Consider the following 57,671-nt stretch of genomic DNA (forward strand, 5'->3'; position numbering starts at 1 on the left):
AATCCCCATAGCGCCATTATCGGCTGACAAACGTCGCCAACTAAAGTGAGTAATCCGGTAATTTTCAATGCTTGAATAATAACGAACGCCATCACCACGTTGGGCAGTAAATTCGTTGTTGCGATGGTAAAGCCACGCCGAGCGCCATCAATAAACATATCCATCACATTTTTACGTACTTGAGCCGTCATGGTTTTATTCCTTATTTTTGGCAACGCGCTGTTCGGCAACATTGATATATATCCGTAGGATGTTCGCACCGACAAATTTAAATAATAAAATAACGCCAAGTGGCACAATCACCGACGTTCCTAAAAAGGCAAATACGGCGACGCCTGATGAAAATAGTTAGTAATAATGGCGCTTCCGCTGGTTTGATAGGCGGCAAAAATAACTTTTTCCTGCTCGGTGATTTCACCATCCTGAGCCAGTTCTTTGGTCATCCCTGCTGCTGCATCAGTATTTTGCAGGTTGGCAATCAGCGCCAGCGAGCAAATTCCAGGGATACCAAGCAAAGGGCGCAAGATGGGCGTCATGAGCTGCTGCGCGGCGCGCAGCCCACCGAGTCCATCAGTAACGGCAATAATGCCCAGCGATAAAATCACCGACGGCGCCAGCTCAAGCGCAAACAGAAAGCCATCTTTAGCGCCTGTCCCATTCACGCCTCGGAATGTTAATGCCGTCTTTGCGCTATCACCGTTTACATGCCCGAAGGAGCCATTAAGAACGGTAAAATCAAACACTCGCCACCAGCCGTCGCTGCCGGAAAACATACCCGAAAAGAAAATAATGGTGAGAAAAAATGAAAGGTAACCTACCCACGTGACTTTTATTTTCTGGCTAGGTATTGCCAGTTCTGCTTCTTGGTTTGCCATATATTCCCTGCCCTGTGTTTACAAATATCCCCGCCATACTTGAAATTACCGTTTTAATGCAATGCCAATTATTTGGGGTATAGATTAATAATGTTTATAACAATCTATTCTGCACTTCTTCGAGCGCTTAATAATTTAAATAGCATGGCCGGAAGACCGATTTCGAACATAGCACGTGATGAATAATGCAGGAAAATGCAAGAATGGTTTTTGCTATGCAAAAAACGCATAGTGAGGGAAATAGCGATAAAAAAACGCTCCGTGATAGGAGCGTTTTTATTTCACCGAATTAACCCGCAAAGTGGTTATCCAACAATGTCTGACACGATGGTGGCAATGGTGGCGGCGTTGATGGCCTTGACGGTTTACTGCCCGGAGGCGGTGGCTGGAACCAGCTTGCCAATTCCGCCCCACAGCCATCGCCAGCCGGTGGTGGCGTTTGGTCTTCGCACTCTAGGCTATTTGCCGGACAGCGCAAACGAACATGCATATGCGCGCGATGCGCAAACCAAGGTCGTACCTTGCGCAACCAATCACGGTCGCTGCCTGCGGTGTCACACAGCTTTTGTTTAATCGCTGGATTAACAAAAATGCGCGTCACCTCGTTATCTTTGGCCGCCAGCTTAATCAGCTCACCGGTTTCAGGACGCCACTGTGATGGGATCACGTTGCGGCCATTCACCGCCACTAAATCAATCGGCGTTGGCTTCAAAAGCTGTTGCTGGCTCCAGCGCTGTTTAGGCAACTGTAGCCAAATATCAACGTCTAAGCCAGATTGGTGACTCGCATGGCCGCCGTTGAAACGCCCACCGGCAGGCATCGCCATATCACCAATCAGCAGCGTCCCCATTTGGCGTTGATTCACTTCTCCCGCCAAACGGTTAATAAACGCTAATAAATCTGGATGACCATAATAGCGGTGCTGATCGGGACGCATCACCTGATAGTCATTGGCCTGTAGCGGGAGCGGATTAGCCCCCACGATGCAGCCATTAGCAAAGCCGCCAATCGCCTGTGCCGTTCCCTGCACGGGCTGGGTAATTTGCTGCCACGGTGTAAGCGCCATCGCTTGTGCGCTGACCGCCAACGCAAACAAGCCCGCCATGTAATGCTTCATTCTTTGCATAAAAGACAACCCATCATCAAAATGAGCCCAAGGCCATTTAGAAACGAGGAACGTTAGAAATCACATCCCCACACTGCGCACGTTGGCGCAGCAAATGATCCATCAGCACGATCGCCATCATCGCTTCCGCAATCGGCACCGCACGGATCCCAACGCAGGGATCGTGACGTCCACGCGTCACCATTTCAACGGCTTCGCCTTGGCGATTGATGGTTTTGCCCGGAACCATGATGCTAGACGTCGGCTTTAAGGCTAAGTGCGCAACAATATCCTGTCCGCTGCTAATGCCGCCCAAAATACCGCCAGCATGATTGCTTTGGAAACCTTCCGGCGTAATTTCATCGCGATTTTCACTGCCGCGCTTGTTCACAACCGCAAAACCATCGCCAATTTCTACGCCTTTCACCGCATTGATGCTCATCAGCGCATGGGCCAAATCCGCATCTAAGCGATCGAATACCGGTTCGCCTAGACCCACTGGGACTTGTTCCGCAACCACGGTCACTTTAGCCCCGATGGAGTCGCCCTCTTTTTTCAGCGCTCGCATCAGTTCATCTAAATTTTCTAACTGAGAAGGATCGGGACAGAAGAACGGGTTTTGTTCTACCTGTTCCCAATCTTTGATTTCACAGGTGATATCACCCATCTGAGTCAGGCAGCCACGGATCTGTACGCCGTATTTCTCTTTTAAGTATTTTTTGGCAATCGCCCCTGCGGCAACGCGCATCGCAGTTTCACGCGCAGAAGAACGACCGCCACCGCGGTAATCACGCGTACCGTATTTTTGTTCGTAGGTATAATCCGCATGGCCCGGACGGAATAAGTCTTTGATAGCACCGTAATCTTGCGAACGCTGATCGGTATTTTCAATCATTAGCCCAATGCTGGTGCCGGTGGTAATACCGTCAAACACCCCAGAAAGAATACGGACCTGATCGGGTTCACGGCGTTGCGTGGTGTAACGCGAAGTTCCTGGACGGCGGCGATCTAAATCGTGCTGGAGATCGGCTTCGGTCAACGGAATACCCGGCGGCACGCCGTCAACGATACAGCCCAATGCGATACCATGTGATTCACCGAACGTGGTGACACGGAAAAATTGCCCAATGCTATTGCCTGCCATGCGCGGCTCCTTAGCGTTGTTTTCTGACTTGCAGATGAATGTTGTGTTTTAGTGTCATGAATCGCGCAGGATTTCTCAGCCTCTACCCTTCACAAGACGAGACGTATACCTGCACGATTTGCACGCGTAACCTGTTTCTACGAACGGTAGAGCGCGAAGTGCGGTGCACAGTCGATCAGTTGCTGTTTGGTCAGCATAAAGACGCCGTCGCCGCCGTTTTCAAACTCTAACCAGACAAATGGAATATCTGGGTACTGATCCATCAGGTGAACCATGCTGTTACCCACTTCGCAAATCAGCACGCCATCATCGGTAAGATAATCAGGCGCACAGGCCAGAATGCGACGCGTCAGTTTCAGTCCATCGCTGCCCGCGGCCAAGCCCAGTTCTGGCTCGAAGCGGAACTCTTCCGGTAGATCCGACATATCTTCTTCATCCACATACGGCGGATTGGTGACGATCAGATCGTATTGCAGCGGAGGCAGTTCGCGGAATAGATCGGAGCGGATCGGCGTAACGCTTTGATCCAGACCATGCTCCTGAATATTTTGCTCGGTGACAGACAGCACGTCCGTTGAAATATCGACGGCGTCAACTTCGGCTTCTGGGAATGCATAGGCGCAAGCAATCGCAATGCAGCCGCTGCCGGTGCACATATCTAAAATATGGCTTGGGTTATGGTCGATAATGCCGCTGAAACGGTTGTCGATCAGTTCACCAATTGGAGAACGCGGAACCAGCACGCGCTCATCCACATAGAATTCATGCCCGCAGAACCACGCTTTGTTGGTCAGATAGGCAACCGGAATACGGTCGTTAACGCGACGGATCACGCGCTCAACGATGCGATGACGTTCGCTCAGCGTCAGACGCGCAGAACGCATATCTTCGGGAATATCCATTGGCAGGTATAAGGTCGGCAGCACCAGCTGCACGGCTTCGTCCCACGGATTATCAGTGCCGTGACCATAGTAGATATTCGCTGCATTAAAACGACTGACGGTCCAGCGCAGCATATCTTGAATGGTGTGCAGCTCATTCACCGCTTCATCGACGAAAATCTTGTCCAAATTAGCCTCCAACAGACCTGTTCTTCGACCCCATGCGCGCCGCAAAAGCGGTCATGAAGTCTCAATAATGAGAAAAGTAAGCAATCCCGTAGTTTGCCATGAAGAGCCCCACAAATCAGCAGGAATATAGCTGGCATGGATATGAGCACCTATCGCTGTGGAAAGATTGGTGACGAGTTTTTCTTAGATGCTGCGTGAAGTTTAGATACACTACGCGTAAGAGTGACTAAGGCAGATTAATAATGAAGAAAAATAAAACAATCAGCGGTGAAGATGCCGCCCTTTTTCGTGAGTCCATCAGTGGAGCACGTAAGATCGCGCAAGACACCGTGGTACACAAGCCTAAGCGCAGCACACGCCAAATAGCGCCAGAAAAAATGCTGCAAGAGCAAATTGATGCCAGCTTCTATTTCTCAGATGAATTTCAACCACAGCTGGATAGCGAAGGGCCAATGCGTTATATCCGCCCCGATGCCAGTCATTTTGAGCTTAAAAAGCTGCGGCGCGGAGATTATTCACCCGAGCTATTTTTAGATTTGCATGGCTTAACACAGCTACAGGCAAAGCAGGAACTGGGCGCGCTGATCGCGGCGTGTCGGCGGGAACATGTGCATTGCGCCTGCGTCATGCACGGTCACGGCAAACATATTCTTAAACAACAAACGCCGCTTTGGCTCGCTCAACATCCAGACGTAGTCGCCTTTCACCAAGCGTCTCGTGAATGGGGCGGCGATGCGGCATTGTTAGTATTGATTGAAATTGATGAGCGGGAAGAACGTCGGTAATCGATGGGTGTGGCGGCGATAACCGCCACATTGCCAAAACGAGCAGCGTTAAACTTTCGCCATGACCTGCGCAGGCCCAACCTGCCAGTCAAATACGCCACGTTCGGTGTTAATGTCAAAAGAGACACCGGCAATCGCAGACGTTGCAAACATCGGCGGAGCTTCTTCTGGGCAGAGCTCAGAAACCAAGTAGCCAACCAAGGGCAGGTGCGAAATCACTAATACGCTGCCGACACCGGTTTTCGCTAACGCTTCCAGATAGCATCCGACCATAGCGGGATCGCCGCCTGGCGTGAGCTCTGGCATCACCTCAACATTTTCAGGTAAGGCTAAGCCTTCACGTACTGCCGCCAGCGTTTGCTGGGCGCGCAGATAAGGGCTCACTAACACCTTTTCAATTTTGCATGATTGCGTCTGTAGCCAAGCGGCCATACAGACTGATTCATCGTGACCACGGGTTGTCAGAGGCCTAATTGAATCGCTAGCTGCTTCAAGAGCGGCCTCACCATGACGCATAATAAAAACTTGCATATTGCACCGCTATTGTTGGCTGAATCCTGCACCGCCAGGCCAAAGGGCATTTGGCGGTCGGGCATTCTGCCTGATTCGACACAGAATTAACACGCTAATTTTACCGCGCGTTAGTCACGCAGACTGAAAACATCCACGTGGGTATTGATAACAACACACATAACTGCTGTTTATCTTTTATCCAATATCTAAATATACTACGAAACGCCGTTCGGCGCATCAGCACACCGATAGCGTCAGTCCAAGGCCGTAAATTACCTTGCACAGAATTGCCTGTACAGAGGCAAACAGTGAAAGAGTTGCAAGCAGTGATCAGCCTCTCATTCCCAGATAAATGCTTGCAACCAAGCAACATGCCGTTCTATATGAAACCCTACGAGTTACGAATAAAAGCGCTGATTTTGCTCATTCATGCGCAACAATCTCTCGCACGGAGTGAAATGTGCTCCATGGCGCACACTGAGCGTTTGCAATACCTCAACCACGTTATCAATGCCTAAACGATCCATATAACGGAACGGTCCCCCTAAGAACGGTGGGAAACCGATGCCAAAAACGGCACCAATATCGCCGTCTCTGGCGCTGCGAATAATCCCTTCATCCAAACAGCGGGCGGCTTCATTGAGCATCAGCATCACGCAACGCTGAAAAATATCAGCGTCACTCATTTGTGGTTTTGGCGTCACACCGAGCAATGAATAAACTGAGCTATCAACCTCTTTCTTGCCCTTTTTCCCTTTGGCTTTATAGAGATAAAAACCGCGTCCGTTCTTACGCCCTTTACGATTATCTTTAATCAAGGCGTCAAACGCCGCGGGTGCCGCAAAGCGCTCCCCTAGTTCTGCCACCAGAATGGGAATGATTTTGGTACCCACGTCGATACCCACTTCGTCCAACAACGCAAATGGCCCCACAGGGAAGCCGCCTTTCAGCATCGCCTGATCGATTCCATTGATGGACTCCCCTTCTAATAAACAGCGTGCCGCTTCGCTGATATAGGGAGCCAAAATACGGTTTACGTAAAAACCGGCGCGATCGCCGACGACAATCGCCGTTTTGCCCTGCTTCTGCGCTAACGCCACCGTGGTCGCAATAGTTTGCTCGCTGGTTCCGGCATGAGGGATCACTTCCACCAGCGGCATTTTGTCTACCGGACTGAAATAGTGCAGGCCAATCACCTGCTCGGGTCGCTGTGCCTGCGCCGCAATCTGACTAATCGGCAACGATGACGTATTCGAGGCAAAAACAGTATGCGGGGCACCATATTGTTCAATATCAGCCACCATTTGCTGTTTGAGTTTCAGATCCTCAAACACCGCCTCGATCACCACGTCCATCTGATTAAATCCGCTGTAATCCGTGCAGCCAGATAGCAATTGCATCTGCTTTTGTCTTTCGGCCGGACGCATGCGGCGGGCGCGAACCCGCTTGGTCAGCGTATCCCAGCTGTAGCTGAGTGCATGGCTAATTCCCTGCTCGCTAATATCTTTGATACGAACCGGCAGTCCGCCGCGCGTGGCCGTAACGCAGGCGATACCACCGCCCATCAACCCACCGCCTAATACGCCGATATGACGTAGTTCATGCGGTTTCGCAGCACCGCCTGCCTCTTTTTTCAGCGACGTCGAAGCAAAGAACAGGCTGCGTAACGCCGCAGATTCTGGCGTCATCACCAGCTCACCAAACGCCTTCGCTTCGGCTTCATAACCGCTGGCGCTACCGTGTTCTAATCCTTGGCGCACCACCTGAATGATTTTTTCCGCCGCCGGATAGTTGCCCTGCGTTTTGGCTAAGGTTTTCTTGTGCACGATGCTAAACAGCAACGAACGCCCTAATGGCCCGTTAAGCAGACGTTCGATGACTGGCAGTTCAGGGCGAGTACGCCATCCCTGACGCGCCAGTTGGATCGCGCTTTGCAACAGAATCGAAGCCGGAACGGCGTCATCGACCAACCCCATTTTCAATGCCTGTTTCGCACGCACATGCCTACCGGTCAGCATCAAATCTAAGGCCTGCGAAGCGCCAATCAAACGCGGCAATCGCTGAGTGCCGCCAGAGCCCGGTAGCAAACCAAGCTGCACTTCAGGCAGTCCTAGCGCGGTTTTATCATCCAGTGAACAAATCCGACGGTGGCAGGCTAATGCCAACTCCAAGCCGCCGCCTAAGCAAGCACCGTGGATCGCTGCGACCACAGGAATAGAAAGCGCGGCGATCTTCGCCAGCGTAACCTGCCCTTTTTGCGCCAGTGAACGCGCCTGCTGCTCGCTTTGGCAGGCATCAAGCATGGTGATATCTGCACCGGCGATGAATGAGTCCGGCTTTCCAGAAATAATCACAATGCCCTGTAACTTGTGCGTTTGCGCCTGCTGCAACACGTCTTCGATCTGCTGCACAAATTCTGCTTTAAGCGTATTCACGCGCTCGCCGGGAACATCGATGGTAATCACACCGATATCATTGTCTACCACGCTAAAACGAAAAGCGCTCGGCTGAGTGTCTTGCATGGCGAGGTTTTCCTGAGCTGACATTATTCCACCTCCACGATCATGGCGGCACCGAGCCCACCCGCGGCGCAGGCGGTCGTCAGCCCGAGCCCTCCACCGCGGCGGCGTAATTCATTCAACGTCTGTGTGATCATGCGCGCTCCGGTGGCGGCAAAAGGATGTCCATACGCAATAGAGCCGCCCAACACGTTGAACTTGTTCATATCGACTTCACCAATCGCCTGCGGGCGGCCCAATTTTTCGCGCGCAAACTCATCACTGGCAAACATTTTCAAATTCGCCAACGTTTGTGATGCAAAAGCTTCATGCATATCGATCAGGGTGAGATCCTGCAAGGTGATACCGGCGCGGTCTAATGCCAGCGGCGTCGCATACGACGGCCCAAGCAGCATATCTTCCCAAACATCAATGGCAGAGAAAGCGAAGCTGCGCAGATAGCCTAAGGGGACTAACCCCAGCTCACGCGCTCGTGATTCACTCATCATCAGCACCGCGGCGGCACCATCGGTTAATGGCGTACTGTTCGCCGCCGTTACGCTGCCGTGGCGGCGATCGAAGGCGGGTTTTAGTTTGCTATAAGAAGCCATAGAAGAATCGCTGCGCACGTTATTGTCTTTATCGAGCGACTGCTTGTAAGGCGGAATATAGGCAGTGATAACTTCGTCACGCAAAACGCCTGACTCCCACGCTTTCGCCGCTAAGGTATGCGAGCGATGCGCCAAGGCGTCTTGTTCTTCTCGGCTAATGTGATGGCTTTTTGCCATCTGCTCCGCAGTGTCGCCCATACGCAGCCCGGTTGAATACTCCGCAACCGCAGGAGGCACCGGCAGGAGATCGCGTAGCTTCAGCTTGCTGAATAATTTCAAACGCTGAGACAACGTGCGCGCTTTGTTGGCATCGACCAGCGTGCGCGCCAGCGCCTTGCTTACGCCAATGGGGAGAACCGAAGACGAATCAGCGCCACCTGCGATACCGACAGAAATGGTGCCCGCCATAATGCTCTCTGCCACGTTGGCTATTGCCTGAAAGCTGGTTGCACAGGCTCGTGACACGCTGTAAGCATCGGTATGAATGCTCATTCCGGTGCCTAAAACAATTTCTCGCGCAATATTAGGAGCCTCTGGCATTTGCACAACCTGCCCAAACACCAGTTGATCGATAGCCTCAGGAGAAATATTGCTTCGAGCCAGTAACTCACTAACCACCATATTGCCCAATTCAACGGCAGGAATGCCATGAAACGCCGTCGCTTGGCGGGCAAAGGGCGTTCTTAATCCCTGCACAATCGCGACGCGGTCGCCTGTGCGAGTCGTCAGAGCCAATGGGGATGACAAAGGAAGTGCCTGACTCATTTTGTGCTCCTGCGCAATACGCTAAAAATATCAAAATTGTTACCAAACCCTGAGCCATGAAAGACAGGCGAAAGTGATTCACGCCTTGCATTCAGTTAACAGGTCTGACCTGATAGCGTAAATTCTTAACCCAAATTTTACATTTAGCAAACAACAAAACGTAAGAACTGAGAGCAGAAGCAGGTTTCTTATTCAGAGATAATGTGGAAGGAGGCGAATAGATTTCGAGGAAATAATATAGCCCGTGAATATATGCATGGATAAAAATAGCAATGCAGGGACGCGAGAGGCTTTATTTTAATATAAAAAAAGCGCGGCCTAAGCCACGCTTAAAATACGACCAACCAACGCGATGCGATTAACGCAGGCCAAGTTGGAAAATCAGAGTTTCAGCTTCACAGGCAAAAGCGAAATCAACGGTCAGCGCATAGCCTTCCGCCGTTTTAGTGATATTGCTCTTAATTTCACATGGATCGGATTCGATACCGCGTGCTTTTTGTGTCAGCTGTTCCAGCATGGCTTTCGCATCAGCTTCCGTAGCAAATACATTGCTATAGGATGCGGTGCAGTCGGTGTTATCCATGATGGTGCCGACATCAACGCAACAGCAAGCCGCTGTTTCTTGTGCACTGCATTTTTTAATAGCATCAGTCATTTCAATCATCTCCTCGACGGGGAATGAACCCCTTTTATATCGCCAATTATGATCTGGCTCAAAAAATATAAAAACTGTGGGTATTTTACTCCTCTCCCACTACAGAGACTAGTGATATGCCAGATGAATGACATTAAGTGAGCAAAATCACATTATTTGGCGGTTATTTCTCCGCACTTGTAATCAATTCTTTATTAGTTCCGTTGTTTTTTGTTACAGAGATCTCTTTTCTTGAATCAATTTGGAAATATTTAATAAACATTCTTGCAACATACCAAGAGGTCAGACCTATACTCAGCTCACTGGTCTGATTTGTCAGATCGAACTCGGACCCTACAATCCGCGCTCCTTGTTACAGTACGTAACATAGTTTAAATAAAACACACAATAATGAGGTTTCGGTCATGCGCCAGAAAAACCTGTTTACTAAGTCAGCATTAGCTGCAGCAGTGGCACTGCTTTCATCAAACGTCAATGCCGCTGGTTTCCAGCTGAATGAGTTCTCAGCCGCTGGCTTGGGCCGAGCCTATTCCGGTGAAGGCGCCATCGCAGATACTCCTGCATCTGCCAGCCGCAACCCGGCACTATTGAGCATGTACGATCGGCCAGCGATGTCCATCGGCGGCGTATTTATCGATCCAGATGTTGATATCTCTGGTCGTTCTCCAAGCGGTCAAAGCTTGAACGCGAAAAACATCGCACCAACTGCATGAGTACCTAACTTCCATTACGTACAGCCGATCAACGACCAATGGGCCGTTGGTGCGTCTGTCACCTCTAACTATGGTCTAGCAACCGAGTTTAACGACAACTACGCTGCTGGCTCGATGGGCGGTACTACCGACCTGACCACGGCCAACCTGAACCTGAGCGCGGCATACCGTGCTAACGAACATTTCAGCTTCGGTTTAGGCTTTGATGCTGTCTATGCTAAAGCGAAGATTGACCGCTACGCAGGTGACCTGCCACTGCTGCTTGCTGGTTCTGGCAAGTTGCCACCGGCTCTTGCGGGACAGGTCGCGCAAATCCCTGCCAATACTCAGATTAGTCATCTGAAAGGTGATGAATGGGGCTTTGGTTGGAACGCAGGTATCCTTTACGAAGTGGATGAAAACAACCGCTTCGGCTTTACCTATCGTTCAGAAGTTAAAATCGACTTCGACGGCGATTACAAAAGCGACCTGCCATCCTCGCTGAACGGCATTGGCTCAATGATTGGTCTGCCAGCGGGCACCAACGGTGCAACCGTACCGGGCTCTCTGACCTTGAACCTGCCTGAAATGTGGGAAGTCTCTGGTTACCACAAAGTGGCACCACAGTGGGCCGTTCACTACAGCCTGGCATACACCAGTTGGAGTCAGTTCCAAGAGCTGAAAGCCAAAGGTTCTAACGGCCAGACGCTGTTCTATAAAGACGAAGGCTTCAAAGATGCGTACCGCATCGCGATTGGTACCACTTACTTCTACGACGACAACTGGACCTTCCGTACCGGTATCGCATTCGATGATAGCCCAGTGCCAGCCGGTACTCGTTCTATCTCGATTCCCGATCAGGATCGTGCATGGATCAGTGCGGGTACCAGCTACGCCTTCAACAAAGACGCTTCTGTTGACGTAGGTGTTTCCTATATGCACGGCTCAAAAGTGACCATCAACGAAGGTCCATACGAGTTCAAGTCTGAAGGTAAAGCATGGCTGTACGGTGCTAACTTCAACTACGCGTTCTAATTTTTAAAACGCATCACTCTCTAAAAGCGCCTTCTGGGCGCTTTTTTATTTGGGGCAACAAAAGATTCAGACATAAAAAAAGCGCCCTCAGGCGCTTTTTCACATCAAGCTTAGTATCAATTTGAATCGATATCTTTCAAATCATCCTGAATGACTGACGCATTTGGATTGACTGGCGCGGTTAACTGACCACCGGTTGCCAAGAAATCATAGCGCTGGAAATAAGCTTCACGCATAAAGATATAGGGATCTGAAGAGTTTTTCAGCAGGCCATCAGAATCCAGTAACTGTGCACGCGTTTCGATACCTTCAACCACCCATTTACCCGCAGACATCCAGAATGTCAGCCAGCTTAAGGTTGGATACAGATAGTCAACGTAGTCACCGCCGTCCTGACGCGGCGTCACGCTGCCGTAACCCGGAAGCACGACATACGGGCCATAAGGCACGTCGTAATAGCCTAGCGTGCTACCAAAGCGGTGTGGTTCCTGCTTGGCTAACTTAGGATTCGCCATCGTGGCAACGTCAATGAAGCCGCCCATACCTAAAATAGTATTCAGGAAGAAGCGGTTAAAGTGCACGAAGCCATCGTAAACCTTGCCTTCGAGGAAACTGTTCACCATGCTGGCCGGTTCTTCAAGGTTGCTGGTGAAGTTCGAGATGCCGGTTCGTGCTGGCACGGGGACATAGTCTCGCCAAGCGACGGCGACAGGACGCAGTACATACGGGTCCAGATAGTCGTAGTTCACGCTAAACATCGCGCGGTTAAAACCCTCTAACGGGTCTGATCGCCCCTGAGCTTCTGGTTTTGATGAGCTAGACGCACACCCCACCAGTAATACGCTTGCCAGAGCCACTCCTGTCAGCCGAAGTTTCATATCTTCTCCATGAAAAGGGACCGCTGATAACCGGCTGAAAATTAACGCTGCCGTCAGCGATCCTCATATTATTATTCTGATCATTCTTATGCCCAGATACTTAGGTCTTTGCAACAGACGATTTATGGTACTTGATGATCAATCTGTACGCTAATCTGACTCTCTTTATTATAGGGCATAACCGCACTTTCACCGAACCAGTCACCCGGTTGCGGATTGGCTAAACCATTTCGAGAGATCCGTGCACGCACCTTCACCTGCTTTTGGGCCGAAAGCAAACGCTCTGGCATCATGGCATTCGCATCGGATAACGATACCGTAACCGGGAAATGCCCCAAAGGCAGCTGCTTCACCGCCACAGGGATAGGCGCAACGCCATCGGTGACTGACACCACCAGCACCGCCGTTGGCGGCAATTGGCGTTCAACCTCCGGAGGCAGATTAATCGTGACACTCAGCTGGGTATTATCCTCACCAGACTGTGCTTTGGCTTGCTCAATGCTGCGCTTTAACACTTCGCGACGACTATCATTTTCCGACAGTACGCGCAGCATCATCTCCCACGCGCCGATCGCTTTCTTGTAATCGCCCTGCTCGAAAGCATTGAAGGCTAACAGACTGAGAACCCGTACATCTTGATGGTTGCGCGCCATCATGTTGCCCAGCATATCCGCAGCTTGTTTATTGTCTTCAGGATCGTTGGAACGAGTGAGCACTTCTGCGTAGCCCAATGCCACTTCCGGCTCATTCGGTGCTAACTGATACGCATGGGAAAAGGCCTGAGTAGCGGTCGTTGCATTATTCAGCGCCATACCGATGCGGCCTAACATTACCCAGTCAGCCACATTACGCGGATCGGTTTGCAGCTCGGTGCGCAAGCCTAATCCCAAACGCGCAATCTCTTCCATCGTGAGCGGCTGCTTATCTTCATTCATCACGCGCTCACGCAGAGAAGGCATTTCGCTCATGACCAAATTCCAGCCCTGAACCTGCGCCAGACCGCCGGTTTTAAGATAAAAACCAACGGAAATCAGCACCAAAATGACCACGCCCGGCAGTAACACCCAGCGGTTTAACGGCTCAGGTTTCGCCGCTTGTGCATCAGGCACATCAGACAGCAGATTTTGCTGTAGTTCCTCAATCATCACCTGACGCTCAGCCACCACGCCCTGCTCTTCGTCTTGCTCAAGCTCTTGCAAACGCTGATGGTAAAAACGCGTATTAAGGCGATCGCGATCTTCCGGCAGATCGCGCTGAGGCTGACGTAGCACTGGAACCAGCAATAATGCGGCAGCGATAATCAACAAAACTAAAACTATCAACCAAAAAGCCATTATCAATGTTCCCTGTCGCTGTCGTTAAGTAGCTGGTTTAAACGTTGTTTCTCGGCCTCGCTGAGCGTCTCGCTGCTCGATACCTCAGGCTCGTTAGGACGGCGACGGCGTGCTCGGGTAATCACCACGATAGCGCCCAGTAAAACAAACAGCGCAGGGCCAGCCCAAAGAATAATGGTCGCCGCGGTTAACGGCGGCTCATAGGTGACGAAGTTGCCATAGCGCGCCACCATATATTCGGTAATCTGCTTGTTGGTGTAGCCTTTTTCCATCAGCTCATACACTTTCTGACGCATATCGGAGGCGATAATAGCGTTGGAGTCAGCGATGCTGTTGTTCTGGCATTTTGGACAGCGCAGCTGTTCGGTTAACTCACGGTATTGCTGCTCTTGTTCCACGCTTTTAAAGCTGTAGGTATCAATGGCCGCCCACGCGCTCACCGAAAGCATAATACCCGCCAGCGCGCTAACCCATCGTAGCATTCGCATTATTTAGCTCCTTCATATTGGCGATATAAAGGCTCGATCTCTTGCTGCCATACGCGATCGTTAAGATCGCCCGCATGGCGATAGCGAATAATGCCATTGCCGTCGATCAGGAAAGTCTCCGGTGCGCCATAGACGCCGAGATCCAAACCCAGCATGCCGTCGCCGTCATACAGGCTTAACGCATAGGGATTTCCTAAATCATTCAGCCATTTGACTGCTTTCTGGCGGTCATCTTTATAGTTCAGTCCGACGACGCGGATCCCTTTCGCCGCCAGCTTATTCAGATACTGATGCTCGGCATAGCAGGTTGGGCACCATGTCGCCCATACGTTCAGCAACATGGGTTTGCCGTCGTGCAGAACGCCTTGGTCAAAGGTTTTACCCGGCTGATCCAATGATTCCAGCTTGAACTCCGGAACGGGTTTGCCGATCAACGCAGATTCCAGCATGGTGGGATCTTCCCCACCCGCGTTGCGCTGTAGCTGGATGACAAACGCCAGCACCAGCAGCATAAATAACACTAACGGGATAAAGAGCAGCTTGCGATTCATGCTGTTTTCTCCGCTTTATCTTGTTGTGCCTTTTCTTTACGGCTTGAGCGATAGCGCGGGTCGAGCATGCATAACACGCCGCCGATCGCCATCAGCACGCCGCCGTACCAAATCCAGCGCACAAAAGGCTTGTAATAAAGACGCACAGCCCACGCGCCATCATCGAGTTCTTCACCCAATGCCGCATACAGATCGCGTGTTAAACCGCCGTCAATGGCCGCTTCGGTCATCATGCTGCGCGCAGTCGCGTAGTAACGTTTTTCGGCACGCAGCGTGGCTTCTGGCTTACCGTCACGCGTAACATCAATGATGCCCACGCCGCCGGTATAGTTCGGGCCTTTGATGTCATGCACATCGCGGAACACAAAGTGATAATTGTGAATATCTACGCTGTCACCAGACTTCATGCGCACATCGCGCTCAATGCTGTAGCTTTGACTGAAAGCGATACCGATCACCGTCACGGCAACGCCTAAATGGCCCAGCACCATGCCCCAGTGGCTGCGAGGCAGTTTAGTCAGCCCCTTCCAGAAACCGTGGCGATGCGTCGCGCGCTCGTGTAATTCCATCAGCGTAAGAATCACTACCCAGAATGCCATCAGCAGGCCAACCACCGTCATACCTTCAACGCGGTCCTGCATCAGCCAAGGCAGCAACACGGACAGGATCACGGTCACAATCATCGCAACCAACAAACGTTTCCAGAACTTAGCCGGTTCATCACGACGCCAGCGCACTAACGGTCCAACGCCTAACAGCAGCGCGAACGGCGCCATCAGCCAGGTAAACATCGAGTTAAAGAAAGGCTCGCCGATGGAAATACTGCCCAAGCCAAGCTGTTTATGCACCAGCGGCAACAATGTCCCTAACAGCACCACCAGCATGGCAGCAACTAACAGCACGTTGTTTCCTAGCAAGAAGGTTTCGCGTGAAAACACCTCGTGCTGCGTGCGGCTGCGAACCTGCGCACCTTTGACCGCATACAGCAGCAATGAGCCGCCGATGACGATAACCAGATAGGCCAGAATGAACATTCCACGCGCCGGATCGGAAGCGAATGAGTGCACTGAAACTAATACGCCGGAACGCACAAGGAACGTCCCTAACAGGCACAGAGAAAACGCCGTGATCGCTAACAGCACCGTCCACGCTTTGAAGGTCCCGCGTTTTTCGGTTACCGCCAACGAGTGCAACAACGCCGTACCCGCCAGCCATGGCATAAAGGAAGCATTTTCTACCGGATCCCAGAACCACCAGCCGCCCCAGCCCAGCTCGTAATAGGCCCAAGCGGAACCTAAAACAATGCCCATGGTGAGGAAAATCCACGCCGCCATCGTCCACGGACGTGACCAGCGCGCCCATGCGGTATCTAAGCGCCCAGCCATCAGTGAAGCGATGGAGAATGCAAAGGCGACTGAGAATCCAACGTAGCCCATATACAGCAACGGCGGATGGAAAATCAGGCCAATATCCTGCAACAGCGGATTCAGATCGCTGCCGTCAATCGGGAAGTTCGGTAAGGTGCGGGTAAAGGGATTCGAGGTGAGAATAATGAACAGCAAGAAGCCAACGTTAATCATCCCCATCACCGACAGCACGCGTGCCACCGAGTCCTGCGGCATGCTGCGGCTAAATAGCGCTACGGCCAGCGTCCAACAGCTTAACAGCAGCACCCAGAGAAGGAGCGAACCTTCATGTGCGCCCCAGGTTGCCGCGATGCGGTAATAGACCGGAAGCTGGGTATTCGAGTTTGCCGCAACGTAGGAAACCGTAAAATCGTTGGTAATAAAGGCATATACCAAACAACCAAATGAAATCGCGATACTCAAAAACAAGCCATAGGTCAATGGCCGCGCCACCGACATCATGCGCACGTCTTGTCTCGCGGCCCCCCATAGCGGATAAATGCTCAGCAATACGGAGAGCGCTAATGAGAGCGATAGCAGGAAATTGCCAATTTCAGGGATCATGACTGCGGGCTCCCCGCATTCGTATTGCCACTATTCTGCTGATAGGAATCAGCTGGGCGACTATGGTTTTGCTCCATCGCTTCTTTTACCTCAGGTGGCGTATATTTTTCATCGTGTTTTGCCAGGACTTCTTTGGCGTGCACCACGTTGTCTTCGCCCATCACGCCTTGTGCAACGACACCCTGCCCTTCGCGGAAGAGATCCGGCAAGATGCCTTCGTAGGTCACACCAATAGCGCCATGCGCATCGTAGATTTTAAACGAGACTTTCAGGCTTTGCTGATCGCGTTTTACCGAACCGGGCATCACCATGCCGCCAATACGCAAGCGCTGGCCCACTTCAGGCTTCTCATGGTTTTCACCTTTGCCCTGCAGGATTTCGGTTGGGGTATAAAACAGATCAATATTCGAGCGCAATGCATAAAGCACCAAAGTGATCGTCACAGCCAAGCCGAGTAAAACGACAATGGCCAGATAGAGGCGACTCTTACGACGCGGGTTCATGATGATTGCTCTCCTTGTGAAGCTGACGAAGCGCGCTGCTGACCCTGCGCTTGTTTAATTCGCTGTTCGCGCGCCTGATGGCGGCGAATTTCAGCCAAAATTTGGCGGCGTTGCCACTGGGTATGGCAAACCAGTAAAAGTAACGGAATCAGCGTTGCGGCAACGGAAAGCCAAACGTAAAAGGCATAACCGCCCATCGCGAAGAAATCTTGCCAAGAGGAAAATGCAGGACTCATTAGGAACGCTCCTTAGGCTGATTTTTTAGGCGAGGGTTCACTAACGCATTCACCCAAGGACGCCGACGCTCTTGCAGTAAAATTAAATTGCGTAGACGCATCAACGTTAAGGTGATGAAGAAAAACAGGTAGCCGAAGATTGCCCAACGCAGCGGATAGCGCATGCTCGGGTCAATGGTATTTTGCATGTTGGTCGATCCCTGATGCAGGGTATTCCACCACTCAACGGAGAAATGAATAATCGGCAGATTGACCACGCCAACGAGAACCAGAATACCGGCGGCGCGACCGGCAGTGCGGCGATCTTCAAAGGCGTTATACAACGCAATGGCGCCTAGATAGAGGAACAGTAGCACCAGTTCGGAGGTTAAACGCGCATCCCAAACCCACCACGTTCCCCACATCGGCTTGCCCCACGCCGATCCTGTCGCCAGCGCAATAAAGGTAAACACCGCGCCAACCGGCGCCATGGCTGCGCTCACCAGATCGGACATTTTCATCTGCCAGACCAAACCGATAAACGCCGCAATCGCCATAGAGGCATAGATCCCCATCGACCAGATAGCCGCTGGCACATGGATGTACATAATGCGATAGCTGTTACCCTGCTGATAATCTGACGGCGCATAGCCAAAGCCCCAGATCCAACCCACTAACAGGCATACCGCCCCGGCTAATCCAAGCCACGGGACGAACTTACCGCAAAGATGATAAAGCCGCTCAGGCTTGGCAAGCTGATGAAGCCATTTCCACATTGAGATTTATGCTCACAAAACGAAAAATTTTTGTCTCGGCGTCACTGCCGAAACCCCACAAAAAGGCGCTGTCTTCTACTGCTTGCAGGCTCTTTTCAGACAATCTACTTTCACACCGCAATACATATTTGTTCGTTAGTTTGACGCATGATACTAGCGACAAACAAAAAGGTTTTGTTAATAGCTGAATTCGGCTTTACCGAATGCGCTATTGCACGCTAACCCGAAGCGCAGCTGCCGCAGCAAAAGGCGACAGCGTGATACTGCCCGCTAACATCGCGCCTAAGATGGCTAAATAACCACCGATAGGCATTCCCATCGAAGCCGCATCGATTGCCGACGTCGCAAAAATCAGGATAGGAATATAAAGAGGCAACACCAGTAAACTTAACAAAACGCCGCCTTTACGTAACCCAACCGTTAACGCAACGCCAATCGAACCAATAAAGCTCAACGTCGGGGTGCCGAGTAACAGCGTTAATGCCACCGCCCACCACGTGGCCATATCAAAAGAGAGCAATAACGCCACTAACGGAGAAAGGATCAGCAGCGGTAGTCCTGTCACCAGCCAATGGGCCAATACCTTTGCCAACACCGTTAACGCCAGCGGAGATGGCGTGAGCATCAGTTGCTCTAGGGTGCCATCCAGATAATCGTCTTTAAACAATCGTTCTAACGAAAGCAATGCCGCCAGCAACGCCGCAACCCAAACCACGCCGGGGGCGATACGCGCCAGCAGCTGAGGTTCAGGACCGATACTTAATGGGAACAGCGTAATGACGATCAAAAAGAACCACAGCGGATTAATAATTTCAGCGCCGTTACGAAAGGCAATTTTCAGCTCGCGGCGCAAAACGGTCATGATCATAGTGCCGTTTCCTCTCCGCTTAGGCGCAACTTACGCATGCGATAATCTAAATCCTGATGCGTGGTCAGCAAAATAATGCCACCCGAGCGCGTATGTTGCTCAAACAGTGCGATCAACTTCGCCACGCCAGATTTATCAATGGCGGTAAGCGGTTCATCTAAGATCCAGAGCTTTGCATTGCTCAGCCAAAGGCGCGCCAGCGCAACTCGGCGCTGTTGTCCGGCAGAAAGCTGGGCAACGGGAACGTCTTCATAGCCAATCAGATCAACCTGAGCCAGTGCGTCCCAAATCGCGTCTTGGTTATTATCGCCCTGCACTTTTTGGTAGAACGCGAGGTTTTCAAACGGCGTTAACACCGATTTCACCCCAGCCTGATGGCCAAGATAAATCATCTGCTGTTGATACTCTTCGCGCTGTTTACGAATCGATTTTTGTTGCCACTGTATATCGCCACTCTCAGGCTGAGACAGTCCGGCAATCATTCGTAGCAAGGTGGTTTTTCCCGCCCCATTGGGACCTTCTATTTGCACCATTTCACCCGCATTAACCTGAAAACTAAGCTGGCTAAACAGCACTCGCTCGTCACGGCTACAGGTTAGAAGGGAGATATTCAGCATCGAAGAATGTATTCCTAAAATCGAGATAGCACATCATATCATAAGCCTATAACAGCTCGTACCCCGCAGCCTGTGCGAAAACTACCCACATGGAGGTAAAATTCCGCGTCAGATCAAGGAGTGATATCACACGCCCATCCAGCAGAGCACGCCCTATGGCGAGATTAGCATGCCTCCCTCCTTCGTCGATGCAACGTTACGGTGGGTTACATTTGATTAATATATTTCATAAATACATAACATAGGGGACTGCCGAAAAGGGAAAAAAAGGAAAAGTAGCGGGCTTTACGAGGAAAACTTCACAAGATTGGTGACAAAGCATGCAATCAACACCAACCACACTTATTCTATTGATAAAAATGCGTATAATGGCGGCCGTTGTCCTCTTAGTTAAATGGATATAACGAGCCCCTCCTAAGGGCTAGTTGCAGGTTCGATTCCTGCAGGGGACACCATTGAGTTATTTCACAACACTTCAGTTCATTTCTAAAACCCAGTAATACCAGGCCTTTCAGCAACACTCCTTCTTACACAGCTTTCAATTACCTTCATGACATTACAGCACTCTGATGGTATAAGTGATGGTATTCGTCAGTTCGATATCCAGATACCATCAATTACCTCTTGAGGGGTGCCCCTTATGGCTATAAACGAGCTTTCACCCAAACAGATCGAGAATGCCAAACCACAGAATTCCGATTACAAGCTAACGGATGGTGGCAGCCTGTACCTGTTGGTCAAAAAGACCGGTGGCAAATACTGGCGCATGAATTATCGCTTTGCTGGTAAGCAGGCGACATTAGCCCTAGGCGTGTATCCGGATGTTCCACTGACAACAGCACGTAAACGCAGAGATGAAGCCAGACAGCTGCTTGCCGACGGCAGAGATCCACGTGAAGCAAAAAAAGCTGAAAGCACTGAACCAACGTCACCGACTTTCGAGGCTATAGCCCGTGAGTGGCACGGCGGAACGATGGGACATCCTGAGTGGAAAGAGATCACTCGTAATAAAATATTGAGGGAAATGGAAAACCACATATTTCCTCTCATCGGTAGCAAACCCATCGACAACTTAAAAACACGGGATCTGCTACCCTTGCTTATCAGCATGAACGAACAAGGCATTGGTGCTACTACGGGAAGAGTAAAGACAACGATGAGCAGCGTATTCCGCTATGCGGTTCAGCGTGGAATAGTCGAGTACAACCCAGCTCACGACCTGAAAGGTGCTTTGACGAGTCCTAAAACTAAACACCGCCCCGCCCTTCCTCTGGATCGCCTGCCAGAATTGATGACGAAAACTGAAACGTACACAGGCAGATCTCTCACCAAACTCGCCGTGTTACTTTCTCTTCATACATTCGTTCGTTCAAGCGAACTTCGCCATGCTCGCTGGGACGAGATAAATTTTGAAACTGCCATGTGGACAATCCCTGGCCAGCGAGAAGAAATTGCAGGCGTAAAATTCTCTGAACGTGGGGCTAAAATGGGCAGTGGGCATGCAGTACCACTGTCTTCGCAGGCAATTGACATATTGAAATCGATTAAAACCATCAGCAGTGAATACACGCTGATTTTTCCTGGCGATAGCAACCCCTATAAGCCTATGAGTGAGAACACAGTTAATAAAGCGCTCCGTACTATGGGTTATGATACCCAGGCCGATATTTGCTTACATGGTTTCCGGGCAATGGCCTGCTCTGCTCTTACCGAATCAGGATTGTGGTCACGGGATGCCGTAGAGCGGCAAATGAGTCATCAGGAACGTAATGAGGTACGTGCGGCTTATGTTCACCTGGCGCAGCATATGCAGGAGCGCCGCCGAATGATGCAGTGGTGGTCAGACTATCTTGAAGCAAACTCGGATAAACATGTCGCACCATATGACATGAAGAAATTACGAGTTGTTGGCAGTTAACCGAACTAACTGAGGCTAGCTCGGTCAGGCGAAAAGCAGTAACACCTGCTGCCTGCCTCGGTTTTCATCAGGTGCGCACGAGGGTGAGGTGATGGATAGCAACGTCTGGAAAGAGAACCGAATTGCGCCTTTAGAATACTGCTCATTCGAAAGAGCTGCTAAATTGCTCAATTGCGAATGTGAAGACTTAATTCACTGGAATAAAATAGGTGCTATATCATTAGCTTTTGAGCCAAAAAATTTAGCTGGTGATTTGTCTGTTAGTTTTTACGAAAATGTTGCTGATAATATTGAACGATACAACCTCTCGTACAATATTACAGCCGACTTGAGCTTCTATGGTTCGATCTTTAATTCTAAGCGAGGATATAAAGAAGGTGTGTACTTTCATCAACTACGTTATGGATTTAATTTTTCAGGGTACATCAATGGATTATGGATTATTAGCTCCGGAGTTATAAATGAGAACAGCGGCATATTCATATCAAATGAAAAATCTAATGGATGTTGCTTATTCCAACCTATCAATAAGTCCAATGAAATATGCTCTACCTTTTTTATTTACAAAGGAGATGAAGAGTTCACACTAGGACTGAGTGAACTCTTCATAACAAGGTTAGATATCGAAAAAATCTGGGCAGCTACAATCCTTGGCGAGCCAATGGATAGCTACTTTACGGGTAAGCCTCGAGAAGATAAACCTATTCTCCCGAACCCCGTATCGCTAACACAAAGTGCAAGGCATGATAGAAATAGGCAGAGACTCGAATCTGCTGCTAAAAAGGTACTTACAAATCACCGGGATGAATGTGTCGACAAAAGCGGTAAACTGGTTTTTACAAAATGGGCTTCAGCCACGTTGAAATATAGAAATAATTATGGTGGATTTATTCATTCGAGCCAAAGAGGAATTAGTAAAATACTCAAAGAAATGCAGGAAGAGGAAACCGCTCAACATAGTGCAGGGTAAACTTACCCTGCTACTGTGTAAGCTTACCTTGTATTTAAATCATTCAATGCACCACCTAACATCTGCCATGTTGATTACACAAACGACATAACATGGCAGGTGAAACCTATGATTACACAACCCTACCCTCACTCAGGGCATGCCCGACCACGAGCTACAGCTGATTTCCTTAAAGTCAGCACCGTCACTCTTTGGCGCTGGGAAACTAGCAAACCCGATTTTCCGAAGTCCATTCGTCTTTCTGAACGTGTCACTGTCTACGATGCAGCAGAGATCCGATCCTGGCTGGAAGCGAAGAAACACATCTAATTCCCTGGAGTAAAAACCATGAAATTGAAAAATTCTGGCTTAACTGCTAGTGGCCAATCTCACGCTGAAAAAAGTGACCCGCGAATTATCATTAGCAAACATTTGAGTGGTGAATCCGATGCGTAATATCGACTTTATCCGCGAAGTGACTCATACCGCTGCCGGGCAATGGCAATCCGTTTTGTCTGGCCTCGGTATCGCAGTTTCTGATTCACCGCTCAGGCATACCCCCTGCCCCGCGTGCGGAGGAACTGATCGCTTCCGATTCGACGACAATGGGCGCGGGGCCCATATCTGCAATCAGTGTGGCGCTGGCGATGGCCTTGACCTGATTAAGAAGGTGAACGGCTGCGACACGACAGAGGCCGCGCAACTGGTGGCAGAGGTGTTGGGTATTGATTACCGGACAACGCAAACCGATCCAAGCGCTGCTATCGAGCGTCAGGCATTACAAGAGGCAGAGCGCCTGCAACGTGAGCTGACGCGTCAGGAACTAGCCGTACAGGACACAGAACACCGTCGCCTAGCCTTTGCTCGCCGCTATGCTGCGATGCGTCAGAACGTCACACAGGGCGAATCTGACTATTTGAAATCAAAGGGGCTAAACGGCTTCACCTATCAGCTTCTCACTGATGGTACGATCCTGCTGCCGCTAGTGGACAACACCGGTGTGGTCACTGCCGCACAAACTATTACCTCGAGTGGGGAAAAGCGCCTTGTTGTGGATTCAGCCAAACGCGGAGCATTCCACGCTATTAACGCACCAGAGCAACCGCAGGAAGTGATCCTTGCGGAAGGACTGGCAACGGCCTTATCCGTTCACTTGATGCGACCGGATGCGCTGACCGTTTGTGCAGTCGATGCCGGGAACCTGTTACACGCCGCCATCCAGATGCGTCAACAGCACCCACAGGCACAAATAATTATTGCCGCTGATAACGACTTCTACGACAACCAAACTAACACCGGGAAAGAAGCCGCAGACAAAGCGGCAATTGTGGTAGCGGGATGGGTGGCTCTTCCTCCGGGCGAGCATAAAGCCGATTGGAATGATCACCACCAGCAATACGGGTTGGCTGAGACCACCAGCATGTTTACCAATTCGTTGTACCAGGCACAGGGGGAAAGCGTGAAATCAACATTACAAGGTATCTCTCACAGTAAACAAGGTGTAAGCAAAGCTGACTCAGTTTCAGAGCTAGGCGGCGGAGAAGCACTTAATTCTGAAGAGCTACAAGCGCTGAAAGACATTAACCGTACCTATACGCATGTCACCATAGGAGGTAAGCACAGAGTCGTATCGCTCAAACCTTGTCAGGTAAACGGAATGACACACGCTTTTGAGGATCTCAGTCAGTTTCGCAACTATTTCCACCACATGCCAAAAATTGCAAAAAAGTCAGCAGGATCAGCTTGGCTACATTGGCCGGGGAAAAATTACAAACCCGATGGTGTAGGATTTTATCCTGATGTAAAAAAATGCCCACCGGATGTATTTAATCTTTATTCAGGGTTATCTGTAACGCCAATTGATGCTGACTGCTCACCCTACACAGAGCATCTGAAAAATGTCATTTGTGCAGGTGATAATGACGCATATCAGTATTTAATTGGTTGGCTGGCACACTTGATTCAGAAACCAGACGAGAAACCGTCTGTCGCTATCGTAATGAAGTCTGTTCCAGGAACCGGTAAAGGAACGACTGTCAAACCATTGCTTGAAATACTGGGGCAGTATGCTGTTCACATCAACGGAGCCGGACAAATTGCAGGCCGCTTTAACTCCACACTGGCAAACAAACTCCTGATCTTTGCTGATGAGGTAACTGTACGTAACCGGGCAGAGGCAGACAAGCTCAAGGGAATCATCAGTGAATCGTCAGTAAATCTGGAACGTAAGGGCATAGATGCGGAGCCTATGCCAAACTTTGCTCGCCTGATCTTTGCGAGTAATAGCTCGCAGACACTGTTGGCTGGAGTAGGTGAAAGGCGCTATCTGGTTCTGGAACCCGACCCGTCAAAAGCGCAAGTGAAAGACTACTTTGATCACCTCCATACCTGGGTGAACAATGGCGGAGCTGGGAAGTTACTTCACCTTTTGCAACATTTCGACTTGCAATCATTTGACCGTCACCGTGCCCCGCAGACCAGCGCACTACGAGAAGAGATATTGCAGGGTTTATCCGGCGCGAACCTGTTTCTGTACACTGAAATCGTTAAGGACAGGCCCTTTGACGGTATGGCACGCATCGCTGTATCAAGTTTGGTGGACAAATTTTTGTTCTGGTCTCAGGAACAAGGGGAAATCAGGCAGGCTGCAGCTGCCAGAACACTGGTGGGTAAAGCAATGGTCAGTATGAAATTGAAAAGTTCTGGTCGACCAGGCCGTGGCGATGGAGTTATCTACGAACTTCCTGATAGTGAGACCTTACGGGAAGCATTCGCGCAGAGTATCGGAATGGGGGGGGTGCAGCGTTTTTTAAATTAGCTTCTCGCGAAAAAATTATGATTTGCTATACCACCTGTACCATCTAAAAAATAATCATAAAAAAATCATATAATTATGCTGGGATAGCATTATCTTAACCTGTATGAACGATATGCCAATTCAACCAAAGAAATCGCTTACTTCTGGTATAGAGAGGGGTTGCCACCATGATTGCATTGGAAAGAGTGTTCATGGGCAAGAAAGGTTTAGGTGATAGTACAGGTAACAAAATAACCTGTACCAGCTATGAGCCGTACCACATCAGCTTTTCTCCAGTCAAGGTACACGTGGTACGGCTTTTTACAGTAATTCCCGCATTTTCTTTTTAATGTTATGAAGGCATCGCGTTGCGAGATAAGGAAGGTTGGTAGCTCCAGACAACAGCAGAGGACTGCTATGCCATCTGGGCGGCGATAAATGAGGCTTTGTATAATTCGACCAACGCACCACCAAGAGCGCTATTCACCCCGTAAAACCGCCAGTAGCTTAATTTAGATACTTCCTCCCAAGCACGATCGTCAAGCCTGTTCGGGTTCACCTTCATCCCTTTATAGCTGCGGCCCTCACGCGCAGCCATTTTCATCATGAATGCTATCTGTGCAATGGTGCCGTTCTTACAGAAATCCTCTGCTGTTAGCCTTGAGCCATCATATTGCACGAAGGCATCGGAGATCTGCTGCTGCATAAAGTCCATTTTAATCGGGCATTCTTTGGCCTTTGATGCTGGTACTTGTGGCTTAGTTACTTTGTACTCAGGAAACCCCCTTTGAATCTGCTGCCCGTCAGCCAGTGCGCTGGCGCTGGATGCGATCAGTAGCACAGCAATCATAATTTTTTTCATGCGTAAGCCCTCCATAATACATGCTTGTAATAAACAATTTATGCCACCTCCCCTGCATTCCAAGTAATATTGAACAATCATATTTCAATATATACTCTCGAACGTCTGCAGTTGTATTGGTCGCTTTATTAACTAAAATTAAAAAAATGACCGAACCATCAAATTTATATATTGAATGCTTCATGCCATGTTCATCATATCGAGTACGCGATTTATAATAGTCTGCATCGAATAGCATGAAATTAATCTCTAAAAACATCATATCGTTTGTGTCGATCAATTATAATAATATCGATAGCTACAATCTATCAAATCAAAACTATCGATCGGCACAGGCAATTTGAAACGATCGATAAGGGCATTTTGATTGTCAAAACCTATCAATTATAAGCAATAGATCGTCATATAACGCATTAACATTGGCATTTCCCTTTTGGATGGTATGATTTCTTGAGCGGTGCAACCTGACACTCCAGCATGGCTAACAACCTATCCAGATGCTTTTAGTGAATCTTAAACATGGTTAGATCAAGCTATACATCGGAGTGGACTATTTATCGAGAGAAGAAGGTATAAAGGCCGAATTAAAACAGTAAAAAACAAACCAAAGGATAGAACAATGAAAATTGTAAAACGACATTCCCCCTTAGGAGTAAGGAAATGAAAAATAGCCTGTGGAAAAAATACGATGAACTACTGGAAAGACAACCTGAATTACTTAATCTTGAACAAATAACCATTAATCTGAAGGAACTTCAGGAATATATAGCAAATGGAAATTCAGCAGCCTATGAGCTATTTGATGCTTTTGAAGTCATCCGGCAGGATGAAGTCGAGCAAACGATGGGATTTCGAGGTGTCCCGCGTGTGTTTCTTACTCAGTTAATTCTGCTGAGTAACGAATATTGTGAATCCCGTAGTTCATTAATCAATGATGAAATCGACTAATACTCCATAGGATAAAAAACCAATAACCTTCTGAGCTTATCTGTCAAAACTTGCTTGATATTCACTATTGCCCAGAGGGTTATCTACTCATCAAAAAAGCATAGGATAAATGTTCAATTTCATCTATCACATCAAATTTGATGCGTCAGATTAACCACCAGTCAGAGAAAAATCACACGTTCGAAGATATGAAAATTACTCACTTCCACCTGAAATAAAAAACAACGAAAGCAATATTTGTATCCCATTAAAAAAAAGCATGCCGCGCAAAATGCGATTAACTGATAACTTACCCTATCTTAAGGTCAAGCAGACTGTGGTTTACCGGACTGTCATTAGTACGGGCTTGTAGGGGGAAATTGATTCCATTAGCTCAATCCAGGATACAATCAGCAACCAGAAATTGCCTGCCTGTTGACCTTCAAAGCAAGTGGAATGGTCGGAGGATGTACAGATTGAGAAATTTCTCGCTGGCATCCTTGCCGGAGAATAGAAACGACATCATGAAGCTTTCTGGCACGCTCATACCAAAGATGTACTCACAACAACTCTTGCTACTAAAATCCCATCTGCTCCCAGTTATCTTTCCAGCCAGCAATGCGTTTTACTGATATGGCGTGATGAGTTGATTCATCGTTTTGAGCACGGTGTCCGCCATGTTTATCCAGATAATCCAGATGAGCCTGATGAATGTCATTTCTAATCCAGGAGAGTGGCGTGATATAGAACGCATTGGGCTCCCGGCCAAGATCGATAAATACCCAGAACTCGCTGCCATTATTATCAACAACACTTTCAATACCGTAACGGGTTGATGTTTGCCAGGTCCCTGCCGTTTTGGCTCTGGTCATCACTTTGTGCGTTTTGCCATTCGGGGCAATAAAGGTGATAAACGGTTTATTGCCTTCTTTCTGAACGACAACATTGCTGGCCCCAAGGCTCTTGAGTTTTTGCACTACCGCTAACTGCCCTAATGCTGCTGTGGTCATACTTTCCTCCAGTACGATTTACAGATGTTTTTACTCAGACCGCTCGGCGTTCCAGCGGGGGAAACTGCGTTTGAGTTTATCGACGGTATGACGCCATTTCGGCGTGGTAGGCTTACAGACCGTGTTCTGATTGCCGAAGAAACCGACCTCATTCACGGCTTCACTTTCTGCGCGGGTTTCCAGCCATTTCACGGGAACAAAATATTCTGATTTGTCAGGGTCATCAGCATTTTCACGATACCCGTCGCCAAATCTGAGTACGTCCATTGCCAGCTTTTCGCCGTGTTCCGTGTTAATGGTGAAGCTGCTCGCTGGTTCAACAGCGCTCTGTACGATGCCGACGCCGACATAACCCGTTGCCGGGATTTTTGCCCAAATGCGGTCGCCTGGCTGAAGCTGTTTTAAGGTCTGGCTGTACCAGCTCCCACCGCCTGCGCTAATAAATCCGTAGCTGCGAGCCTCCTCCCAAACACGGCTGTTTGGATCGCCAAACGAAACGTAAAACTCGCCGTTCCAGGGCTCTTTTGCATTAGCGTTAGTGGCAGTGGCCTGTGCTGCGTTGGTTTGCGTTTCACTCGGGTCAATAAGCCAGGCGCGGCTTAAGAACTGCTCGTCTCCGTGCTGGAACACTTTGAAGAACAGGACGTTGATTGAGATACCATTCTTACTCAGGTAATCGACGATGCGTTCGGTAGAGGGGTCCAGCTCTGCTGCCACAATGATGATTTGGTGCGACAGGTTGAGCGACTCTTCCTCCAACTCAGTATTAAAGCGCTGTCTGAACGCATCGCCCAGATTGCCGCCGCCGGAGAATTTTTCATAAATCTGTGACAAACGATCGGCGGTTAAGTCATCCACCCAGGAAGCGTAATCCAGCGCCTGCGCGACTACTTCACGCGGCGTGCGGTCGCGTTTAAGCTCAATCAGGATCAGCGAGGCATCCGGCGCAATCGCCAACAGGTCGATACGCCCTTTGTCGAGTGTATTTTCCTGATGCCCGATAATCATCCACTGATCGGAGAGGATAGTGGGGTCGTTTAAAATCATCTTCTCCAGCAGTTGCTCGCTGGCGAGTTTGCTGATAGTTAGCGGCTGGGGATTCTCCCCTATCCGCCAGATTGCATGATGAACCGGCATCGTCTGCTCCTTAGTTTAATGCTGCATCGGTGAGCGCATCTGCCAGGTGGAGCTGGGTTTGCCGGGTTGATTGCAAGACCATGTTAAGGTTGTCACACAGTGACATCAATTCATTGACTCTCTTTAATATCTTTTCTTGCTGTTTATGAGGAGCGAAGGGGATAAGCAGGTCATTTATATTTTTTAAATTGAGCCCTGGCTTTGCTCCATAACTTATATCTAAAAGAAGTTTTCGACCACCATGCTCACCAATTAACCAGGTGTGTATATATGTATTTATTGCTTTATACATCAATCTAATTAATGCAACATGTTGACTAACATAAGCATCTTCTAAATCTAAATCAACAATTGCCACTTTTGCAACATTACCACCAGTGATTGTCATTAATAGATCGCCGAATTCAACGCGCGTTCGTATTCCTTCCGTATTCAAAGGTAGTTTAACGTAAGCTCGATTATCAAACTCCAAACGATCAAATTTTATATCTTGAGATCTAATAAATATTGACCCTTCATCGGAATAAAATTGGTTCCACCCTCGTGAACCACTTGTTACGAATTCACATAAACTTCCCAACCTTACCCACTCCCAACCGATGGGCAATTCAAAAGGTATTTCCTCTTCACTCACTGGCGACAACGGTTTTTGCTTTTTGATTTTACCGTCTTTCACCAGTTGCGCTTTTTCCTGCTCAATATGTTTAAGCAGTTCAGAAGCAGGTTCGTCATTAGGATCTTGCGGTACCAGTTTACCCATTACTGCCAGTTGCAGAATGGTTTGTTTAAGCGCGTCAATGCTCGCTTCGGTGGTAAACAGCGTGTCGAAATGCTGACTAATTCGCGCCCAATTTTCAGCTAACTCTTCTGCATTTTGGCTAGCGGTCAGCGTTGTCAACAGGGTTTCGACAAGTTGCGAGTGGGCATCCAGGCTGGTCAGGGATTGCTGTTCCAGTTGATCGCAAAGTGACATCAGTTCGTTTACTTTTGAACAAATGTTAAATTGTGTATTTAAGCTGGATAACGGTACTGGTATTGAAACTAATTTAGCTTGATTCAATTTTGGAACTGTTGTACCTGTTATATATTCTGAGAGATCGGCTGCAGTCAGATAACAAGAAACAAATTCGTTTAATAAAACCGAATTGAATGGTTTGATTACATGAGCATGGTTATTTACCCAAACTTTACCTGAAATACAAAATGCCGTTTTATCACCTTTATTCCATTTAGCACCATCTTCACCGACCAAAACTAATTCATCATCAAAAATGTAGTCATCAATATAATCAACAATACCAGAGGCTCCATAATATGGGTATTCACCTGATGAACGAGCTTCTTTTGTGACTGGTTTTCGTTGATGATCCAAAATTTCAACTAACTGCCCCAACCGTACCCACTCCCACCCAACCGGCAGCTCAAAAGGCTTTTCATCCTCGCTAATTTCAGGTAGCGGCTTTTGCTTTTTAATTTTTCCCTGTTTCACCAGCTCAGCTTTCTCAGCCGCAACACGCTTTAACAGCTCAGAAGCCGGTTCATCAGTCGGGTCCTGCGGCACCAGCTTGCCACGCACCGCCAGTTCCAGGATCAGCTCACGCAGTTTCTTAATGCCATAGAGGTCGATTTTACCGTTACTGCCGCGCCCGGCGGTGGAGCGGGTTTGCAGGGCGGAAGTCCAGGTATCGATATGCTGGGTGATCAGTTGTTCAACGGCCATCAGTTCGCCCCCTTGTTGCCCGCCAATGCGGCACCAAGGATATCGCGCAACTGGTTACGCAGCTCGCTGATTTCCGCCTGCTGTGTCTGATATTGCGCCAGCAGTTCATCCGGGTCGTGGCTGATGGTTTCGCCCTGGTACGGGTTTTTGATATCGAGGTTGAAGTTGCGCGCAATGATGTCGTCGATGCTCACTTTCCACGCCTGGTTGTTCCCTACCCGGCTGGCAAAACCATCGGCTTCGCTGCCCCACCAGTCGATCTCGGTCTGGAATTCTTCAAACTTCATCGGTTTGGTTTTGCTGTAGTTCTTCACGCCATCCGGGTACGGGTGTTCATAGAACCAGATCTCTTTGGTCGGCTGGCCTTTGGTGAAGAACAGAATATTGGTTTTGATGCCGGTGTACGGGTTAAACACACCGTTTGGCAGACGCACGATGGTGTGCAGGTTGCACTCTTCGGTGAGCAGCTTTTTGATTTTGGTTTTAACACCTTCACCAAATAGCGTGCCGTCTGGCAATACCACTGCTGCACGGCCTTTATCGGCCAGCACTTCGATAATCAGTTGCAGGAACAGGTCGGCGGTTTCGCGGGTCTGCATTTCTGCCGGGAAGTTCTTCTCGATACCGTCTTCTTCGGTGCCGCCAAACGGTGGGTTGGTGACAATCACGTCTAGCTGCTCATCCCATGAAGAAAGCGGTTTGTTGAGCGTGTTGTCATGGCGGATTTGTACCGGCACTTCAATGCCGTGCAGCAACATATTGGTGGTACACAGCAGGTGTGGAAGCTGTTTTTTCTCGACGCCGAAAATCTGCTTTTGCAGCGTTTTATGGTCTTCGGTGGTTTTAACGTAATGCTCTTTCACATGGTCGAAGGAACACGCCAGGAAACCGCCAGTACCGCAGGCCGGGTCCATAATCGACTCACCCAGTTTCGGGTCGATGCGGTTGACCATAAAGCGCGTCACCGCACGCGGAGTATAGAACTCGCCCGCATTGCCCGCGTTTTGCAGGTCGCGCAGAATTTGTTCATAAATGTCGCCAAACAGGTGACGCTCGGAGCTGCTGCTAAAATCAATTTCATTGAGCTTGTTAATTACCTGGCGCAACAGCGTACCGTTTTTCATGTAGTTGTAGGCATCGCTAAACGCTTGCTTCACCACAAAACCGCGCGGGTTTTTATCGATTGGCGCAATCATGCTTTTCAGGGTTGGGAACAAGTCATCATTCACAAACTCCAGCAGCTCATCACCGGTAATTCCTTCGCTGTTTGCCGCCCAGGTGCGCCATAGGTAACGTTTAGGGATCGGCAACTGGTAATCATCCTGCTCCAGTTCCAGCTCTTCTTCTTGAGTGTCAAAAATTTTCAGGAACAGCAACCAGGAAAGCTGGCCTAAGCGTTGGGCATCGCCATCCACGCCTGCGTCTTTGCGCATGATGTCCTGGAGGGATTTTATGACTGAGCTAATTGACATGTTTTCTTTCCGTTTTTAAAAAATGATGCCACCGGGAGCCGTAAGCGCCAGGTGGCAGAATAGTCGTTGGGTTATCAGGCGGAGCGTGGTGGCAACTGGTAGATTTCGTTTTCCAGTTCGTTCACTGCCTCTTCGTAAGCCTGCTTGTTACCAAAGCTGCTTTTGATAATTTCCAGTGGGCGGCCCAGCGTGTCGAACGGTTTGAGCTTCAACACCTGAATATCTTCGATTTCCTGCACGCCTTCGTCAGCGTATTTATCCAGAAGCGTGTTTAACACGTTCTGTGCAGGCGCGGAATATTTGGTGAAATAGTTACGCTTGCGCACGTTGTTGGCACGTTCCTGGCGCGTGAGCGGCGGCTGGCCGTAAACCACATGGCAAAGTAAATCGAACGGGTCGAGATCTTTACCCACCTCTTCGGCTAACACATCCCAAAGCACGCCCAGCTCTTGCAGCTCCGCAATGATCACCTGCTTGCGGTCGGCAGATTGCCATTTACGGGTGAAGTCATCAAGTGATGCGTAGTCTTTATCTTTTAGCAACGTTTTGCGGGTGTAATCCTGAAAGGATTCCGTGACCAGTTTGCCGTCTGCATCGTAATACTGAACGCGTTTCGCCAGCACTTTTACCGCAACGCCGTTAACGTGGAATTTGCGGATTTTGTTTTCGTCGTCTTCTTCGAAAGCGCCAGTTCCATCGCCTGATGTCGGGTCATACGTTGCAGGAGTTTCTTCCATCCCAGTAAACACTTCAGGCAATTCACTCTCTGGCGTGTCGTCTTCCAGCCGCTCGTCAAAATCAGAGTCCGGGTCGGTAATCTCTTCTGCCGTGGTACGAATCACTTTTTCCGGTACGCCGTCAAAACGTTCATCGGCAAACAGTTCGGTGGCTTTTTTGAAGTCGAGAATGGTGAACCATAGCTTGCCGTGTTTTTCGTTGATACGCGTGCCGCGCCCGATGATTTGCTTGAACTTGGTCATCGACTGAATGTTTTGATCCAGCACCACCAGCTTGCAGGTTTGAGCATCCACGCCGGTGCTCATCAACTCTGAGGTAGTGGCAATCACCGGGTAAGGCTTTTTAGGATTGATGAAGTTATCCAGTTGCCCTTTGCCGATCTCGTCATCGCCGGTGATTTTCATCACATACTTTTCGTTCTTCTTCACCTGCTCCGGGTTCAGGTTGACGAGTGCCCGGCGCATTCGGTCGGCATGATCGATGTCGTTACAAAAGACGATAGTTTTATCCATCGGATTGGTGCGTTTTAAATAGTCGGTGATGGTTTGCGCCACCAGCAGGGTGCGCTCATCAATCACCATGGTGCGGTCGAAATCTTTCTGGTTATAAATACGGTCTTCGATCAGCTCCCCGTGTTTATCCACCTGCCCTTTGGTCGGACGCCAGCCCTGCAAATCCACGTCGATATCCACGCGCACCACTTTGTAAGGGGCGAGGAAGCCATCTTCGATGCCTTCTTTCAGGGAATAGGTATAGACCGGTTCACCAAAGTAGTCGGTACTGGAGACTTCTTCGGTTTCTTTCGGCGTGGCGGTGAGGCCAATCTGCGTGGCACTGCTGAAGTATTCGAGAATTTCACGCCAGGCACTGTCTTCCGACGCGCTGCCACGGTGGCATTCGTCGATGACAATCAGGTCAAAGAAATCGGCCGCGACTTGTTTAAAGGCTTTCTGATGTTCTTCCGGCCCGGTGATGGCCTGATACAGCGCCAACTGGATTTCATATGCCGGGTCGATGGTGCGCCCGGTGATTTTTGTCATCGCGCTGCCAAAGGGTTGGAAATCGTTAGTTTTGGTCTGATCAACCAGAATATTGCGGTCCGCGAGGAACAGAATGCGTTTCTTGTTTTTTGCTTTCCATAAACGCCAGATAATCTGGAAAGCGGTATAGGTTTTCCCGGTTCCGGTCGCCATCACCAGTAATACACGTTTTTGTCCGGCAGAAACGGCTTCTATGGTTTTATTGATTGCCTGTAACTGATAGTAGCGCGGGGATTTCCCTGAATTGTCATCGTAGTAATCCTGGCTGATGACGGGCATTTGTTCGGTAGTAAAACCTTTCCAGGCGCAGTATTTATCCCAAAGCTGTTCAGGGCTTGGGAAATCTTCTAGCTTGATTTCAGACTCAAGCTGCACAGGGTTGGTTTTATCGTGAAAGATAAAGCCATCACCGTTGGAGGCAAAAACAAAAGGCACATCAAGCAAGCGCGCGTAATCCAGCCCTTGCTGCATCCCTTTGCCAATCTCATGCTTATTGGCTTTTGCTTCTATAACAGCAAGCGGTAACCCCGGTTTGTGGTAAAGCACAATATCGGCTGATTTCACCGTCAGGCGTGCCGCCAGTTTGCCGCGTACCACTACTTTGCCATCACGGAGTTTTACCTCCTGACGTATCTGCGTCATCACGTCCCACCCCGCGTCTTTAATCGCAGGCAGGATGAATTTGGTGATGATATCCGTTTCAGTCAGATTGGTTTTGTTCACGCCAGCCATAGCAAAGCTCTCAACGGTGAAAGGTCAGCCCTGATTTTACACATAATGATGCGGTAGGTAATGACCTGAAACGATGTTTTGAGCCATTGGCACCCGGCAAACGAAATCAAAGATCACATCAAAATTGCAGCGACCTCTTTTTTGCAGCATGTTGTTGGCTTTGTTGTGCGCCAAAAGGACTTTTACACTGTTACTTGGTTCGTGTGATCAGCAGCGTAATAATTCCCGTGTTCTATTCTCGTCGGACTTAAACTGGGGCTACTCATGAACGTTTGATGGTATCTGTGATGGTACGCGGCAGTAATTAACCAATAATCTAGTTTGTTATCAATACCTTAAATATTCATTCGATTCCTGCAGGGGACACCATATAAACCTCTTCTGAAGCCTACCGAAATCAATAATCCCCTCCTTCTTATCAGCAATAACCCCTTAGTTTTGACTATACGACATCAACCGATATCACCCCATTTTCACGTAAATAAACGAGCGTTTGATGCCTTCGGGAGTACTTATGCTGTTCAACAAAAATAAGGCCCGTAAAATACTCTTGGGTAAACGTCAGATAGCCACTGCAAAAGACAAAGCCTATAAGCTCACAGGCGGTGGAGGATTCCCCCCCACACGCCAGATAGCATAATGAACCGGTATCGTCTGTTTCTTAGTTTAATGCTGCATCGGTGAGCGCATCCGCCAAGTGAAGCTGGGTTTGCTGGGCGGATTGCAGGCGGGATTTGAGGGTGTCGCAGAATGTATCCATCTGACTTATCTTGCTAAATACTGCACTTTGAATCCCAGCAGGAGGTACAGGGATTAGGATGTTTGACAGACTTTCAATGTTCAACTTTGGCATTTTTATTCGATTCTCTGCCGCCCTAACTTGAATAAGAAATACTTCGGACAGTATCACCTTTAATAAATAACCAGCATTAAGGAAACAGTCTAAAGGATACATGTCTGCGCTACACAACCCATCATATTCAGCAATGAATGCTTTTGAGAGCGACGGACGTATTTTTGAATATACAATTTGGTTTTTATAAAACCTACTATTTGGCCCTTTTATCCCAGACTCCTTAACTGTTCTCTGCGAAATAACTTTCCCAGTTCCCTTTTCAATAATATCAGGCGCAACCTGAAAGAAGTCATAATAGTTTTCTGGCTTCACCAACTCTGCGCGAATATTAATTACACTACCTAAACGACACCACTCCCACCCCTCCGGCAACTCAAACGGTTTCTCATCATCACTAATTGGCGGCAACGGTTTTTGTTTTTTAATTTTCCCTTCTTTCACCAGTTGCGCTTTTTCCTGCTCAATACGTTTAAGCAGCTCAGAAGCCGGTTCGTCGTTAGGATCTTGCGCCACCAGTTTCCCCATCACCGCCAGTTGCAGAATGGTTTGCTTAAGCGCGTCGATACTCGCTTCAGTGGTAAATAACGTGTCGAAATGCTGGCTAATTCGCGCCCAGTTTTCGGCGAGTTCTTCTGCATTTTGGCTGTCGGTTAGCGTTGCCAGCAGGGTTTCTACCAGTTGCTGATGGGCGTCCAGACTGATTAGCGATTGCTGTTCCAGTTGAGCGCAGAGGGACATAAGATCATTAACTTTATCTACAATACGGAGTTGTTCTTCTAATGGAGGAATCGCAACTACCCCAGCAAAAAATTGTTTATCATTAATCGCAGGATAAGCAATTCCAGTCTGACAACTTTCAACATAGTTAATAAATACAGGTGACCGAAGGTAGTGATAGATGAATGTTGCAGAAATGCCTTCCCACGGGTGAACTATTGCAAATGCGGTGCTGGCTATTGGTTCTGGATGGAAATCGTCATTTATAACTGCAATATTTAGCAAATAAGGACGAACTGTAGAATATACAACTGTATTTCTACGAACAATTTTTCTCGCCCGAGAAGGTGCATCTTGAGCTTGCATTATTGTTGGCTCTGCAACGATGCCTAATTCTTTGTTAATGGATCCAACATCAATATATGTAAAATCATTTTCGGGAGTTTTTTGCCCCCAATCATGACCAACATGATCCATTCTTACCCACTCCCACCCACTCGGCAACTCAAACGGCTTCTCATCCTCGCTAATCTCAGGCAACGGCTTTTGCTTTTTAATTTTCCCCTGCTTCACCAGCTCCGCTTTCTCGGCAGCAATGCGCTTTAACAGCTCAGACGCCGGTTCATCATTCGGGTCCTGCGGCACCAGTTTGCCGCGCACCGCCAGTTCCAGAATCAGCTCGCGCAGTTTCTTAATGCCGTACAGGTCGATTTTGCCGTTGCTGCCGCGCCCAGCGGTGGAGCGGGTTTGCAGCGCAGAAGACCAGATATCGATATGGTCAGTGATCAGCTTCTCAACGGCCATCAGTTCGCCCCCTTGTTGCCTGCCAGTGCAGCACCGAGGATGTCGCGCAGCTGGTTACGCAGCTCGCTGATTTCCGCCTGCTGAATATGGTACTGCGCCAGCAGCTCGTCTGGATCATGAGTTATCTTTTCACCCTCGTAAGGGTTCGGGATATCAAGATTGAAGTTACGAGCGATGATCTTGTCGATACTGACTTTCCACGCCTGATTGTTCTCTTCGCGGCTGGCAAAACCGTCGGCTTCGTTACCCCACCAGTCGATTTCCGCTTGGAACTCTTCAAACTTCATCGGCTTGGTTTTGCTGTAGTTCTTCACACCGTCCGGGTACGGGTGCTCGTAGAACCAGACGTCTTTGGTTGGCTGACCTTTGGTGAAGAACAGAATATTAGTTTTGATACCGGTGTACGGGTTAAACACGCCGTTCGGCAAACGCACGATGGTGTGCAGGTTGCACTCTTCGGTGAGCAGCTTTTTGATTTTGGTTTTTACCCCTTCACCAAACAGCGTACCGTCCGGTAACACCACCGCCGCGCGGCCTTTGTCGGCCAGCACTTCAATAATCAGTTGCAGGAACAAATCGGCAGTTTCACGGGTTTGCATCTCTGCCGGGAAGTTCTTCTCGATGCCGTCTTCTTCGGTGCCGCCAAAAGGTGGGTTGGTGATGATCACGTCAAGCTGCTCATCCCATGAAGAGAGCGGTTTATTCAGCGTGTTGTCGTGGCGGATTTGCACCGGCACTTCAATACCGTGCAGCAGCATATTGGTGGTACACAGCAGATGCGGAAGCTGTTTTTTCTCTACGCCGTGGATCTGCTGTTGCAGGGTTTTGTGGTCTTCGGTGGTGTTGACGTAATGCTCTTTCACATGATCGAACGCACAGGCAAGAAAGCCGCCCGTGCCGCACGCAGGGTCCATAATCGACTCGCCGAGCTTTGGATCAATACGGTTGACCATAAAACGCGTTACGGCACGCGGGGTATAGAACTCGCCCGCATTTCCGGCGCTTTGCAGGTCGCGCAGGATCTGTTCGTAGATATCGCCAAACAGGTGGCGTTCTTGGCTGCTGCTGAAGTCAATTTCGTTGAGTTTGTTGATCACCTGACGCAGCAACGTACCGTTTTTCATGTAGTTGTAGGCATCGCTGAACGCCTGTTTGACCACAAAGCCACGCGGGTTCTTATCGATCGGCGCGGTGAGGTTTTTCAGGGTCGGGAACAGGTCGTCGTTTACAAATTCCAGCAACGCCTCACCGGTGATGCCCTCGCTGTTGTCTGCCCAGCTACGCCATAAATAGCGCTGTGGGATCGGGAACTGGTAGTCATCCTGCTCCAGTTCCAGTTCTTCTTCTTGGGTATCAAAAATCTTCAAGAACAGCAGCCATGAAAGCTGCCCCAGACGCTGGGCATCACCGTCCACACCGGCGTCTTTACGCATAATGTCCTGAAGGGATTTAATAACTGAGCTAATCGACATGTTTTCTTTCCATACTTAAAAAAGGATGCCACCGGTCGCAGACGCGGCCAGTGGCAATATATTTATAGGTTATCAGGCTGAGCGTGGCGGTAGCTGGTAGATTTCGTTCTCCAGTTCGTTGACGGCTTGCTCATATGCTTTCTTGTCACCAAAGCGGGTTTTGATGATTTCTATCGGACGCCCCAGCGTATCGAACGGCTTCAGTTTAAGTACCTGAACGTCCTCAATTTCCTGCACGCCTTCATCGGCATATTTATCCAACAACGTGTTAAGTACCTGCTGTGCTGGCTCAGCGTATTTGGTGAAGTAATTGCGCTTACGCACATTGGCCACGCGTTCCTGACGGGTTAGCGGCGGCTGACCGTACACCACATGGCAGAGCAAATCAAACGGGTCGAGATCTTTCCCCACCTCTTCGGCGAGGACTTCCCACAGAACACCCAACTGCTCCAGCTCTTCGATGATGACCTGTTTGCGCGGTGCATCCTGCCATTTACGCACGAAGCTATCCAGTGAGGAGTATTCGCTGTCTTTGAGCATCGTTTTGCGGGTGTAATCTTGGAAGGATTCAGTCACCAGTTTACCGTCAGAGTCGTAATACTGAACGCGCTTAGCCAGTACTTTCACGTCCACACCGTTCACATAGAACTTACGGACTTTGTTTTCATCATCATCATGAAACTCGCCGTTTCCTACGCTCTTGTCATGGTTAACCTGATATTCTGCACCGTCTTCTCGAACCACACTGGCAACGTTATCACCGTCATCAGTGCTATCTTCCGCATCTAGCCGTTCATTAAAATCAGACTTTTCATCAGAAATGTCGTTAGGTTTCACCACCAACACTTTTTCCGGCACACCATCAAAGCGCTCATCGGCAAACAGCTCGGTCGCTTTCTTAAAATCGAGAATGGTGAACCACAGTTTGCCGTGCTTTTCGTTGATGCGCGTACCGCGTCCGATAATCTGTTTAAACTTGGTCATCGACTGAATGTTTTGATCCAGCACCACCAGCTTACAGGTCTGCGCATCAACGCCGGTGGTCATCAACTCCGACGTTGTCGCAATTACAGGGTAAGCTTTTTTTGGGTTAATAAAGTTATCCAGCTGCGCCTTGCCGAGATCGTCATCGCCGGTGATTTTCATCACGTACTTTTCGTTTTTCAACACCTGCTCGGGGTTGAGCACCACCAGCGCGTGGCGCATTCGATCGGCGTGATCGATGTCGTTACAGAAGACGATGGTTTTATCCATCGGATTAGTGCGTTTCAGGTAATCAGTGATGGTCTGCGCCACCAGCATGGTGCGTTCATCAATCACCAGCGTGCGGTCAAAATCCTTCAGGTTATAGATGCGATCTTCAATCTCTTGGCCGTATTTATCTAACTGGCCTTTAATAGGTCGCCAGCCCTGCACGTCAACATCGATATCCACACGCACCACTTTGTAGGGCGCAAGGAAACCGTCTTCAATGCCCTCTTTCAGCGAATAGGTGTAAACCGGCTCACCGAAGTAGTCGATATTAGAGACATCTTCCGTTTCTTTTGGCGTTGCCGTCAGGCCTATCTGGGTAGCGCTGCCGAAATACTCCAGAATCTCCCGCCAAGCAGAATCTTCAGATGCGCTGCCACGATGGCATTCGTCAATCACAATCAGGTCAAAGAAATCTGGGGCCACCTGCTTATAGGCTTTTTGGTGTTCTTCCGGTCCGGTAATGGCCTGGTACAGCGCCAGATGAACCTCATAAGCCGGATCGATAGTGCGTCCGGTCACTTTAGTCATCGCCGCACCGAAAGGCTGAAAATCGTTATTTTTAGTTTGATCGACCAGAATGTTGCGGTCCGCAAGGAAGAGGATGCGTTTTTTGTTTTTGGCTTTCCACAGACGCCAGATTATCTGGAATGCGGTATACGTTTTGCCTGTACCGGTTGCCATGACCAGTAGAATACGATTCTTTCCAGCCGATACGGCATCTACCGTTCGGTTAACCGCCTGCATCTGATAGTAACGAGGAGATTTTCCGCTGCCGTCGTCGAAATAGTCCTGACTGATAACCGGCAGCTGCTCCTGAGTGAATCCTTTCCAGACGCAGTATTTTTGCCAGAGTTGTTCAGGCGTTGGGAAGTCACTGAGAGTAATTTCGGATTCGAGCTGCTGCGGATTGGTTTTATCGTGGAAGACGAACCCATCACCGTTGGAGGCAAAGACAAAGGGAACATCGAGCAGGCTAGCGTAGTCCAGTCCCTGCTGCATCCCTTTACTGATGGCGTGCTTGTTAGCCTTGGCTTCGATAACTGCCAATGGCAAGTTAGGCTTATGATACAGCACGATATCCGCAGACTTAACTTTGATACGTGAGGCCAATTTGCCACGGACGACAATTTTGCCATCACGCAGTTTCACTTCCTGACGAATCTGGGCCAAATCATCCCAACCAGCCTCCTTCACCGCAGGAAGGATGAATTTACTGATGATATCCGTTTCAGTCAGGTGCGTTTTGTTCACGCCAGCCATAGCAGGGCACTCCACGATATTGGGTTAACTCTGATTTTACACGGTTCTGATTTTACACAGAATAGTACCGGACGTAATGACCTGATACGCGTTTTTGGCCAATTGACACCCGCAATATTGAATTAGAGGTCACTCCAAAATTACAGTGACTTATTTTTGAGCATATCGGTCTACGCAACATGAGTATTACGCTTAATCTGGCTCATGCGAGCACGGGCATAGCGATTGCCTAATTCTATTCTCGTCGCACTCAAAATCGAGACAATTACCAAGCCGTGATTCATCCTTATTTCGTCAACACAACGCTGATCGCTGTCGATGGATTGAATATCCACACCGCAACAAAACATAAAGAACACACATAAAACACAAATAACTCATTCAAGAAAAGATTTGATCGCCGCATAGCCTTGATGATTATTCAGGCATTATCTCACCGTTTTTTGTCTGCACGCCTCATTCTCCTTTCACCTTAGTATAAAAACATCTAACAGATAAACTTATAAATGAAGAATAAAAACCTAATCGACATCTAACCGACAGTTCATAACATTATAAAATTGATGGTTATGAATATAAGTATCTAAAAAAGAGTGGTACTGGATATACTTCTTACCTGTCGAGAAAAGAATATTTTTAAAGATATTCAATTCATCAATAGCATCGCTTCTGAACATTCCATATAAAAATCAGCATGGGGCATGCATAGGTATCAATACTTGCTATTACATCTAGTAATACGAGAACGAGCCAACGACAGCAGCTAAATTTTCAGTTTGGTTTTTAACTGGCTTCATATTTATTTATTACATATATAATTACGAATAATGGATAAAACAGATAATTAATAGGTTTCAATAGAACAAAGCCTAACAAGGATTGCGAGGTTTGAATTACAGAAAGGAGTCTATCATCTCTCCAGTAATTTCCTTTCTCTCAATTCATATAAATAGAATGTGAATTTCAACAAAACATTCACTCACTAAAGCTTTAATTCCATTAAGAATCAAAGCCCTCTCCTCTGCTGAATAAAAATGGATGCGAGATATAATATGGAGATAGATATGAACAATGATACAAGTCACCATGATATTTCAATTATAACAAACAACGAGTTTTTGAAGTTAGGTTTGATTTCTGTACTCGATAAGCTTGCTGCTAACATCATCATAACCAAAGCCATTTTTATTGATGTCGATAGTTTGAAATTAATTTCAGACTTAGATGCCATTTTAAAAGATGCCTATGCAAATAGAATGTCAGTGGTTCTCATCTGCTCTGGCGGCGATATGTCTATGGTTTTTGGACGTTTACCACATATCGATATTCGTGCCCATATATCCACATGGATGAGAGATATTGTTGGGCTATTAAGATCAAGTTTAACGCATTACTTCGTGAAAGCATGTAGCGATCTTATCTGCGTAGAAAAGCTTGGGTCGATGAAAATGGCCATCATCCTCATGATTAATAGAGAGTGGTCATTTAGTCTTATTGCTCGAACGTTAAAGATTTCACATAAAACACTTTATCGCTATACCGGCGGCTTAGTTTTATATTTTAACGTGAGGAATATTAATTTTTTATTTTACTTTCTCCGTTCAAGATTTCTTCCATCTTACTTTGATTCTCGCCTAAGTAATTGCTCACTAAGAACGCCGTTACTGTCATTTGTTTCAGGAAAATTCACGAATCAGAATCAAACACGATTACCGTCAACTTTAGCCCAAGCGTAACCAGCCCTGGCCGCTTATTAATTATTTTATCATGATGTAATTGAGGAGTTATTTGATATGAACATGAGTTCATCAAAATTATTGATCTTGGGATCAATCTGTCTGCTGGCCGCTTGCTCTACACAATCTACCAAGAAGCCTCACAGCAACAATCATAAAACAGCTGCGGCAACAACGGGTTATACCAATACAAACACGCCAACGGATAACTATATTACAAAACGTACCGCAAGTTTAACCGGTATAACATTAGCGTCGACCAATAATACCTGCGTAGACCATTTTAATTTCCTTCGAGAAACTAAGGCGGCTGAGTATCAGAAATATACAAAAGACTATGGTGATATAGGCAAAGGCTATCGTTTTTTGAACGTCAATAAAAACATTATGGATAACGATGCCAGAGAGGTTTACACCATGTCGCTTGATATGAAGCTAGATACCCTGTGCTCAAAAGTTCAATACACTGGCTATTCTGTTGTTAAAGCAAAAATAAAAGAACTCGCCGGTATTTAATTACCTCTTTATTCATGCAGGAACCCTTATTTTAAAGTCAGGGTTCTTTGCATTTTTATAAAAATCACATTGGTATTCACTATGAGAAAAATAATTTCACCTAGGGGGATGAAAATCACCTCCTGGGGAATGATACTTATTCAGCTCCTTACACCACTGCTAATTTCTGCCAGCTCAGTTGTTCGCGCCGCAGAATATAGCAATATGGAGGAGACGATTCTTGGGCTGCAATCTGTCGTAGATAACTCCATCGTGGATAACAATGCAAATAAAACCAGCCCTCCTTCCGAGCCCCAGCGCTCACCTGAAAAACAGAGCACACCGGCATCAACGCCGACACCAGGATTTCAATCACTTTTTCCATCACCTACAGCGCCTGTAGATTCTTCTCAATCAGAAGCAACGCCAACCGATTCAACGCCCGCGTTGCCGTCTTTAGGAAGTAATAATACGGCTTCCTCTGAGTCTGAATCAGCACCTGCCGCCGAATCTATTATCACTGGCAATGCGATGCAGGCGGGCCAAATTCTCTCTAGTGAGAACATTACTAATTCATCAATTAATTATGCTAAAAGCGTTGGTGAAGGTTTAATTAATCAGCAAATTAATGACTGGTTAAATCAAAAAGGTACCGCACGCGTCAGCGTAACCTCTGACAGCAAAATTTCAGGCGATATGCTACTTCCTGTCATTGGAAATAACGATAGCCTCTTATTTACCCAGCTTGGCATGCACGGTAATGAAGACCGAAACACAGCCAACTTAGGCCTCGGTTATCGCCAATATATTGGCGATTGGATGTATGGCATTAATACATTCTACGATTATGATTACACTGGTAAAAATGCGCGGCTAGGGGCTGGTGGTGAAGCTTGGACTGATTATCTGAAGCTCGCCGTTAATGGTTATTATGGCCTGACCGGCTGGCACCAGTCTCATCTCTCCGACATGAAAGATTACGATGAACGCCCAGCAAATGGCTTTGACCTCCGCGCCGAAGCCTATTTGCCGTCATACCCACAGTTGGGTGCCAACATCAAATATGAACAATATTTCGGTAAAGATATTGATTTAGGCACCGGTACAGATCCCGATGATTTAAAAGATAATCCAAAAGCGCTGACGGTGGGTCTGAATTATACCCCTGTTCCCCTGATCACATTGAAAGGTGAGCACTCCGTTGGTGATAAAAATGAAAGCCTCATCGGCCTCGATGTTACCTATCGTTTTGGTGTGCCATGGGAACAACAAATTAGCACCGACTCTGTAGATTCACTGCGCAGCCTGATGGGCAGCATGTATGAATTTGTCGACCGTAACTATGAAATTGTTATGCAGTATCGCAAGCAGGATTTGCTGCATATTTCACTGCCAGATAATGTAAACGCCAAAGCGGCTGAAACTATCGTCCTGCCACTGACCGTCACAAAAGCCAAGTACGGTCTAAAGGATGTTGATTGGAGCGCATCCCCTGAATTCACAGCCAACGGCGGGACATTCCGCAAGCTGTCACTAACGCAGCTTGAAGTTAAACTACCTGCATACGTATATAACCAGCGCGCTAATGCCGCGCAAAAATATATTATTAAAGCCGTCGGTGTGGACAACAATGGCAATAATTCCAACACGGCAGCAACCACCATCAACGTCGCCCCTTCTAAAAACGTTATTAGTGAATTAATTATCACCCCTACAGGCTCATTACCTGCCAATAATGCAGATTATTTCACCGTAACAGCCATCGTGGTTAACGAACAGGGTCAACCGATGGTTGCGGAAGCAATCAAATTCAATATTGACGATCTCAAAGGCAACGACGGCCAATCCGCTGCAACGTTATTTAAAGACGGGGATTCTAATAGCCAAGTCCTGACGGCCAACACGGATAGCCAAGGAAAAGCAACGATATACGTGCGCAGCAAACTGGCGAAAGAAGGCACCATTACCGCCACGATGACTAACGGCAACAATATGTCTGGCCGCGTTAGCTTTGTCGCCGATACCGCTTCTGCACAAATCAGTACGCTGGAGATCATCAACAACAAAGCGCTTGCCGATGGGCAAAGCACCAATAAACTTAAAGTGACTGTCAAAGACGGTAATGGCAACACGCTCCCGAACTCTACCGTTGAGTTAAGCGCCTCTCATGGAGCAACTCTGGTCGGCGGTTCCACCGTGGTCACTGACGCCGAAGGGCAAGCCACCTTCCTCGTGACGAATCTCACCGTAGGTGATAGCACGATCACGGCACGTATCAACGGCAGTTCCAAAACGCAGGTTGTGACCTTCGTTGCGGATAAATCAACCTCAACCATTACCCAAGGCGATCTGACAGCAACTCAAGATGCCGTTGCCAACGGCGTAGCCACAAACCTGATCACCGCGAAAATAACTGATGCGAATGCCAATACGGTCGCAGGTGTTAACGTCAGCTTCACCGTGAGCGATGGAGCCCGAATCACGACGGTCAGAGGCGTTACCGGCGACGATGGTATCGCCACCGCAACGGTGACCAGCCTTAAGGTTGGAACCTATACCGTTACCGCGCGAATTCAGGAATCTGGTCATACCGCCCAAACCACAACCCGCTTCATCCCAGATAACTCAACGGCGATCATCGTTGATAGCAATATGACTATCAATCCAAATGGGGCACTGGCAAACGGTGTTGATATTGATGCCGTAGAGGTTATCGTCACTGATGCCAACGCTAACCTGCTTCCAAATACGACGGTGAGTTTTGCCGTTGCATCAGGAGCCGCGATCACCACCTTAGTGGGTACAACCGGCTCGGATGGTAAGGCAAAAGCGAAAGTAACCAGTAATATTGCGGGAAAATTCAAAGTAACAGCCACGGTTAGCGGTCGTTCAACGGCCAAAGATGCGGTGTTTGTAGCAGACGGCAGTACCGCAACAATAACCAATGGAAGTCTACGAGTTACCGCTGATAATGCACTGGCTAACGGCACGGCAATGAACTCCGTTCAAGCTAAAGTGACCGACTCACATGGCAACCGGGTGCCTAATGTAACGGTGAACTTCACGGCCAATCACAGCGCGCTGGTCACCGTGGCATCGGCAGTAACGGATGCGGATGGTCTAGCGACCACAACGCTCACGAATACCGTTGCAGGAAATGCGATCGTTACGGCTACGATTAACGGCCATAGCCAAAATGTGAATACTAACTTCACACCAGATAGTTCAACGGCAACCATCACCCAAAGCGATCTGCGAGTTACCCACAATGACGCCAAGGCTGACGGTCATGACACCAACACCGTACAGGCGAAGGTTACCGATACCAATGGCAACGTAGTGCCTAATGCCATCATTCGTTTTAGCGCCACCAACGGTGCCACGGTGGCTGCTGCCTCGGTCACCACGGATGAACAAGGGCTTGCCAGCACCACATTAACCAATATCCACTCAGGCACCAGCGCGGTCACGGCCACGATTAATGGCCATAGCCCAAGAGTGAACACTAACTTTGTCGCCGATGCCTCAACGGCGACCATCACTGAAGCCAATCTGACTGTCACCATAGATAACGCCAAGGCTGATGGACACGCGACAGATACGGTACTGGCGAAGGTCACCGACGCTAACGGTAACATCGTACCCAATACGGACGTCATCTTTACGGCTAACCACGGCGCGATGATCACCACTACGTCAGCGACCACCAACGCCGATGGATTGGCGACGACCACGCTGAGCAATACCTTAACCGGCGTGGCGAAAGTCACCGCCACCATCAACGATCACAGCCAATCGATTGATACGCACTTTGTGGCCGACAGCGGAACGGCAACCATTGCCAGCGGTGCATTAACGGTTACCGCTGACAACGCCAAAGCCAACGGCAGCGCAACCAACGCGGTACAAGCGAAGGTGACAGATGCCAGCGGTAACGTGGTGCCAAATGTGATTGTTAGCTTTAGCGCCACTCACGGTGCAACGGTTAACACCACATCAGCGCTCACTAACGATCAGGGGATTGCCAGCACCACGCTGCTCAGCCAAACGGCGGGCGTCAGCAAAGTCACCGCCACCATCAACAATACCCACCAAAGCGTAGACACAACGTTTATCGCAGACACCAGCACCGCGACTATCACTAGCAGCGCACTGACCGTCACGACGGATAATGCCAAAGCTGACGGTGATGAAACCAATGCGGTGCAGGCCAAAGTGACTGATGCCAGCGGCAACGTTGTTCCGAATGTCGCAGTCAGTTTCACCGCCAATAATGGCGCTACCGTTATCTCATCGACCGTCACCACTAACGCCCAAGGACTCGCCAACGCCTCGTTGACGAGCCTAACGGCTGGCGTCTCGAAAGTAACGGCCACCATTAACAATCACAGCCAAAGCGTGAACACCACCTTTACGGCCGACAGCGGTACGGCAACGCTGATCAGCGGTGCGCTAACGGTGGTCGTCAATAATGCCAAAGCCAACGGTACTGCAACCAATAAGGTGCAAGCTAAGGTTACCGATGCGAACGGAAACATTGTGCCCAATGTCGCAGTCAGCTTCATGGCCAACAACGGCGCGATCATCATCGCTTCAGCCACCACCAACAGCCAAGGATTCGCTACCACCACGTTAACCAACATCAGAACCGGTATCAGCAAAGTCACTGCCACCATCAATGGTCAAAACCAAAGCGTGGATACCACCTTTGTGCCAGACAGCGGCACGGCAACCCTCATCAGCGGCGCACTCACGGTCACTGTCGATAATGCTAAAGCCAACGGCACCGCGACCAATGCCGTACAAGCTAAGGTGACCGATGCTAACGGCAATATCGTGCCAAATGTTGTCGTTAGCTTCACGGCAAATAACGGAGCCACAATCGTCACTGCATCGGCTACCACCAATGCGCAAGGGCTCGCCAGCACCACATTGACCAGCTTGACTGCGGGGATCAGCAAAGTTACAGCCACAGTCAATGGGCACAGCCAAAGTGTGAACACAACCTTTGCGGCAGATACCAGCACGGCAACCATTATCAACGGCGCCCTCACGGTCACCGCGGATAATGCCAAAGCCAATGGCTCTGCGACCAACAAGGTTCAAGCAAAAATCACCGATGCCAATGGCAACGTTGTGCCAAATATCGCTGTCGCCTTCACGGCCAATAACAGTGCAACCATCACCACCGCGTCAGCCACCACGAACGCCCAAGGGATCGCCACCACTTCCGTAACCAGCCTAAAAGCAGGTATATCGAAAGTGACGGCCACGATTAACGGACACGCTCAAAACGTAAACGTAACCTTCGTCTCTGACGACGGCACCGCGACCATCGCCAGCGGCGCACTGACCGTAACCGTTGATAATGCCAAAGCCAACGGCACCGCAACCAATGCGGTGGAGGCTAAGGTCACCGATGCCAACGGCAACGTACTCTCCAATGTCGTGGTCAGATTCGCAGCCACTAACGGGGCAAGCATCGCGATAGCATCAGCGACCACCAATTCCCAAGGGATTGCCAGCACTACCCTCACCAGCATCAAGTCAGGGATCAGTAAAGTAACGGCCACCATCAATGGTCACAGCCAAAGCGTAGACACCACGTTTGTGCCAGATAGCAGTACGGCAACGATTATCACTGGGGCACTCACGGTGACCACCGATAATGCGAAAGCCAACGGTGCCGCAACCAACGCGGTGCAGGCTAAGGTCACCGATGCCAACGGCAACGTGCTACCGAATATTGCCGTCAGCTTTACGGCTAATAACGGAGCCGCAATTGTAACCGCCTCAAGCACCACCAATGCTCAAGGTCTTGCTAGCACCACGTTAACCAACACCAAGGCAGGTATCAGTAAAGTCACCGCCACGGTCAACGGCCATAGCCAAAGCGTCAACACCACGTTTGTCGCAGACAGCGCAACGGCTACCATCACCAGAGCGAATCTGATTGTTACCTCTGATTATGCTAAGAGCGATGGACATGCCACGAATGCGGTACAGGCTAAGGTTACCGATGCCAATGGCAACGTCGTTCCTAATGCCGCCGTTAGCTTCACCGCCGATAATGGTGCCACGGTCATCACGGCGTCTGCCTCTTCCGATGCCCAAGGCCTTGCCACAACTACGTTGACCAACCTAACCGCAGGCGTTAGCAAAGTAACGGCAACCATCAACGGCCAGAGCCAAACGGTGAATACCACCTTTGCTGCCGACGATGGAACGGCCACCATCATCGATGGAGCGCTGACGATCACGGCCGATAACGCCAAAGCTAACGGTGCCGCAACCAATGCGGTACAAGCCAAAGTGACCGATGCCTACGGAAATATCGTTCCTAATGTGACGGTCAACTTTAGCGCCATCAATGGCGCAACGGTAACCACCGCGTCATCAATAACCAATGCGCAAGGGATAGCCAGCACCACGTTGACCAGCCGAACCGCAGGTCTTAGTAAAGTTACCGCCGCTATCAACGGCAACCGTCAAAACGTCAACGTTACGTTTGTGGCTGACAGCAGTACCGCAACGATCACTAGCGGTTCACTGGCGGTAACGGTAAATAATGCCAAAGCGAACGGTTTCGCGAGTAATGGGGTGCAGGCCAAAGTTACCGACTCTAACGGCAACATGGTGCCAAATGTGGAGGTCAGCTTCGCGGCCACTAACGGCGCAATGCTCACCTCAATATCAGTGACCACCGACAGCCAAGGGATAGCTAACACCAGTTTAACCAACACCAAAGCGGGGATCAGCAAGGTAACGGCCACCATTAATGGTCATAGTCAAAGCGTTGATACCAACTTTGTGGCCGACAGCGGTACGGCAACGGTTATCGATGGCGCACTCACGGTTACAGCGGATAACGCTAAAGCCAACGGCACCGCAACCAATGCGGTACAGGCTAAAGTGACTGACGCTAACGGCAACCTGATCCCTGATGTCGCAGTGAGTTTTAGCGCCACCAACGGTGCCACTATCACCAGAGCGTCCGTCACCACCAACGCGCAAGGGATAGCCAGCACTACCTTGACTAACATCAAGAGCGGCGTAAGCAAAGTCACCGCAACCATTAACGAGCACCGCCAAGCGGTGGATACCACGTTTGTCGCCGACAGCACCACCGCAACCATCACCAGCGGTGCATTGACGGTCACGGCGAACAATGCCAAAGCCAACGGCACAGCAACCAATGCGGTGCAGGCCAAAGTCACTGATGTTAACGGGAACCTCGTGCCAAATGTGGCCATCAGCTTCACGGCGACCAACGGCGCCACGGTAACCACGGCATCAGCCACCACTAATGCGCAAGGAATAGCTACCACTACCCTCTCCAACCTGACAGCCGGTATCAGTAAAGTCACGGCGACCATTAATGATCATAGCCAAACCGTGGACACCACCTTTGTGGCCGACAGCGGCACGGCAACGATCATCGCAGGCGCGCTAACGGTCACGGCGGATAATGCCAAGGCAGACGGTGTTGCAACCAATGCGGTACAGGCGAAAATTACCGATGCCAGTGGCAACCTTGTGCCGAATATGACGGTCAGCTTCAGCGCCACCAACGGTGCCAGAGTTACGACCGCATCGGCCACCACTAACGACCAAGGTATAGCCACCACAACCCTAACCGACATCACAGCGGGGATCAGTAAAGTCACCGCAACGGTCAGTGGACATAGCCAAACCGTTAATACGACGTTTGTCGCCGACGGCGGTACGGCAACAATCATCGCCGGTGCACTCATGGTGGTAGCCAATAATGCTATCGCCAACGGCGTGGCGATGAATACCGTGCAAGCCAAGGTCACCGATGCCAACGGTAACCTCGTGCCAAATGTGGTCGTCAGCTTCACGGCAAATAACGATGCCACGATTATCGCTGCATCAGGAACAACCAACGCTCAGGGAGTTGCTAGCACTAATTTAGCTAACAATAAGGCAGGAATAACCAAGGTCACGGCAACCATCAACGGCCACAGCCAAACCGTGGATACCACCTTTGTGGCCGACGCCAGCACCGCAACCCTTCTCAGCGGTTCGTTAACGATCACGGCAGATAATGCCAAAGCCAACGGTGCAGCAACCAATGTGGTGCAGGCGAAGGTCACCGATGCCAATGGCAACGTCGTTCCGAATGTGACCGTAACATTCCAGCGAACTGGCATAACGGATAAGTGGATTGCAACTAATTCGCAAGGAATAGCCAGCGCTGCTTATACCAGTACTACGGCAGGCACCGTACCAGTAACTGCCGTGCTTAATACCGCTCGCCAAACCGTAAATACCACCTTTATCGCCGACAGCAGTACGGCGAGCGTTCTAGCTGTAATTGTCGATAATGATGCTAGAGCCAACGGCACCGCAGCGAATCGCGTGCAGGCCAAGGTTACCGACGCTCATCGTAACGTGGTACCGAATATGGTGGTCAACTTCACGGCAACCAATGGTGCCAGGGTTATCACCGCATCGGCGACTACCGACGCAACCGGGCTGGCATACACAACGCTCACCAATACAACTGCCGGTATCAGTACCGTTACCGCCACCATCAGCGGTAGCAGCTCTGCCGTTGCTACCAGCTTCGTTGGCGACAGCGGTACGGCCACCATTACCAGCGGCGCACTCACCGTCACCGCGGATAATGCCAAAGCCAACTCTTTAGCGAAAAATACCGTTCAGGCTAAGGTTACCGATGCTAACGGCAACCTTGTATCTGGCGTGGCCGTTTCGTTCGCGGCCACTAATGGTGCTCGTGTAGCATTCTCAGTAGTGACAACCAACGCACAAGGAATAGCCAGCAATGACCTCACAAGCGCCACAGCAGGTGTGGCAAAAGTGACGGCAACCGTCAACAACCACAGCCAAACCGTAGACACCACCTTCGTTGCCGATAGCAGCACCGCAACCCTTCTCAACGGTGCACTAACGATCACTGCTGATAATGCCAAAGCCAACGGCGCCGCAACCAATGCGGTACAGGCGAAGGTCACTGATGCCAACGGCAACCTGGTGCCCAATGTCGCGGTTAGCTTCACAGCCAATAACGGCGCAACCATCATTACCTCAGCCACCACCAACGCTCAAGGTGTGGCCACCACAACGTTAACGAGCAAAGTTGCAGGCATTAGCAAGGTGACGGCAACCATTAATGGCCACAGCCAAACCGTGGACACCACCTTTGTCGCCGACGCCAGCACGGCAAATATTCTTAGCGGAGCACTAACAGTTACGGCAGATAATGCCAAAGCCAACGGTATTGCCACTAACGCCGTTCAAGCCAAGGTGACCGATGCCAACGGCAATCTGGTTCCTAATGCCATCGTGAGCTTTGTCGGCACCAACGGTGCCGCCATCGTGAACACCTCGGCGGTGACGAATACGCAAGGGATAGCCAGCACCACCTTGACTAATATCAAGACCGGTGTGAGCAAAGTCACCGCAACCATTAATGCGCATAGCCAAAGCGTTGATACCAACTTTGTCGCCGACAGCGGCACCGCTACCCTCATCAGCGGCGCGTTAACGGTCACCGTGAATAACGCCAAGGCCAACGGTACGGACAAAAATACGGTTCAGGCTAAGGTCACCGATGCGAATGGAAACCTTGTTCCTAATGCCGCCGTCAGCTTCACCGCCGACAACGGCGCAACGATCGTTGCCACTCCGGTTTCGACCAATGCGCAAGGATTAGCCATTACCACATTAACCAACATCAAAACGGGAGTCACCAAAGTCACTGCGACCATAAATGGTCACAGCCAAACTGTTGATACCACCTTTATAGCCGACAGCAGCACCTCTACCTTGGTCAGCGGCAATCTAACGGTCACCGTAAATAATGCCAAAGCTAACGGTGTTGCCACCGATACGGTGCAGGCGAAGGTGACAGATGCTAACGGTAACTTAGTGCCTAATGTGACGGTGAGTTTTACGGCAGCGAACGGCGCTCGGATCACCACGGCATCAGCCACGACCAATACACAGGGGCTTGCTACCACGACGCTCACCAATATCACGGCGGGAATATCGAAAGTAACGGCAACCGTCAATGGTCATAGCCAAAGCGTGGATACCACCTTTGTGGCCGACAGCGGTACCGCGACCGTCGCCAGCGGCGCACTCACGGTGACAGCCAATAACGCTAAAGCCAATGCTCTCGCCACCAATGCGGTACAAGCTAAGATAACCGATGCTAACGGCAACGTAGTGCCTAATGTCACCGTGAGCTTTACGGCAGACAACGGTGCAACAGTTACCACGGCGTCAGCCACCACCAATGCTCAGGGGATCGCCACGACGACCCTCACCAGCATCACGGCGGGTATCAGTAAGGTCACTGCGGCGATTAACGGTCATAGCCAAACGGTCAACACCACCTTCATTGCTGATGCAACCACAGCCAATGTCTCTACCGTTACGCTCAATGATGCCGTTATCGAAAAAATAGCCAACACTACGGATAACTTCACCTTTACCGCATTGGTCAAAGATGTGCATGGCAATGTGGTACCGAATACCGTCGTGACGTGGTCGCAGGATAAAGGCGCCGCCGTTACATTGCCGGCAACCAGCACCACGGATGCCACCGGCAAAGCCACTATTATTCTAACCAGCACCAAAACTGAAACCTTACAGATTCAAGTAATGGCCGCGGTTGGAAGTGGAACGAAGGTGAATGCGGATAAAAAAGTGAGCTTCAGAAAACAACTCGTCAACGTGCACGGAGTGACTAAAAATGCGATAAACAACGCCATGATCCCGAATGCCAAAATTGAGATATCGTTAACACCGAATAACTCAAATCCGGAATTTACGGTGACCAGTGGCTCCGACGGCAAATACGCCATCAGCATTCCACAAGGGAGTTACTATCTAAAAGTTACCGCAACCGGCTTTAGCCCTTATGAAACAACCCTTGATATACAAGCGGTAACCGATCAACAAAAAGACTTTGTTCTGTCGCCTTATTTAGATGGCAAAGCTGCGCGTATCGTGCTGACTTGGGACAGCTCACCAAGCGATATGGACGGTCATTTATGGGTTCCTAAAGTAGACAATCCAAGCTCCCTCTATGAAGTGTACTATCTAGCTAAAACACCATCAGGTGCAGATGCTAATCTTGATGTCGACGCACAAGCAGGCTACGGGCCAGAAACCATCACCGTAACGACGATGCATTCTGGCGTTTATTGCTACGCCGTTAACCGCTACTCACCCGATCCTAAAGCCTATACTGGAGCAAAAGTTAAGCTTTATTTGTCTGATGGTTCAACGAAAGAGTTTAAGATTGAAGATGCCTCAGGGAGTACTGATAACATGCAATATTGGACCGTCTTTAAAATCGATACCACAGCAGGCCAGACCGATGTTAAGACCATTAATACCTTAACTACGGGTAACTCCGGATGTAAGTAATATTAGTAATTGAGCAGCTAATAGCTAAAAGGAGCTAACCGTGGTTAGCTCCTTTTTTATTACGCTCAAAACCAAATGGGATAATACAAACAAAGACTAAATAATGTAAACACCCTACAACAAACGTATATTCGATTAACCAACTATATTCCAGAAAGATTTTTACGTTTATCATTAACCAAGATAAAGCTTGAATATTGGATCTTAGAACAAAGCGTCTCCAACTTCATTTTTAGCTCCATGGTGTAGATTTTTTTGGCATCTTTATCCATAATGTTTTGATTAGAGTTAAGAAATTTAAATCCTTCTGTGATTTTATTATAGTCATCTGCGTATTTAGGATATTGAACGGCATTCTCTTCATGCAGAAAATTGTAGTTATCCATACATTTATTATTCGTCGATTTGAATGCGTTTCCACCTACCATCCCGCCTTTCGGCGGCGTATTCTCTTCTGTTGGCGATTGCTGACTGTTTGCATAAAAGTAATCATACTCAAGATCTTCACCTTGAAAACTATGGTTAGCCGTATCCGATGAGGAACACCCTGCAAGAAGAAACGTTGTTCCAATTAACATTATGCTTATATGCTTTTTATTCATACTATATCCTTTAGTGGTCAATAAATTTAGCAATGATAGAACGAGACTAAATGACGATAAAAATCATGAAGTGCAGACAAACACAAAGTTATTCGCTCTACCAAATAAATAAGTGTTTTTTATCTTGTTGATGCTGACGTTAATTTCTTTCAGATCTTTATTTCTGAAAAACAAAAAATCAAGTATAGGCTCCGGCGAGAACGATTTTTCAGTGGAATCGTGAAAGTAAGTCACTAGCTGCGCATCATAGATAACAATGTGCTTTGCTTCAGCCACTCGGTACTTAAAATCAACACTACGGATAACGTTCTGAGTCAAACCATTGTTGGTTAAAAACCCGGTGATCTCGGCATGGCCTTGCATTTTATCATTTAAACTAAATGAAATATTCCCATCCAATAAGTCTTTACTTTTACTGTCGTTATAAGAAAGCTCGCCATCACAACTGAAGGTATATGCAGGCTCATAAATAAAGAAAACGTAGATAACTTCAGAAGACAATACGATCGAAAAAAGGAGCAAAGCAAAAATTTTCCTGTTCATTGTATATAGTATCCTTTACAAAAAAAGTATTCATTTTTCCCTTTATCTACAATGCATTCAGTAAGAAACGTCCTTCCACTTCCTCTGCTTTCTGGCTTTACAATAAATACCTTTTCAGGCGTACACTTCACCCCATTCTGAGTAATTAATTTAACTGACGGTTCTAATAGAGAACGTGGCTGGCCACGCGTATACTCTGGTAAAATGCTAACATCACAAGTCGCAAACTTTCCGATATCCGTGATAACCGTATCGAGCTTATACTCCTTATTTTTACAGAGAATGGTATTAGTAAAAAACATAACTGAAAAAGCTAACGCGGCCATCAAGGCGATATAGCCATAATATTTACAGCCATGGACGCGTGTTAAATTTTGTGTCGTCACCACATTTTCTAAATTATACTCCTCATCTATTTTAATCGATGAATTTAAACAAAACCCTACCTTTGGGATCGTTCTAATCACCTCATCTTCAATGCCAAGCAAGGAAAACGTTCGCCTTAGAATGGATATGTATTGGTTAAGTGTATTATTAGATGAACGTAAACCTTGCTTGTCCCATATATCTTCTAAGATGTACTCTCTAGAAAGAATTTCACCTTTGTTATTTAGCAATAGGCTAAGAAGGTTGCAATTAGTGATCGTTAAACTAATCACTTGCTCTGGATTATCAACGCGCCAAATAGCACCATCGGCAGGTTTAAATATCACCATTTCGTTAATTTTATAAATCATAATCCTTGCATTATAGTGATTCAATTTATGGCACTCACATTAGAAAAATTAACTATAAATACAGAGAAATTTACTACGTGATAGTAAACAAAAAATCATTTATCGCAGGCACAAAGAACATACGCCGCTCTATTTATATCGACGCCCTATCACCTCTTCTTCTTTTTTTCACCCATGAAGTGACAGGAATTATCTCAAATTAAATTGAGTGGGTAAAACAAGCCACACTGGGAGTTTATACAAATTATAAGTTTTTTATTAAACCGTTAACCCCTAAGGCACAGATATAAACACTAATTATAAACCAACAAAACATCACGAATCAGGTTAAAACACCAAACAATAATGTATTTATAATATTTTATTTCATAACACCTCAAAGCTAAATTTCAAATAGTGCCTTTTATTTTAGGATAATTACCGCACTAATCGCTGTGGCACTTTCACCAATAAAAATGAATCCACTAAAAAATGCTTAATGCATAACCCTACAGAATCTGCCTATCACAGTGAGTTATAGG

39 protein-coding genes, 1 tRNA gene and 2 pseudogenes (1 of these 42 cut by a window edge) are annotated in these 57,671 nt (G+C 48.7%); 11 read left to right on the forward strand and 31 right to left on the reverse strand.

Annotation, left to right across the window (positions count from 1 at the left end):
• The 5 genes and pseudogenes from DSM2777_RS18365 to prmB form a co-directional block, all read right to left on the reverse strand.
• Positions 1-191: the 5' portion of a YjiG family protein gene (locus tag DSM2777_RS18365; RefSeq protein WP_025797773.1), read on the reverse strand. It extends 274 nt beyond the left edge of the window; 191 of the gene's 465 nt are visible here — the first part of the coding sequence; it begins with the start codon at positions 189-191; the stop codon falls past the left edge of the window.
• A 4-nt stretch (positions 192-195) separates the two neighbouring features.
• Positions 196-875 (reverse strand): annotated as a pseudogene (locus DSM2777_RS18370) (nucleoside recognition domain-containing protein).
• Positions 876-1,164: 289 nt separating this feature from the next.
• Positions 1,165-1,992 (reverse strand): penicillin-insensitive murein endopeptidase, encoded by an 828-nt coding sequence (gene mepA, locus DSM2777_RS18375; RefSeq protein WP_061555435.1) that lies wholly within the window; start codon positions 1,990-1,992, stop codon positions 1,165-1,167.
• Between the two features lie 46 nt (positions 1,993-2,038).
• Entirely contained in the window at positions 2,039-3,124 is a 1,086-nt protein-coding gene (gene aroC, locus DSM2777_RS18380) for a chorismate synthase (protein WP_061554794.1), read from the reverse strand.
• Between the two features lie 137 nt (positions 3,125-3,261).
• Positions 3,262-4,194 carry a 50S ribosomal protein L3 N(5)-glutamine methyltransferase gene (gene prmB / locus DSM2777_RS18385; protein WP_046457615.1) on the reverse strand — a complete coding sequence of 311 codons (933 nt, stop codon included), beginning with the start codon at positions 4,192-4,194 and terminating at the stop codon, positions 3,262-3,264.
• 242 nt (positions 4,195-4,436) lie between these two features.
• Here prmB and smrB point away from each other — a divergent pair, with 242 nt between their 5' ends.
• Positions 4,437-4,979: an endonuclease SmrB gene (gene smrB, locus DSM2777_RS18390; protein ID WP_046457616.1), complete on the forward strand. Its 543-nt coding sequence runs from the start codon at positions 4,437-4,439 to the stop codon at positions 4,977-4,979.
• 48 nt (positions 4,980-5,027) lie between these two features.
• Here the strand turns inward: smrB and sixA are convergent, their stop codons facing one another.
• From sixA to DSM2777_RS18410, 4 genes are all read right to left on the reverse strand, one after another.
• Positions 5,028-5,510 (reverse strand): phosphohistidine phosphatase SixA, encoded by a 483-nt coding sequence (gene sixA / locus DSM2777_RS18395; RefSeq protein WP_046457617.1) that lies wholly within the window; start codon positions 5,508-5,510, stop codon positions 5,028-5,030.
• A gap of 380 nt (positions 5,511-5,890) precedes the next feature.
• A complete protein-coding gene (gene fadJ / locus DSM2777_RS18400) occupies positions 5,891-8,038 on the reverse strand; it encodes a fatty acid oxidation complex subunit alpha FadJ (RefSeq protein WP_061554795.1) in 2,148 nt (715 codons plus the stop codon).
• Complete coding sequence (gene fadI, locus DSM2777_RS18405; protein ID WP_046457619.1) at positions 8,038-9,366, reverse strand: acetyl-CoA C-acyltransferase FadI; 1,329 nt, start codon at positions 9,364-9,366, stop codon at positions 8,038-8,040. Before fadI ends, fadJ begins: the two co-directional genes overlap by 1 nt.
• A 358-nt stretch (positions 9,367-9,724) precedes the next feature.
• Positions 9,725-10,021 (reverse strand): YfcZ/YiiS family protein, encoded by a 297-nt coding sequence (locus DSM2777_RS18410; RefSeq protein WP_074399238.1) that lies wholly within the window; start codon positions 10,019-10,021, stop codon positions 9,725-9,727.
• Positions 10,022-10,425: 404 nt separating this feature from the next.
• Here DSM2777_RS18410 and fadL point away from each other — a divergent pair.
• A pseudogene (gene fadL, locus DSM2777_RS18415) lies at positions 10,426-11,748 on the forward strand (long-chain fatty acid transporter FadL).
• 116 nt (positions 11,749-11,864) lie between these two features.
• Here the strand turns inward: fadL and mlaA are convergent.
• The 10 genes from mlaA to ccmA all read right to left on the reverse strand — a co-directional run bounded on the left by mlaA (position 11,865) and on the right by ccmA (position 19,948).
• Entirely contained in the window at positions 11,865-12,626 is a 762-nt protein-coding gene (mlaA, locus tag DSM2777_RS18420; protein WP_061554796.1) for a phospholipid-binding lipoprotein MlaA, read from the reverse strand.
• 122 nt (positions 12,627-12,748) lie between these two features.
• Positions 12,749-13,960, reverse strand: a complete 1,212-nt coding sequence (ccmI, locus tag DSM2777_RS18425) for a c-type cytochrome biogenesis protein CcmI (protein ID WP_061554797.1) — start codon at positions 13,958-13,960, stop codon at positions 12,749-12,751.
• Between the two features lie 2 nt (positions 13,961-13,962).
• Positions 13,963-14,442 carry a cytochrome c-type biogenesis protein gene (locus DSM2777_RS18430; protein ID WP_404872868.1) on the reverse strand — a complete coding sequence of 160 codons (480 nt, stop codon included), beginning with the start codon at positions 14,440-14,442 and terminating at the stop codon, positions 13,963-13,965.
• Between the two features lie 5 nt (positions 14,443-14,447).
• The gene (locus DSM2777_RS18435; protein WP_025797743.1) at positions 14,448-14,999 is read right to left on the reverse strand and encodes a DsbE family thiol:disulfide interchange protein; all 552 of its coding nucleotides are present in this window, start codon (positions 14,997-14,999) and stop codon (positions 14,448-14,450) included.
• Positions 14,996-16,969, reverse strand: a complete 1,974-nt coding sequence (locus DSM2777_RS18440; protein WP_046360599.1) for a heme lyase CcmF/NrfE family subunit — start codon at positions 16,967-16,969, stop codon at positions 14,996-14,998. The genes DSM2777_RS18435 and DSM2777_RS18440 overlap by 4 nt, the downstream gene beginning before the upstream one ends.
• Entirely contained in the window at positions 16,966-17,472 is a 507-nt protein-coding gene (gene ccmE / locus DSM2777_RS18445; protein ID WP_061554798.1) for a cytochrome c maturation protein CcmE, read from the reverse strand. Before ccmE ends, DSM2777_RS18440 begins: the two co-directional genes overlap by 4 nt.
• A complete protein-coding gene (gene ccmD / locus DSM2777_RS18450; RefSeq protein WP_061554799.1) occupies positions 17,469-17,708 on the reverse strand; it encodes a heme exporter protein CcmD in 240 nt (79 codons plus the stop codon). Before ccmD ends, ccmE begins: the two co-directional genes overlap by 4 nt.
• Positions 17,708-18,463, reverse strand: coding sequence for a heme ABC transporter permease (locus tag DSM2777_RS18455; RefSeq protein ID WP_025797736.1), 756 nt, complete (start codon positions 18,461-18,463; stop codon positions 17,708-17,710). The genes ccmD and DSM2777_RS18455 overlap by 1 nt, the downstream gene beginning before the upstream one ends.
• A gap of 208 nt (positions 18,464-18,671) precedes the next feature.
• A complete protein-coding gene (gene ccmB / locus DSM2777_RS18460; protein WP_025797734.1) occupies positions 18,672-19,331 on the reverse strand; it encodes a heme exporter protein CcmB in 660 nt (219 codons plus the stop codon).
• Entirely contained in the window at positions 19,328-19,948 is a 621-nt protein-coding gene (gene ccmA, locus DSM2777_RS18465; RefSeq protein ID WP_061554800.1) for a cytochrome c biogenesis heme-transporting ATPase CcmA, read from the reverse strand. The genes ccmB and ccmA overlap by 4 nt, the downstream gene beginning before the upstream one ends.
• 380 nt (positions 19,949-20,328) lie before the next feature.
• On the opposite strand from ccmA, the gene DSM2777_RS18470 reads away from it, so the two are divergent.
• From DSM2777_RS18470 to DSM2777_RS18485, 5 genes are all read left to right on the forward strand, one after another.
• Positions 20,329-20,403: transfer RNA gene (locus DSM2777_RS18470), tRNA-Arg, on the forward strand.
• Positions 20,404-20,588: 185 nt separating this feature from the next.
• The gene (locus DSM2777_RS18475; RefSeq protein WP_049002101.1) at positions 20,589-21,866 is read left to right on the forward strand and encodes a tyrosine-type recombinase/integrase; all 1,278 of its coding nucleotides are present in this window, start codon (positions 20,589-20,591) and stop codon (positions 21,864-21,866) included.
• Positions 21,867-21,957: 91 nt separating this feature from the next.
• Positions 21,958-22,836 (forward strand): hypothetical protein, encoded by an 879-nt coding sequence (locus DSM2777_RS18480; protein WP_061554801.1) that lies wholly within the window; start codon positions 21,958-21,960, stop codon positions 22,834-22,836.
• A 108-nt stretch (positions 22,837-22,944) separates the two neighbouring features.
• Positions 22,945-23,145, forward strand: a complete 201-nt coding sequence (locus DSM2777_RS23915) for a helix-turn-helix transcriptional regulator (RefSeq protein WP_071889940.1) — start codon at positions 22,945-22,947, stop codon at positions 23,143-23,145.
• Between the two features lie 118 nt (positions 23,146-23,263).
• Positions 23,264-25,633, forward strand: coding sequence for a DUF5906 domain-containing protein (locus DSM2777_RS18485; protein WP_061554802.1), 2,370 nt, complete (start codon positions 23,264-23,266; stop codon positions 25,631-25,633).
• Between the two features lie 394 nt (positions 25,634-26,027).
• On the opposite strand, the gene DSM2777_RS18490 is transcribed toward DSM2777_RS18485, so the two are convergent.
• Complete coding sequence (locus DSM2777_RS18490; protein WP_049002104.1) at positions 26,028-26,474, reverse strand: hypothetical protein; 447 nt, start codon at positions 26,472-26,474, stop codon at positions 26,028-26,030.
• 660 nt (positions 26,475-27,134) lie between these two features.
• Between DSM2777_RS18490 and DSM2777_RS18495 the strand changes: the two genes are divergently transcribed.
• Positions 27,135-27,422, forward strand: coding sequence for a hypothetical protein (locus tag DSM2777_RS18495; RefSeq protein WP_049002105.1), 288 nt, complete (start codon positions 27,135-27,137; stop codon positions 27,420-27,422).
• 557 nt (positions 27,423-27,979) lie between these two features.
• Here DSM2777_RS18495 and DSM2777_RS18500 read toward each other — a convergent pair.
• The 8 genes from DSM2777_RS18500 to hsdR (DSM2777_RS18535) all read right to left on the reverse strand — a co-directional run bounded on the left by DSM2777_RS18500 (position 27,980) and on the right by hsdR (DSM2777_RS18535) (position 41,613).
• The gene (locus DSM2777_RS18500; RefSeq protein ID WP_049002106.1) at positions 27,980-28,411 is read right to left on the reverse strand and encodes a hypothetical protein; all 432 of its coding nucleotides are present in this window, start codon (positions 28,409-28,411) and stop codon (positions 27,980-27,982) included.
• A 30-nt stretch (positions 28,412-28,441) separates the two neighbouring features.
• On the reverse strand, positions 28,442-29,548 hold the full coding sequence (locus tag DSM2777_RS18505) for a PDDEXK family nuclease (RefSeq protein ID WP_049002107.1): 1,107 nt from the start codon (positions 29,546-29,548) through the stop codon (positions 28,442-28,444).
• 10 nt (positions 29,549-29,558) lie between these two features.
• Entirely contained in the window at positions 29,559-31,268 is a 1,710-nt protein-coding gene (locus DSM2777_RS18510; protein WP_061554803.1) for a restriction endonuclease subunit S, read from the reverse strand.
• Positions 31,268-32,740, reverse strand: a complete 1,473-nt coding sequence (locus tag DSM2777_RS18515) for an N-6 DNA methylase (RefSeq protein ID WP_061554804.1) — start codon at positions 32,738-32,740, stop codon at positions 31,268-31,270. Before DSM2777_RS18515 ends, DSM2777_RS18510 begins: the two co-directional genes overlap by 1 nt.
• A gap of 74 nt (positions 32,741-32,814) precedes the next feature.
• Positions 32,815-35,250, reverse strand: a complete 2,436-nt coding sequence (hsdR, locus tag DSM2777_RS18520) for an EcoAI/FtnUII family type I restriction enzme subunit R (RefSeq protein ID WP_061554805.1) — start codon at positions 35,248-35,250, stop codon at positions 32,815-32,817.
• 661 nt (positions 35,251-35,911) lie between these two features.
• Positions 35,912-37,627: a restriction endonuclease subunit S gene (locus tag DSM2777_RS18525; RefSeq protein ID WP_061554806.1), complete on the reverse strand. Its 1,716-nt coding sequence runs from the start codon at positions 37,625-37,627 to the stop codon at positions 35,912-35,914.
• Positions 37,627-39,099, reverse strand: coding sequence for an N-6 DNA methylase (locus DSM2777_RS18530; RefSeq protein WP_061554807.1), 1,473 nt, complete (start codon positions 39,097-39,099; stop codon positions 37,627-37,629). The genes DSM2777_RS18525 and DSM2777_RS18530 overlap by 1 nt, the downstream gene beginning before the upstream one ends.
• Before the next feature lie 72 nt (positions 39,100-39,171).
• Positions 39,172-41,613, reverse strand: coding sequence for an EcoAI/FtnUII family type I restriction enzme subunit R (gene hsdR, locus DSM2777_RS18535; RefSeq protein ID WP_061554808.1), 2,442 nt, complete (start codon positions 41,611-41,613; stop codon positions 39,172-39,174).
• 1,064 nt (positions 41,614-42,677) lie between these two features.
• Between hsdR (DSM2777_RS18535) and DSM2777_RS18540 the strand changes: the two genes are divergently transcribed.
• From DSM2777_RS18540 to DSM2777_RS24575, 3 genes are all read left to right on the forward strand, one after another.
• Positions 42,678-43,349 carry a hypothetical protein gene (locus DSM2777_RS18540; RefSeq protein ID WP_237087789.1) on the forward strand — a complete coding sequence of 224 codons (672 nt, stop codon included), beginning with the start codon at positions 42,678-42,680 and terminating at the stop codon, positions 43,347-43,349.
• 57 nt (positions 43,350-43,406) lie between these two features.
• On the forward strand, positions 43,407-43,865 hold the full coding sequence (locus DSM2777_RS18545) for a hypothetical protein (RefSeq protein ID WP_061554809.1): 459 nt from the start codon (positions 43,407-43,409) through the stop codon (positions 43,863-43,865).
• 108 nt (positions 43,866-43,973) lie between these two features.
• The gene (locus DSM2777_RS24575) at positions 43,974-55,268 is read left to right on the forward strand and encodes an Ig-like domain-containing protein (RefSeq protein ID WP_061554810.1); all 11,295 of its coding nucleotides are present in this window, start codon (positions 43,974-43,976) and stop codon (positions 55,266-55,268) included.
• Between the two features lie 143 nt (positions 55,269-55,411).
• Here DSM2777_RS24575 and DSM2777_RS18555 read toward each other — a convergent pair whose 3' ends face one another.
• The 3 genes from DSM2777_RS18555 to DSM2777_RS18565 all read right to left on the reverse strand — a co-directional run bounded on the left by DSM2777_RS18555 (position 55,412) and on the right by DSM2777_RS18565 (position 57,150).
• Positions 55,412-55,870, reverse strand: coding sequence for a hypothetical protein (locus DSM2777_RS18555; protein ID WP_061554811.1), 459 nt, complete (start codon positions 55,868-55,870; stop codon positions 55,412-55,414).
• A gap of 63 nt (positions 55,871-55,933) precedes the next feature.
• The gene (locus DSM2777_RS18560; RefSeq protein WP_061554812.1) at positions 55,934-56,413 is read right to left on the reverse strand and encodes a hypothetical protein; all 480 of its coding nucleotides are present in this window, start codon (positions 56,411-56,413) and stop codon (positions 55,934-55,936) included.
• Entirely contained in the window at positions 56,410-57,150 is a 741-nt protein-coding gene (locus DSM2777_RS18565) for a winged helix-turn-helix domain-containing protein (protein WP_061554813.1), read from the reverse strand. The genes DSM2777_RS18560 and DSM2777_RS18565 overlap by 4 nt, the downstream gene beginning before the upstream one ends.
• Positions 57,151-57,671 lie beyond the last annotated feature (521 nt).

The sequence above is a fragment of the Obesumbacterium proteus genome (assembly GCF_001586165.1).
GTDB lineage: Bacteria > Pseudomonadota > Gammaproteobacteria > Enterobacterales > Enterobacteriaceae > Hafnia > Hafnia protea.

Bases quoted from the DNA above. Each gene is read 5' to 3' on its own strand.
- DSM2777_RS18430 (WP_404872868.1), bottom strand. From the start codon at position 14,442: ATGCTACGATGGGTTAGCGCGCTGGCGGGTATTATGCTTTCGGTGAGC.
- DSM2777_RS18435 (WP_025797743.1), bottom strand. From the start codon at position 14,999: ATGAATCGCAAGCTGCTCTTTATCCCGTTAGTGTTATTTATGCTGCTG.
- sixA (WP_046457617.1), bottom strand. From the start codon at position 5,510: ATGCAAGTTTTTATTATGCGTCATGGTGAGGCCGCTCTTGAAGCAGCT.
- DSM2777_RS18505 (WP_049002107.1), bottom strand. From the start codon at position 29,548: ATGCCGGTTCATCATGCAATCTGGCGGATAGGGGAGAATCCCCAGCCG.
- DSM2777_RS18495 (WP_049002105.1), top strand. From the start codon at position 27,135: ATGAAAAATAGCCTGTGGAAAAAATACGATGAACTACTGGAAAGACAA.
- DSM2777_RS24575 (WP_061554810.1), top strand. From the start codon at position 43,974: ATGAAAATCACCTCCTGGGGAATGATACTTATTCAGCTCCTTACACCA.
- DSM2777_RS18455 (WP_025797736.1), bottom strand. From the start codon at position 18,463: ATGTGGAAATGGCTTCATCAGCTTGCCAAGCCTGAGCGGCTTTATCAT.
- DSM2777_RS18510 (WP_061554803.1), bottom strand. From the start codon at position 31,268: ATGGCCGTTGAACAACTGATCACCCAGCATATCGATACCTGGACTTCC.
- DSM2777_RS18490 (WP_049002104.1), bottom strand. From the start codon at position 26,474: ATGAAAAAAATTATGATTGCTGTGCTACTGATCGCATCCAGCGCCAGC.
- DSM2777_RS18480 (WP_061554801.1), top strand. From the start codon at position 21,958: ATGGATAGCAACGTCTGGAAAGAGAACCGAATTGCGCCTTTAGAATAC.
- DSM2777_RS18540 (WP_237087789.1), top strand. From the start codon at position 42,678: ATGAACAATGATACAAGTCACCATGATATTTCAATTATAACAAACAAC.
- DSM2777_RS18500 (WP_049002106.1), bottom strand. From the start codon at position 28,411: ATGACCACAGCAGCATTAGGGCAGTTAGCGGTAGTGCAAAAACTCAAG.
- mepA (WP_061555435.1), bottom strand. From the start codon at position 1,992: ATGAAGCATTACATGGCGGGCTTGTTTGCGTTGGCGGTCAGCGCACAA.
- DSM2777_RS18565 (WP_061554813.1), bottom strand. From the start codon at position 57,150: ATGATTTATAAAATTAACGAAATGGTGATATTTAAACCTGCCGATGGT.
- DSM2777_RS18515 (WP_061554804.1), bottom strand. From the start codon at position 32,740: ATGTCAATTAGCTCAGTCATAAAATCCCTCCAGGACATCATGCGCAAA.
- ccmI (WP_061554797.1), bottom strand. From the start codon at position 13,960: ATGGCTTTTTGGTTGATAGTTTTAGTTTTGTTGATTATCGCTGCCGCA.
- DSM2777_RS18560 (WP_061554812.1), bottom strand. From the start codon at position 56,413: ATGAACAGGAAAATTTTTGCTTTGCTCCTTTTTTCGATCGTATTGTCT.
- ccmB (WP_025797734.1), bottom strand. From the start codon at position 19,331: ATGATCATGACCGTTTTGCGCCGCGAGCTGAAAATTGCCTTTCGTAAC.
- DSM2777_RS18475 (WP_049002101.1), top strand. From the start codon at position 20,589: ATGGCTATAAACGAGCTTTCACCCAAACAGATCGAGAATGCCAAACCA.
- DSM2777_RS18485 (WP_061554802.1), top strand. From the start codon at position 23,264: ATGCGTAATATCGACTTTATCCGCGAAGTGACTCATACCGCTGCCGGG.
- DSM2777_RS18530 (WP_061554807.1), bottom strand. From the start codon at position 39,099: ATGTCGATTAGCTCAGTTATTAAATCCCTTCAGGACATTATGCGTAAA.
- ccmE (WP_061554798.1), bottom strand. From the start codon at position 17,472: ATGAACCCGCGTCGTAAGAGTCGCCTCTATCTGGCCATTGTCGTTTTA.
- smrB (WP_046457616.1), top strand. From the start codon at position 4,437: ATGAAGAAAAATAAAACAATCAGCGGTGAAGATGCCGCCCTTTTTCGT.
- hsdR (WP_061554805.1), bottom strand. From the start codon at position 35,250: ATGGCTGGCGTGAACAAAACCAATCTGACTGAAACGGATATCATCACC.
- DSM2777_RS18440 (WP_046360599.1), bottom strand. From the start codon at position 16,969: ATGATCCCTGAAATTGGCAATTTCCTGCTATCGCTCTCATTAGCGCTC.
- DSM2777_RS18525 (WP_061554806.1), bottom strand. From the start codon at position 37,627: ATGGCCGTTGAGAAGCTGATCACTGACCATATCGATATCTGGTCTTCT.
- ccmA (WP_061554800.1), bottom strand. From the start codon at position 19,948: ATGCTGAATATCTCCCTTCTAACCTGTAGCCGTGACGAGCGAGTGCTG.
- aroC (WP_061554794.1), bottom strand. From the start codon at position 3,124: ATGGCAGGCAATAGCATTGGGCAATTTTTCCGTGTCACCACGTTCGGT.
- mlaA (WP_061554796.1), bottom strand. From the start codon at position 12,626: ATGAAACTTCGGCTGACAGGAGTGGCTCTGGCAAGCGTATTACTGGTG.
- fadI (WP_046457619.1), bottom strand. From the start codon at position 9,366: ATGAGTCAGGCACTTCCTTTGTCATCCCCATTGGCTCTGACGACTCGC.
- ccmD (WP_061554799.1), bottom strand. From the start codon at position 17,708: ATGAGTCCTGCATTTTCCTCTTGGCAAGATTTCTTCGCGATGGGCGGT.
- hsdR (WP_061554808.1), bottom strand. From the start codon at position 41,613: ATGGCTGGCGTGAACAAAACGCACCTGACTGAAACGGATATCATCAGT.
- DSM2777_RS23915 (WP_071889940.1), top strand. From the start codon at position 22,945: ATGATTACACAACCCTACCCTCACTCAGGGCATGCCCGACCACGAGCT.
- fadJ (WP_061554795.1), bottom strand. From the start codon at position 8,038: ATGTCAGCTCAGGAAAACCTCGCCATGCAAGACACTCAGCCGAGCGCT.
- DSM2777_RS18410 (WP_074399238.1), bottom strand. From the start codon at position 10,021: ATGACTGATGCTATTAAAAAATGCAGTGCACAAGAAACAGCGGCTTGC.
- DSM2777_RS18545 (WP_061554809.1), top strand. From the start codon at position 43,407: ATGAACATGAGTTCATCAAAATTATTGATCTTGGGATCAATCTGTCTG.
- DSM2777_RS18555 (WP_061554811.1), bottom strand. From the start codon at position 55,870: ATGAATAAAAAGCATATAAGCATAATGTTAATTGGAACAACGTTTCTT.